Source organism: Bradyrhizobium sp. cir1, from assembly GCF_014198245.1.
Taxonomy (GTDB): domain Bacteria; phylum Pseudomonadota; class Alphaproteobacteria; order Rhizobiales; family Xanthobacteraceae; genus Bradyrhizobium.
In genome coordinates this window covers 114,030-171,700 of sequence record NZ_JACIHE010000008.1, presented here as the reverse complement: position 1 = coordinate 171,700, position 57,671 = coordinate 114,030, and the positions used below count along the sequence as shown (strand labels likewise).

Here is a 57,671-nt window from a genome sequence, read left to right as displayed (position 1 = left end):
CTCCTTGGCCCGTCGCTCCTGCCACGGCGCCAGCCCTCCGCCTGAGACCCCGTCGCTCGGCCGCATGCCGCCGTAGGTCTGGGCGACGTGGGCGAGCACACTGAGCCCGATCTGGTCGATGAAGAGCTGGTTTGTGGCCGGATCCCGCTCCACCGCGCTGAGCAGAACGTTCGACAGCGTCGACAGGAACGGATCACGCTGATCTCTGCTCCATTTGAGGGTCGAGACGGGTTTGGCTCCATGCTCGCGAGCGAACTCGTCCAGAGCCTTCCGGGGAACGTAGTATTGAACTGCGTCAAACGGCCCCTTGAATTCGCATTGCGGATTGTCGCGAAGGTCGATCACGCTGACGGTCCCCGCACCGAATGCTCCCGAATACCTCGGTCGTCCGGCGAGCCAGCAGGAATGCCCCTCGAGATCGCCGAGCTGGTGCAGGATGCTGAAGGCCGGTTCGGAAGGAATGGCCGCCGTCCGTTCCCGAACGAAGCGAGAGCAGGTCAGTCGGGTCATTGCGAGCGCCAATTGGCCCTCGCGGCGGATCCGCAGCAGGCAATCGCCCTCCATGCCGAGGTGCTGACTGAGGCGGCGACCATAGAATCCGCCAGACTCAATTTCAGCCTCTTCCATCATTGGAGTCACAAAGCTATCCGCCGTTGGATATATTCACCGAAGGGCCACATCGTCGCGTCTATCGAAACAATCGTCTCTGTTCAAGTCGCCGATCCCGACAGCTGCCGACCGCAACGTGCTAATCGGAAAATCGACCGGAAAAGGAAACGATGACCCAGGATAGGTGACATTTGCCGGGCTTGATAATCCGCCCCAATTCCACTTTATCTGTGAAACGGTTTCATAGATGGGCAGGTGATGGATAATCGGATCGGCGAAATGCAAGTCTTCCTCCGCGTGGTGGAAGCCGGGAGCTATTCCGAGGCGGCCCGTCGCCTCTTGATGACGCCGTCCACCGTCAGCAAGCTCATCGGAAGGATCGAGGTACGGCTCGGCGTACGGCTGTTCGAGCGTTCGACGCGGAGGCTGTGCCTGACGTCCGAAGGCCGGACGTACTATGAGAAGAGCCTTGCACTGCTGGACGAACTCGATGGCATCGAGCGCGGCATTTCTCGGGGCGCAGCGACGGCCGGGGGGACGATCCGCGTCAACGCCACCGTTTCCTTCGGCATCCTTGGCCTCGAACCCCTGTTCCCGGCTTTTTGGGAAGCTCATCCCGACATCGTGATCGACCTCTCGCTGTCCGACGAGATCGTCGATCTGTACCTCGACCGAACCGATGTCGCCTTCCGCGTCGGCCCCTTGCAGGACTCTGCAATGGTCGCCCGACGCATTGGGGTCGTCAAGAGAAGGATCGTCGCATCTCCTGGCTACATCGACCGCTTGGGTGAGCCAAAAAGGGTGGACGATCTATCCGGTCACAACTGCCTGGGATTCAATTTCCGGCGCTCTGCACCGGTCTGGCCTCTGAAGGAGAGCGGGCGAATTGTCGACCGGGCGGTCAGCGGTTCGCTACTTGCGAACAACGCCCAAACCTTGCGGCGAATGGCAATCGCGGGCATCGGCCTCGCCCGACTCGCCGACTATCACATTCGCGATGATATAGCAGCAGGCCACTTGGTCGAAGTGCTCGAGGGTACCGCAGGCGATGAAGAGCAAGTGCACGCGCTCTATCACGGAGGCCCCCGGCTGCCTGCTCGCGTGAAAGCATTCCTCGAGTTCGTCTGCCCGCGACTTACCGATTTCATGGAAGGTCGAACTCTCGATGATCGACAGGCCGTTCAATTGAGCGGCGGTAAGATCGCCTGCAACTCGGCGCGGCGCTCTTCGAGAAATGCGGGAAGCTGAAGTTTCCGGCCCAGCCGCTCCGGCGCCTCGTCGACGGCAAATCCCGGACCATCGGTCGCAATTTCGAAAAGCACGCCGCACGGCGCGCGAAAGCCTACCGCGTTCAGGTAGGTTCGCTCGATGGGATCGCTCACCACGATGCCGTATGTCGACCGAAGCTTCTCGATCATTGCTGTTCGGTCGTCGAGATCGCTGGCGCGGAAAGCGACGTGCCGGATGGTGCCACCGCCGAGACGCCCCCGCGAGGACTTCCCGATCATGCGCAACGTGATCGTGCCGCCCGGGCCGTCATGGGCCACGAAGCGCATGGTTCCTTCCCGATGAGCGACCAGTTGGAAATCGAATACCTTCTGAAGGATGTCGATCGTCGCATCTTCCTCGCGGACGTTCAGCGTAACGCCATGAAGGCCCCGCAGCGCGTGATCGGTCGATGAGTTTGGGCTCCCGTTCCCCAGCTTTGCTTCCCATGTCTCGACCAGCGAGAGCTCCGTACCGTCGGGATCCGCGAAACAGAGGATGCGCTCCCCGAAGGGCGACACTTCCATTCGATTGGGTACAGCCAAGGTTTCGAGCCGATCTGCCCACCAGTCCAGCGAATTCGGCGCGACGCGGAAGGCGGTCTGCACAACCTCGCCGGCGCCGATCATCCCCGGTGTCACGCAATTCCAGGCGAGCGTGCTTATCACCGTGCCCGGATTTCCCACATCGTCGCCATAGTACACGTGGTAACTGCCGGGGTCGTCATAGCAGACGGTCTTCTTGACCCGCTTGAGCCCAAGCACACCCACGTAGAAGTCAGCGGCGCGTCGTACGTCGCCGATGATGGTCGTAACGTGGTGGAGTCCACGCGCGTTCACGTCGTCGCTGCCGGATGCGCGGTCTTGAGGCGGTCCGTTCGGTCTGTGATATTCACGTTACGGGTCCTCCCTCTCGCTCTGGAACCGGTCATTTCGACCACACAATCCCGAACATCACCACCGTGTCTTGGACTTTCTCCCGGTAACGGAACCGCCGCCAGGCCAAAATTCGGTACGGCGTCGGGCGCCTTTCGCTGCTGCTGCGACGCAATCGTACAAAGCGCCGTTAAAACCTGCAATCAGTCCCGACCGACTTCGCGAAAGGATGGCGGCTCAAAACCTTGTACCGGGGCGCCAGATCCGTGACTACCATCCATCGGACCACGTGCCGTGCCAACGGCATCAGGCAATTCTACCTCGAGGCAGGGACTGGTCCGCCGGTCGTTCTCCTGCACGGTTTCCCCGAGACCAACTTCGCCTGGCGCTTCCAGATTCCGGCGCTTGCGCCCCACTACCGCGTGATTGCTCCGGATCTTCGCGGATACGGCGAGACCGACAAGCCGTCGAAAGGCTACGACAAGCGGACGATGGCCAACGACATCGTCGAGCTGTTGAAGGCGCTCGGGGTTGGACGCATCGCACTGGTCGGACACGACCGCGGCGCGCGGGTCGCCACCCGTCTTGTCAAGGACCACCCGGACATCGTCGATCGTCTCGTGGTCATGGACAACGTTCCGACGCGTGTCGTCGCGCGCGAGATGAACGCCAAGGTCGCACGCGAATACTGGTTCTTCATGTTCCACCAGATTCCCGATCTGCCCGAGGCATTGATCGCGGGACGGGAGGATATCTGGCTTCGGCACTTTTTCTCCGATTGGTGCCACGACCCAATGACGATCACCGGCGAAGCGTTCGAAACCTACGTGAGGGCCTACAGCGCGCCTGGCGCCGTACGAGGCGCGATGGCCGATTATCGCGCGAGTGCGGAAGACGTCGCTCAGGACCTCGAGGATGCCGAGAAGAAGATCAAGTGCCCCGTACTCTCCCTTTGGGGCGAAGATTTCGGAGCCGTCGGCCGTCTGTTCGACATGAAGTCGATCTGGAGCGAGATGGCGGAGAATCTCACCGTGGCTCCGATCGAACGCTGCGGCCATCTTCCGCAGGAAGAACAGCCGGAAGCCGTCAACAGACTCCTTCTCGATTTCCTGAACGGCTGGAACGGCTAAGACGCCCGCAACTGAGCTGGGCACCTGATGAGGAGATGAAATGAAGCCGATCCGCACCATCACGCTGTTGGCGTTCGTATCCCTGTTGTCCCATGAGCAGGCGCATGCCGGCGCTCCGCAGGTCCGCGCCCAGGCACCGGGCTTCTACCGCATCATGCTTGGTCAGGTGGAAATAACAGCTTTGCTAGACGGCACGCATCCTTTCCCGGTCCACGATGTGATGACGCGAAACGAGACGCTACCGGGCGGGGACCGGAAAGCCGTGAAGCTTGCGGAGACTCATCCCGGCAAAGCGGAGGCTCTCCTTGCCGCGTCCAATCTCGCCGCTCCCGTGGAGGGCTCGATCAACGCCTTCCTTGTCAACACGGGAGAGAAACTCATTCTGATCGACAGCGGCGCCGGCAGTCTCTACGGCGCATGCTGCGGACAGCTGTTGGAAAACCTTCGTGCATCCGGATACAAGCCGGAGCAGATCGACGAGATCTATCTGACGCACCTTCATGCAGATCACGTCGGTGGCATCGCGCCTCAAGGAAAGCCCGCGTTTCCCAATGCAACCGTCAGAGTTAACCAGAGGGATCTCGATTACTGGCTCGACGCCAAGAACGAAGGCAAGGCCCCCAAGTTCCTTAAGCCGATGTTCGAGGGCGATCGCGCTTCGTTGAAGCCCTACATGGAATCGGGCCGGCTGAAACCCTTCTCGGATGGCCAACAGCTCTCGCCGGGGATTCGTGCAGTCCCTACCCCCGGGCACACACCGGGCCACACGTCCTACGAAGTCTCGAGTCAAGGAGAGGCACTATTGGTGTGGGGCGACCTCGTTCATGTCGCTCCGATCCAGTTTCCGGATCCCGCGGTTACCGTCACTTACGATAGCGATCCTTTCTCGGCGGAGGCGGAACGCACAGCGATGTTCGCCAAGGCCGCTCGGAATACGACGTGGATCGCCGCGGCCCATATCGCATTTCCCGGGATCGGGCATATCCGTTCGATCGATGGCCGGTTCGAGTGGTTGCCTACGAACTACACCACGGTACTCAAGCCAACGAATGACTGACACACTGCTCGAGTTTCTGGAGCATTTGGGCGGGCGTCGCCGGCCCTTGTGGAAACTTTCGATCGGTTGAGTGACCACGATGCCCCCATCCAACGAACAGTCCGATCCATCACCCGCAATGCGCAACGCTTCTCCATGGATCGCGTTTCGGCATACTACGTTCACCGTTGTGTGGACCGCGACCGTCGTCGCCAACGTCGGCACGTGGATGTACAACGCGGCGTCCGGATGGCTGATGACCAGCCTCGATGCCGATCCGCTGACCGTCTCCCTGGTTCAGGTTGCGAGCAGCCTTCCAATGTTTCTGTTCGCGCTACCGGCCGGTGCGCTGGCGGATACCGTCGACAAGCGCCGTTTTCTGATCGGTTGTGAGATCGTCCTTACGATCGTTGCGGCAGCAAGCGCGGTGCTCGTCGGGCTTAACGTCGTCACCCCTCCCATCCTGCTGCTGTTCACGTTTCTGCTCGGTGCGGGCGCTGCGTTCACCGCGCCCGCATGGCAGTCGGTCGTCCCGCAACTCGTCCCGAAGCAGGATCTGGCGGCAGCCATCGCCAGCAATGGCGTGGGCGTCAACATCAGCAGGGCTATCGGGCCGGCGCTCGGTGGCGTAGTTATCGGCGGATTGGGCATCGCGGCACCCTTCTGGATCAACGCGCTGAGCAATTTCGCCGTGATCGGAGCGCTACTTTGGTGGCGCCCGGCGTCCTCGCAAGGCAGCGCACTGCCGCCGGAACGTCTTGCCGGCGCCATGGTGAACGGCTTACGCCACGCGCGGTTCAACCCGAGGCTCCGTGCGACGCTCGTCAGAGCGGCAGCGTTCTTTTTCTTCGCGAGCGCCTATTGGGCACTGCTCCCACTCGTCGCACGCAATCAGATCGCAGGCGGTCCAGAACTCTACGGCATTTTGCTCGGGGCGGTCGGCGTCGGCGCCATCGCCGGCGCGTTCATGCTGCCCTGGCTGAAGGCGAGCTTCGGGCCTGACGGGCTCGTTGCGGCCGGCACCGTCGGCACCACGGTCAGTCTGATCCTTCTTGGCATCGCGCGTTACCCGGAAATCGGACTCGCGGCATGCCTGATCGCAGGTATCTCATGGATCGCCGTGCTCGCGACGGTCAACGTCTCAGTTCAAGTCTCGTTGCCGGATTGGGTGCGCGGCCGTGGACTGGCCATGTTCGTGACAGTCTTCTTTGGAGCGATGACCGCCGGCAGCGCGCTGTGGGGGCAGCTTGCCTCTGCGCTCGGCTTGCCAGGGGCGCATTTCCTCGCTGCAGCGGGAGCCATCGTCGGAATCGCGCTCACCTGGCATTGGAAGCTTCAAACAGGCGCAGGAATCGATCTTGCGCCCTCGATGCATTGGCCGGCACCTGTCTTGGCGAATGACGCAGACGCCGACCGCGGGCCAGTCCTGATTACGGTGGAGTACCGCATTGCTCCAGACCGCCGTGAAGCCTTCCTTACCGACATCAGAGCTTTGGAACAACAACGCCGGCGCGACGGAGCCTATTCTTGGGACGTATTCGAGGATGCCGCCGAGACCGGGCGCTTCCTGGAGACATTCATGGTGGCGTCATGGCTCGAGCATCTTCGACAACACCAGCGCGTGACGAACGCAGACAGGGTCGTTCAGGACGCGATCGACGAGTTCGGCGCTGCGGCCGAGCCCAAGGTTACCCACCTCATCGCCGCCAATTTTTGGGAAGCCGGCATAGGCACGCGCAGCAACCAGTCGTTGCCTTAGATACTGATATGCCCACGCCGGTTTGCTGCCATCCAGCGTAAACAATCGTAGTTTGGCGCACAAAATCGTACGAATGGTAGCGGGGGAGCGCTACCACCTTTCCCCACACCAGCCAAATCTACGATACCTCATCCAATCTTACGCATGAGGCATTCTGTGAGTTCTGCAACGCGCTGAACTCTATAGTCCTGGAGAGGTACTTTGAAGGGTCGCGAACCTCAGGATCCGGCTAAAGCGGCTGAATTTCGCGAGAGCTCGAACCGTAGCACATGTTCGTCGCCATCAAGCCGAGACCACCTCCGCCTTCGGAGGGCAACAGTCGGTCGAGGCCCGAGGCACCCGGTGCTTTCCAGCACTATCTACTCAGTCTCTATCAACCGACCTCTTTCACCCATTTGCGCAGACCGTTTTCATGAACGTCCAGGTCTCGGACCCGGTGCAGGCCTCTCCCGGCCACGGGCACATGAACCCCGAGCAGCAAGAGATCGAGCCGTTGCGCCGTGAGGTCGCCAAGTTGAAGGCCGAGCGGGATATCCTAAAAACATCACGGGTCCCCGGCCCGCCTGTGCGCGGTAGAAACAGCCAGCGCCAAGCTATCTTTCGACCTGGAGGGTAGCGGCCGTCAGCTTCTCGTCCATGGCTGGACGCGAACTTGAGAATGGTGACGCTGTTCGGACGGCGATCCCGGTTAGGAAGATGACGATTGGCATAACCCAAACACTCCAGCCCCATGACTGGACGGAGGAGTTGCAATCCCGAAGACACCTGCCGGTGGCCGCCCGGAATTAAAGCCGATCGCCGGAGTGCCGCCGCCATCGACCTGCGGCCTAATCAGTGTCGCGATGGGACGAAATTGTCGAGCGCGGGGGTTCGAGGTCATTCTGGTCAACGCACGTTACGCCAAGAACGTGCCTGGACGCAAAAAACTGATGTAAAAATGGCAAGGTATTATCTACGCGCACGCGACGATCGTCCAGTCGAGCAGCGGCACTGCTGCGGCTAGCAGCCACGACCGTTGGGCGGAGCGATAAGGCGCTTGGCGCATTCTATCGACGGCTGGCTTTGCGAGCCGGCAAGGCAAAAGCCGTGACGGCGGCCGCTCGCAAAATAGCGGTTCTGTTCTACAATACGCTCAGGCAAAGGCATGACCTACAGGCATCTGCGTGCAGATCACTACGAGAAATAATATCGCAGCCGCGTCGTCGCCAATTCTGAGGCGACGTGCCAAGTCACTCGGCTTCGTCCTGCAAATGGACCCGGGCGGCCAATTCGCAGTTTCCTAGGAAGGCCGCAGCCTTCTTCGCGAGGGAAGCGACATGAAGTTCGTCTTCATCGCGAAGCATCGGACGATCTGGCCGGTGGCATGGCTATGCGATGCGCTGGGGTGTCAAGGTCGGGCTTCCATGCCTGGCTGAACCGCTCGCCCCGCGCCAGGTCCCGCAGCGACGAAGAACTCGGCGGCAAGGTGAAGACCAGCTTCATGGCGAGCGACCGCACTTACGGTGGGCGCCGGGCGAGGCGCGCACGTCGATCTGCGTCAGGTCCAATTCGGGCAATGCAGAGTGTTCGAAATGGATATACTCGCAGGCTGCGACCGTGGCCGGGGCCGCTCGCCGATCCAGCACGATGTCCACATGGTCGTCCTTGCGCCGGCTCAGGGCGGTGTCGCTCATGCTCGCGCCATCCCGTCGCATCCGGCGACGGCGTTGCGTCGGATCGAACCGCGGCAGCGCGCGCACGCCGCGGCCTCCCGCGCGTTCAGGCCGGCGCACGCTGGCCGCCCCCCGCAGAGTCGCTGCGGTACCGGCTGGCCGAGGTCTGGTAGTACTGTGCGCGGATGGCCGCCATGGCATCGATCAACGGTCCCCACGGCGCCGGAAAGCGTTCTTCCGCCATCACCCGGTGCAGCATGCGCGTATGGCCGGCCAGCTCGTCGTTGAGGAACTCCACCACCGGCATAGCTGGATAGCGCTGCAGCAGCAGGATCGCCGCGTTGTCGGTTTCGCCGGCCGATCTGTCCTTGTCGCGTCCATGCAGATCGTTCTGCAGACGCCCTATCGCGGAGATGAGCCGCAGGACCTGGCAAAACGCCGGACGCGCGCGCAAGGTCGCCATGTTCAGCCCCCACAGCAACGACAGGCAACAGAACACGTTCGCGTAGGCGATCGAATCGATGCCGTTGTGCAGGTACTCGGCGTAGGACCAGCGTTCCGCCCCTGCCGCCTGCGCGTGTCCGGCGCGCAGCGCCGCGCAGTAGCGCCGGGTATCGTCGAGAAGCTGAGCATAGTCGCGACGATCGTAGGCGAGCGCGGCCAGCGAAGCGCGCAGCACAGCGCAGCCCTCGAATCCGGGGAGCGCGCACGGCTCGCCCTGCCCCAGCGCCTGCTCCACCGCGGCGAGCTGCTCCGGCGCGATCAGGCCAAGGTCGTTGCAATCGTCGAGCCAGAACAGCAGCGCCAGTTCGCGATAGAACGCCACGATCAGCGTTTCGTCCTGCAGATCGCGACCGGTGCGGGCGCTGGTGTCGCTCAGGCTCGGGTGGATGCGCTGCAGGATGTACTGGCCGCCCCTGACCGCTTCCACGGCATGCTCATCGGCGAACCCGGTCAGGGAACGCCCCCACTCCAGCACCTGCTGCAGCGCGCGTTCGGTCTGGATCATGGCGCCGCTCCTGCTCCCTCGGCCAGGACGCGCCGTCCCCAACGAAGCGCCAGCCACAACCCGGCGAGTTCGGCCACGCGCACGACCCGAGTGGGGCAATACAGTTCCTTGCCGATCCACAGCGGCGTCTGCGGCAATGCATGCGCCGCATGGCGGGCGAGCATCCACTCCAGCGCACGCGCCACCACCTGCGCGATGTGCCGGCGCCCTCTCGCCTCCTCGCTCCCGTCCATCACGTGTAACGCGAACAGGGCATAGGCGGTTTCCTCGAAAGTGGACGCGCGACCGGCGCCCCAGCCGCCGTCGTCACGCTGCGCCTCCAGCAGCGCCGCCAACGCGCGCTCGTCGCGCCACTGCGGCTCGCCTTGCGCCAGCGCAGCGACCGCATGCGCGGTGGGATACAGCCACGAAACGTGCCATTTTTCGTTGTCCCATAGACCGTGCGGGTTGCGATTGGCCTCGACGTAGGCGCTGGTGCCGGCGGCGGGCTTTCCCAACAATCGCAACGCATGCAGGGCGTGGATGTTGGTCGACACCGAGGCATTGCGCTCGCCGGGGAAGGTGACGAACAGCTCGCCAATTTCGAAATGGCGCAACGCATCGACCGCCGGGTTGCGGCCTGCCAGGTGCAGGACGCACAACGCGACTGCGGTATCGTCCGCATCAGCCGCGAAGTGCAAGGCCGGGCCCAGACCGCGCACGCCCAGGCGGGCGTCGAGCTGCGCGACGATCACGCGGACCGCCTCGGCGAGCGCGGGATGCGCGAACAACCTGGCCAGATGCAGGGTGTACAGCGACCAGCATGGCTCGAACACATTGATCGGCCAGACGTTGGGAACGACACCTTCGATGCCGCTGCGCGTCGCCAGCGATGCCATCTGCAGATACGCATCGGCGCGCCCGGTCTGCGGCGTGCTCCCCCGAGTCACGGCGTACGCACGCCACGCGGCGGTGGCCGCCGGACTGATGCCGACGCTGCCGTCGCCATCCGGGCATGCGGTGGTCGGCGACATCCCCCAGGCTTCCCACGAGTGTAGCAACGGATGGCCGCTCGGCAACATCGCCACCGCCTCCAGCTTGACCAGGCGCGCTTGCCGCAACGGCAACAGCGCTGGATGGCGCGGAAACGCTACGGCACCCGGCAAGGACGCGGCCTCACCGCAAAGCTGCGGCAGGATCAGCTCCGCGCCGATCGGCGCGTCTTCCGGCACCGCATGCGCGTAGGGATCGGGCTGGCGCTGGAGGAACCGGATTGCCGCCTGGACTGCGTCGGCAGCACCGGGAAGAGGATCGGCACGCTGCAATGCCAGTAACGCTGCCCAGGTGGGCGCATGGCGGAACAGCGGGAAGTCCGCGCTTCCCCATCCGCCGTCGGCCTGTTGCTGCGCGATGAGCCACGCGTATGCGTCCTGCCGACCGGTGACCTTGCCGTGGAAGCGCAGCGCCTGCGCCGTGTCGTAGACAGACGGACCGACGCTGCCGCCATCGCTCATTTCGCTCAGCAGGCCGCGCAATTCGGAAAGGATCTGTTCGGACAGTGCGTTCACGCTGGATGTCTCTTATGCAGACCGTTGAAAAGAACCGGGATCGGGCAGACGCCGCGCATGTCGCCGCAAGCTCGTCGCATAGGCAGCGCCGGACGGCCGCACTGCTCCGGCGGGGCGAGGTCCGCGATGCTGGCGCCGGTCCGCCGCGTAGGCTTGCGCGCAGGGCGCCGCGCGCGCCGCGGCGGGCAACCGCTGCGATAGGAACCGCGACTCGGACAAAGTGCAGTATGTACCTCTGTCGCCGGTCGATCGCTGCGGCACGGAGGCGTCTCCATACGGACGGGCGCGCTCATGCGCATGGCGCGTGCTTGAACAGATACGCGTTGGCCCGCTGTAGGAGTTGCGCCAACCGTTCAGCACGCGGCCCCAGCGGCGCGATGGCCTCCCCAGCATCGCGCAACAGATCCAGCGCGAACTGGCGTGCTGCCTGCAGTCCCATGATCGACGCGCAGGTCGGCTTCTGCGCCGCCGCATCCTTGCCGGGGGTCTTGCCCAGCGTCGCGGTATCCGCTGTCACGTCGAGAATGTCGTCGATCACCTGCAACGCCAGGCCGAAACAGGCGCTGTAGTGATCGAGCGCACAGTACAGTGCAGCGTGCGCGGCATTCTCCGCGACAGCGCATAGCGCGCCCATGCGAACGGACGCGCGCACTAGCGCTCCGCTCTTCATCTGGTGCATCGCCACGATCCTGTCCAGCTCGACGTGCTTTCCAACCAGCGAAAGATCCTTGGCCTGCCCGCCTGCGGCACCCTCGGCTGACACCGCCTGCGCCAGTTCGCGCACGAGCGCGATACGGCTGTTGCCCGGCGCATCCAGGCTCGCCAGGGTCAGGAAGGCGTGCGCCTGCAGCGCATCGCCGACCAGGATCGCAGTAGCTTCGCCGAACTTGACGTGCACGGTCGGAAGGCCGCGGCGAAGCACGTCGTCGTCCATCGCGGGCAGATCGTCGTGGACCAAGGTACAGGCGTGCATCATCTCGATGGCGGCGCCGACGTCATCGAGCATGTGCGCCGGCGCGTCAGCCAGTGTGCCGGCAGCCAGACATAGCAAGGCGCGGGTGCGCTTCCCGCCATGCAAGGTGGCGTAGCGCATCGCCGTCATCAGCTCGGTCTCACCGCCATGTTCGGCGCAGAGAAGACGCGCCAGCACCTGTTCGACCCGGTTTGCGCCCTCGTGCATCCAGATCTCGGGCAGCAGCCCGCCGGATGCGCCGCGCGCCTGCGCGCCCAATCCGCCGAGCGCGGAATCACCAGTTCTGTCATCCTGTGGCGTAGAACCGGTCTGCATGTTGTTCATGTCCTTGTCCCTGACCGACGAGCCGCCGTGTTGTCTGCGTCGCACCGTGCGCGCGCCGAGTGCAGCAATGCCGCGCGTCGCCGGCGCTGCTGCCTCGCCACAGGGGCATGTGATGCCAGCTCATGAGAATCCGATGCGGATAGTCATGGACGGATGTGCGGTCGGGTAATAGCGCCGGCCTTTTTCGACACCGCTCAGCAACCGCGGCCGCGCCCCGCCCTCGTGCATGGTCAGCGCCAAGGCGATGCAGAACTGCACCAGTTCCAGCCATGCCAGGTGGTAGCCGATGCAGACGTGTGGGCCGGTACCGAACTGCAGCATGTCCACCGGACGGATCGGCTCCGTGCGTTCCAGCCACCGCGCCGGGCGAAACTGATGAGGCGCCTCGTGCAGCAGCGCCGAGGTCGAGAAATGCAGCAGCGGGATGCACAGATCGGTGCCCGCGGGAATGCGCCGTTGGCCGAGTCGCAATTCACGCACTGCGCGACGCACCAGGAGCGGCGTCGGCGGATGCATGCGCAGCGTCTCGCGGAACAGCGCCTCGGCGACCGGACACTGCGCCAGGTCCGCGTGCCGGGTCGGCACCGCGCCCACGCGTTGCGCCTCCTCTACCAGAGCGTCCCACAGCCCAGGCTGCCGCGCCAGCTCGATCACCATCCAGGCCATCGTTGAGGCGGTGGTGTCGTGACCACCAAGCAGCAGCAAGCGGATATTGGCGACCAGGACCTCATCGGAGAGCGCATCGTCGCTGCGATCGAAGGCGCTCACCATGTCGTTGATCAACCCGGTGCGCGCCGCATGTTCGCGCGCGTCGCGAACGAACTCGCGCAACCGCGCATCGATCCAGTCGCGGGCGGCGCGACCGCGCCGCAAGGGCAGTCCGGGCAGGTCGACCGGGGGCGCGACGATCAACTGCAGCAGTTGCCGGTACCTGCGACGCCATTCCGGCAGGTCCTGCGCGGGGATTCCCATGAGGCTGAAGATGAGCTTGAGCATCAGATCGCCGGTTTCGCGCAGGATGGTTACGTCGCCCCGGTCGCGCCACCTCTGCACCCGCGCCCGGATGACGGGCGCGAACAGCTCGCCGATCCCGGCCTGGGTCAGCCCCGTGGGCAGGAACGCCGCCTGGATCGCACCGCGCGCCTGCCGGTGCGCGCCACCGTCCTGGGCGACCAACGTTCCGCCAAACAATTCGGGCGCGATATCTTCGATCAGCGCCGAGGACACGTCCTTGTGCCGGAGCAGTGCGATCGCATCCGGATCCAGACAGGTCACCATGTGTCCGGCAGGGCCGAAGTCCAGCCAGAAGTGGCTGCCCAGCGTCCGTTCCGCGCGCCGCAGCAGGCGCGGCAGGTCGCAGACGATGGCGGGAAGATGCCCGACCAAGGGGAAAGCGCCGGGCACGACCGGGATGTCGTGCCGCAGCCGATCTCGACGGTTCAGCGGGTTGAGCAGCATGTCCATCAGCAGCGCGGCGACGCAGCCGCTTCGGCGGACTCGCCGGAAGGCCGCGCGGCGCGGCTGTTCCCACCGTCGGCGTACGTCGGCACATGCGCCAGCATGCCGCCGTCAATGCACACTACTTGGCCGGTGATGAACGCAGCATCGTCGGAGAGCAGGAAAGCCACCAGCGCGGCCACGTCCTCGGGGCGGCCGACGCGCGGCAGGAGCTGGTGCCGGCGCAGATGCCGTTGCATGTACTCATCCAGCTTGGCCAGGAGACGCTCGGTCATGATGAGACCTGGCGCAACCGCGTTGCAGCGGATCTGCGCATGACCGTACTGGGTGGCGAGCGAGGCCGATAGCATGTTCATCGCCGCCTTCGATGCGGCGTAGGACGTCAGCGCGGTGTCACCGCTGAGCCCCTGGCACGACGACATGTTGACGATCGCGCCACCGCCGCGGGCGATCATCCCTGGGATGGCCTGCCGGCAGCAGAGCAATGTGCCGCGCAGATTGGTTGCCATGGTCTCATCCCAGACCGCCAGGTCCAGGTCGAGGATCGCGCGGTCGCGCGGAGTCAGATGCATGGCGCCCGCGTTGTTCACCAGGAGATCGACCGCACTGAAGTGCCGCTCCGCCGTATCGAACAGCGCTGCCACAGCCTGCGCCTCGGCGATGTCGATAGCCAGAGCCAGCGCGTGGCCCGCCTCGGCCGCGATTTGCGCGGTACACGCCATGGCCGCCGAGCCATCGATGTCGGCGACCACCACTCTGCCGCCCTCGCGCGCGATGGCGAGGGCGCATGCCTTGCCGATCCCGGCGCCGGCGCCGGTCACCACGGCCACCTTGCCTTCAAACCGTCCCATGGCGTCCTCCCGGATTGCGTTGGTCTCTCGCGGCATGCCGCTCCGCCTCCGCCGGAGAAGGCGCACTGTCGGCGCTGGCGCGCTCGTCACCGCCAGCTTCGCTTCTGATGACCCGAATGGCCGCGACCGGGCACTGGCTGGCTGCGAGCCGCACGGCGGCGTGCAGCGCCTGCGGGATTGTCGCCTCGCACAGTTCGGCCACGCCGTCCGGTTCGCGCTGGCGAAAAGTACCCGGTAGCGTCAGCGCGCACTGTCCGCTGGTTCCGCACAGATCCTGGTCGACCACGACGCGCATCTCAGCCCCCGTGCGCACGCAGCCGCACCGGCAGCGCGCGGAACGTCCTAAGGAACGCGGAGGGCTCCCGGGTCGGCAGCTCGGCCAATGCCAGCGTGGGGAAGCGCGCCTGAATCCGCGGCAAACTTTCGGCCAACTGCACCCTTGCCAGTTGCGCACCGAGGCAGAAGTGGATGCCGTGGCCGAAGCTCAGCATGATCTTCCCGTCGGTCGACATGCCGGGACTGGTGCCGTAGAACCGCGCGGGATCGAAGCGGTCGGGATCGGCGAAGGCGTCAGGGTCGCGATTGCCAGACGCGATCAGCACGCGCACGTCCGCGTTCTTCGGGATCACCACGTCGCCCAGTTCGATGTCGCTCTGGGCGATACGCGGAATGGAGCTGAACATGGCGGGCGCGTCGCAGCGCAGGACTTCTTCGACGAATGCCTTCACCCCTATGGCGTCTCCCTGCAGCCAGTGCCGCTGTTCGGGATAGGCCAGCATCGCCAGGACCGCATGGTCGATGGTCGCAGCAGTGGTGGCGAAGCCACCCAGCAGCATGCCCCACAACATGCTGATCAACTCCGCATCTGACAGCATGTCGGCATCATCGTCGTGTGCGCCGACCAGCATCGACACGATGTCGTGGCAGGGATCAGTGCGCTTGCGCTGTATGAGACCGCCGAAGTAGGCCTTCACTCTGGCACTGGCCGCGTCCGCCGCGGCGAGCCTGGGATCGCTGGCGTGCGGGCTCAGGCCTTCCAGAATGGCGCCGATGCCGGCGGCGAGCCCGAATATGTCGTCGTGGGGCATGCCAAACAGTTCGGCGAAGACCAGCATGGGCAAGGCCAGCGCGAATTCCCGATGCAGGTCCACAGCCTCCCCGAGCTCCAGCGCAGGCGCCATGCGGTCCAGCCGCGCTTCGACGATGCGCGCGATGCTTGGCCGCAGGTTGTCGATCTGGCGCATGGTGAAATCGCGCGAGATCAGCCGGCGCAGACGCGTATGCGTCGGTGGGTCCTTCATCGCTAGCGTGGAGGCCAGCAGATCGAGCGACACGCTGGTCGCCGCATGCGGGAAATAGCGCGCCAGTTCCCCCGGCGCCGGTCCCCGCAGCGTATCGCCCGTGGCCTTGAGGGCCCAGTAGATGTCGGCGTGGCGGCTCAACAGAAAGAGGCCCGACGCCGCGCGATGCACCGGGTCGTGCTCGCGCAACCACCGCATGAACGGATACGGGTCGTGGATCCACGCCGGCGACGCCAGTTCGGCAAAGGCGTCCCGGCATGCTGCCGTGGTTTCTTGCACGTCCATCTTCGTTACCTGTTGGCTGGCTGATCTGACCGGTGCACCGGCACGTGGGCCGGCAAACCGCGGACACGATCGCGTCCCCCAGCGGCGTCCGCACATCACCAGAAAACCGGGAACTCCTCGAACCCGCCAGTGATGATCTCCTTGCGCAACTTCAATTGTTCGGGCGCGACGGCCAGGCGCAGTGCCGGAAAGCGCTGGAAGATCGAACCGAACACCGCCTTGAGTTCCAGCCTGGCCAGCTCCCCGCCGATACAGGAGTGCGGCCCGTAGGAGAACGCCAGGTGCGGCTTTTCCTGGCGTCCGATGTCGAAGATTTCCGGCTCGTCGAAATGGCGCGGATCAAACGACGTTGCCGGAAGGCCGACCAGCACCTTGCTCTCCGCGGGAATATGCACGCCCGCGATGGTCACGTCGGTCCTCGGATAGCGCATGATGCCGTCCCAGCCCGCGCCCGGCGGGTACATGCGGAGGATTTCCTCCACCGCCTTGTCCACCAGGGATGGATCGCCGACCAGGCGTTCGCGCTGTTGCGGATGGCGGAACATGGCCAGCAGGCCGCATTCGATCTGTGCGACGGTGCTCTCGTGCCCCGCCACCAGCATGCCCGCCGCCAGGCCGATCGCTTCCTCCTCGGTCGCCTTGGCCTGGTCGACCGCCGCGAGCAGATCCGTCAGCAGGTTGTCGCCCGGATCCTGGCGCTTGTCCCGCATCTTGTCGCGAATGTAGGCGCGCAGTTCTTCCCAGGCCAAGCGCGACGCGCTGCGCGGGCCGCTTTCATGCTGGTGCGTCATCACCTCGTCGGACAGCCGAGCAAAAAAGGCGTGATCCTCGTAGAGCACGCCCATCAGGGCGCTGATGACCATGGCCGGAAGCGGAAACGAGAGGTGGCGCCGCAAGTCGGCGGGCTGGCGCTGGGCCGCCAGGTTCTCGAACAACTGCGCAGCGATCGCCTCGACATGCGGCGCCAGCAGCTTCACCCTGCGACTGCTGAAGGCCGGCGCCACGAGCGTGCGTAACCGGACATGCTCACTCCCCTCGTGCGAGACCAGCCACCCCGGCGAACCAAGAATCACCGAATCCGGGGTGAACGCCGCCGGCGGCATTCCCGCCGGCCGGAACGCCGCGTCGGCCAGCGCCGCCTTGGCCTCGTCGTAGCCTGTCACCCACCAGCCTTCGTGCCCGGACGGGAAACGCACGCGGTGGATCGGACCATTGGCGCGTAGCGCCAACATCTCGGGCGAGGGCTCAATGTGATCGACGCGCCACATCGGCAGCATCGGCAGGGGTTGTTCGGACACGGTGGCACTTCACTCTTTAAGCGACGGAAGGGCGGAAGGTGCCCGCAGGCGCTGCGGTCACCAGCTTCACGTGCGCTTGCGTTCACTTCTGTTCGTCGATGATGATCGGCGGGGAAAGCGACCGAATCCTAGGGCCTCAAGTTGGCTTTAGCTATCTACCGAATCTTGTAGTAGCGCCCTAAGCTAGATGCCTGGTGATACGCGGAAAACTCTGTCGCCACGGGCTACCATACAGAAACCTATTTCCGATGGGTATCCGCCTATGTTGGTTGGCTACATGCGCGTGTCGCCGGACCCCGACCGACAGAACACGGACTTGCAGCGCGGTGCACTACAAGTACGACGGCGTTGATCCGCGTCACCTGTTCGAGGATCACGCCTCGGGTACGAAGGATCACCGCACCGGCCTGGCGCGTTCGCTCGCTGCCGCACCTGCTCGCGATCGTGACCTCGCTCAAGGACATCGGGTGGCGTTCCGTTTCGTGACCGAGAACCTGGACCCACAGCGCGCTCGGGCGAATTCATGTTCCAGCTGCAGCGCGCTCGCGCAGTATGAGCGTGCTTTGATCCAGGAGCGTGTTGCAAGTCACTTGCGCACGTTCGCGTTGCCACGTGCGTCAAACTCGCGAAGCACGTTCTCGTCGATCAAATACGCGGCGACAGAATCCGGCGCGGCGCAACCTCGCCGGCCTCGGCTTCGTCATCCAACCCAAGGTCCGCTAGTATGCCAGCGCCCGATTCAGATTCAGGGGGATAGGCACTCTCGGTTGGGATACGGCTTGGCGTATTTGATCGCGGCCTCAACCTGATCGCGCGTCAGCGATGGAAAATCGTCGACAATCTCCTCGGCCGATTGCCCACGGCGAGGGCGACCACTAAGTAGACGGGAAGCTTGGTGTTTTAATGATGGGTTCGTCGCGATCACCTCCGACCTTTACCCATCGGCCCAGTTCATCGAAACGATGAAGACGGCTTTTGAGGCGTCCGATCTTGCCGAGATCAAGGACTAATTCGCCAAACGCGACTCGGTGCGCGTCGGAAGAGAGCTGCCGGGTCGCCTCATACAGACGACTCCAGGGTGAGATCTTTAAAAGTCCATGAACGCCTGGCTCCGTCCGCAGGAGAATAGCTACGGAAACACCAACCCAGCAGCAGTTCGACGGATTGGACCGGCTGAGTGAAAGTGCCGGGTCCCAGATAACTCCGAAATCGTCACGTCAGAAGAGGAAACGGAGAACCTCTACGCGAACGACTGAAACTGGCAGTTTTCTAGCCTGTTGACTTGGGTTTATCTCGATGACCACCAGCGGAGAGCCTTCATGTACATACCACTCCACTTTCGAGACGACGACATCGAGAACATTCGAGCAACAATCCGCAGCGCCCGATTGGCCAACCTGGTCACAGCGACATCAGATGGACCACTTGCGACGCCTCTTCCGCTCTTCCTCGATGAGAGCGAAGGTGAACACGGTGCGCTGTACGGGCACCTGGCGAAGGGCAATCCGCAATGGCGCACGGCCCCGATCGGAGAAGCTCTGGCGATCTTTACTGGCGCAGAGGCTTATGTGACGCCATCCTGGTTTCCCAGCAAGCGACAAGCTGAACATGTGGTGCCGACATGGAATTACATCGCGGTCCACGCCCATGGCCCGATTGAGTTCTTCGAGGATCCCACTCGCCTGCTTGAGATTGTGACGCGTCTGACGAATATCCATGAGACGTCACGTGCGACGCCCTGGGCCGTCAGCGATGCTCCCGCGGATTTCATCGCCGCCCAGTTGCGTGAAATCGTCGGCGTGCGCATCCCGATCACCATGGTCGAAGGCAAACGCAAGATGAGCCAAAACCGCCCCGCGCCTGATCGCATTGGTATCGCCACCGGCCTAGCGGCGAGCAAACTGACACGGGACCAGGAAGTTGCAGCTCTTATTTTGGTTCAGGACTGAGACGATAATGTGCATGACCCGCCAACAGCGCCGCTCGACATAGAGCGATCTTACATCGCTCTCACAGAGTCAAGCGGTCGCGCTATCAACTATCTCGCGAAATTCACGAGCGGAACAGTCAGCTCGGGCTTGCCACACTGTGCAGACACTTGTCCCTCTTCTGACAGAGGCACAATCTCGTGTCAGGTCCAGTACAACGCGCATAGTAAGCGTTGAGACTTTTGTGGCTTTCCCGGCGCCGCCTGGGATGGCCATTGCTTAAAACAAATCGATCCAGACGTTCACTGCCCATTGTCGAGTACATGTTTGTCTTTCGCTTGGCACGATGCTTGCTGAAGATCATTCGCTCCAAGGGGCGAGGACGAACTGCAAGGGCTTGGAGAATCAAGATGAGTGCAAACGCTTTGATCGGTGGTGTGATTCCGAGCACCGATGTCGTGAAACGTGCAGCGCGCATTGGCGCCGAACTCAAAAATATCAAGCTATCAGGCGATCTACCGGATCACGCGATCGCCGCGATCAACAGCTTATTGCTCGAGCACAAGGTGATCTTCTTCCGCAATCAAGGACATCTCAATGACGCCGAGCAGGAGCGCTTTGCCGCTCGTCTCGGAAAGCTAGTGCCACATCCGATGCTCGGTGCTACTAAGGGCACGGCGTCGCTTCTCGAACTCAACTCCACTCGCGGCGGTGGTCGGGCTGACGTTTGGCATGCGGATGGAACCTTCGCCGACGCATATCCTAAGATTTTGGTCCTGCGGGCTGTTGTAATGCCAACGTTCGGAGGCGACACCGTGTGGTCGAACACAGCTGCCGCTTATCTTGGTTTGCCGCCGCCGCTACAACGGCTTGCCGAGGCCCTATGGGCCGTTCACAGCAACGTCTTCGATTACGCCGGGATCGCGCGTGTCCGCGAGGTCGACAAGAAACACTTTGACGAGGTGTTCACCAGAACGGTTTTTGAGACCGAGCATCCCGTCGTACGCATCCATCCCGAAACAGGCGAGCGGGCGCTAGTGCTCGGCGCCTTGGTGAAGCACTTTGTTGGGGTTCCCAAATACGACGGACAAAAGCTGTTCGACCTGCTCCAGTCTCACATCACAGCGCCCGAAAACACTGTGCGCTGGAACTGGTTAGAGGGCGATATTGCGATATGGGATAACCGCGCAACACAGCATTACGCGGTCAACGATTACGGAGACCAGCATCGCGTCGTACGTCGGGCCACGATCGAGGGTGACGTGCCTGTCAGCGTCGATGGCCGAAGCAGTGTAACGCGCCTGAAGGTGACCAAATAACCGCACGTCGCCCCCCAGCGCTCTCGCGTCAAAAATCGAGAAAACCTGGTTTCGGGCAGACGCGGGAACACACTTTCCGACACGATTTGTCAGCTCTAAGCGCCAACTCAGCAGCGTCTGGGTTTGATCCACGCAACTATTTAACGTCGACCAACAGCCCCGAAAAACCTTGAGCGTCACTGTCCTTCGTCAGCGGCCGGAACGTGGCCTTCACGTTTTAGTTTAGAGAATCCTCGATCCGTGGCCATAAAGCGCGCCAACATGGGAGCGATGAGTTTAGTCGGATCGACCACTTGACCACCCTGACGCTTAAGCGCTTCTGCATATGCAATGAGATCACGATGCACGGCCGCAGGCAGCTCCGTACTCACTTTGACCGGCTTGTCGTCTGGAAGCTCTCCTATTTTGAGTCTTGGCATGTTGTCAGCCTCTGTAGGGCGTAAGTATGAGGTCATGGTTGACAAGAACACGAACCGGGAAGCCCGGTCGCACGGTCAAAGTAGGCTGGATACTGAGACTGCGGCGAACGACCTGCTGCCCGGTCTGGTTTAGTGAGTCCGAGCCGCCGGTTCGCAATGCCTGGATGATTGCGCTATCGTTGCTGTTGGAGTCCGAGCCGGCACCCAGTTCGGTCCCGATCGCCAGAAACGTCGATAGCGCCGCAGCCTTGAAGAGTTCGCCCCAGTGATTGTCGACCTGGTCTTCGAGGCCTGCATATCCTGCGGTGTCCTTGCCAGGCTGCCGCTCGAGAACGATGGACCGTCCACTCGGCATGATCAGTCGGGTCCAGACGAGCAGGACGCGGGATTGGCCGAAACTGATTTGGCTGTCGTAGAGCCCAATCAGGCGCGCCCCCTGCGGCACCAACAAGAACCGACCGGTGGGCGTGTCGTATACGTTTTCCGTGACCTGCGCGGTGATTTGGCCTGGAAGATCCGATCTAATCCCTGTGATCAGAGCTCCCGGAATGACCGTCCCAGCCTGCACGATATATGGAGAAGCCGGCCTAGCGACGCGGTCAGGGCTAACAGTGCGACGATCCACAGAAGCGTTTACGAAGGCCAGCTTACGGTCCTGACCGTTTTGGGCAAAGCCGTCGTCGCCAGTGTTGGCTGTGTTCGTTGGCACGCCGCGGTCGCTTCCGACGGCCGCAGCCGCGGAAGAGCGTACTTCTCCTACTCTGGTCGCAGCGAACAAATGGCTGATGCGGGCTGCTTCGGTCTCCTGGTCCCGCCGCTGCTGGTCCGGGTTCGCGCCGATCGTGGGCAACTGGCCTTGAGCGGCAAGGATCGGTCGACCGAGGTCCCCGGGGAGCGGCGGACCAAGCTGCGGGACTGCTTGGCGCGGAACGCCAGCATAGTCCTTCGGCAGCGTCGTAATGCCGTCAGCAACATTGTGATGATCGGTACTGTAAAGCTCATCGGCCGCCTGATTACGGGAGCGACTGGTCTGCAGTGACCACAGCACCGCTCCGCCGATGACAAACAGGACAACCGCGCTCCCGCCGGCCAAGATCTTCCGTGACAGCCGCGTCACGTGCGGATGCTCTGCTCGCAAGCGGAAGCTTTCGGACAGCTGCCCTTGTGTCTCCGGCGGAACTGCTTGCTCGTGATCGTTTGCATTCCGAGTGTTCATGACGACGACCTCCCGTCAGTCCTGACAATACGGACCTTCTGCTGACGCTCGCCGCCAAGCCGCAGTTCGGCAGCTGCAAAGAGCCGATCCACGATCAGCACGTTGCCGTAGGCGCGGTAGTTGACGAGTTCGGTCTTGCCGTCCGGGCCAATCACGAAGAGCGGAGGCATCTCGCCCTGCACGATGCCTTGCGGGAATTCGACATAGACCTTACGGCCATCGTCATAGGCGGCGAGCGGCCGCCAGGGAGGACTGTCTCCTTCGATGGCATAGCGGGAGATGCGTTGCGCCGGATCCGGAAGAACGGGTCTCAGAGCGACTAAACGGGATCGGTCACGTGCTGTTTCCGGATAGTACCAGGCAACGGAAGGCATGTATGGCCGCTCGCGGGAGCGGAGTTCGATCAGGTAGGTGCGCCGATCGGTATTGACGACGAGATTGGTCTCGATCGATGCGCGGGTCGGCTTGACCAGAATATGGACGCGGCGCGTGTCGCCGTTTCCACTCTCAGTATCGCCCACGACCCATCGTACGGTATCTCCGGCCGCGATCGGCCCTGATCCCGTCAACTGTTCTCCCTGCTCGAGCGCGATATCCGTGATCTGTCCCGGTGCTGCGTAAACCTGATAGAGCGCCCCGGGACTGTAGGCGTAGATTTGCGCCGCGTTGAAATACCCCCGCTTGCGCGGTTCGACCCGGGCTGCGCTATTTGCTGTTTCAACCCGGCTCACGGGTTCAGCATCTTCCTTCCCTCCCGACTTGCCGCCGAGAGCCGGCTTCCAGAGGGGTGGAACGTGAAGCGGTCGCGATTTGTCGTCGAGAGCCACCGGCGTCGCCGGTAACGGAGGCACTTCAGCGTCATAGGTGATCTCCGGCGGTATATAAGTCGCGCACCCGCCGAGCACCGATGAACAGAGCAAGAGCACGGACAGAAGCGCTCGCTTTGAGCCCACGAACTCGGACCGAGGCGGCTTGCTGCGCGGGAGGGAACGCTTCGAATGAACGTCAAATGGCGTCTTGGTCACTGACTCAACTCCTTTGACCAGTTGATGGCGCGGACATAGACGCCAAGGGGATTCTTGCGCAGTCGTTCGGCATCGCGGGGTGTCTCGATCACGATCGAGAGAATCGCGGTCCACCGCTCAGTCGAGCTTAGCGAGCCGTTGTCGTAGACGCGCTGGGTCCACGCGACGCGAAAACTTTCCGACGACGCGCGAATAACGCTCGATACCTCGACGGAGATTTGCGCCTTACCCAGATTGGCAAAGGGGTTATTGTTGCGCGCGTAGTCGTTGAGCGCAGCAGCGCCGCGGTCGGTCGTAAAATCATACGCCCGCAGCCAGTTTTGGCGCAGGACGATGCCGTCGGCCGGCAGACCTCTGACATCCTCGATAAAGCGCGCCAGATGGTAGGCGATCTGCGCATCAGTGGGTTGATAGTCGAAGTTAGCCGGCGCGACCCTTTGGGCCTTGCCGAGTTGATCGACCTCGACCACCCACGGCGTGATTGATCCCTGGCTCGATTGCCAGATGAGGCCTGCAGCGAGACCGGCCGACAGCATGAGGCAACCAAAGGCCATCAGCCGCCAGTTTTTGGCTTGGACGCGTGCTGATCCAATACGTTCGTCCCAAACCTGCGCTGCTTTCTGATACGGTGTAACCGGCTCGGGCATACGCCCGTAGTGAACGGATGGTCGCTTGAACATTGATGGTTGCCCCTGAGATAAAGTGAACGGCTTCAAGTGGTGCGGTGTCTGGGTTTGAGGCGCTGTCGAGCAGCGGGTGGCGAAAGCGCGATGGCCGCGTGTCAGCGCTCTCCTTCAGACAAATCGACGGAGGAGCCGCTGCCACCATGATCGCCCGAGCGAACGGCCTGGCTAGCGGCCGAGGCACCATGCCGAATAGTCTCGGCGCGCTTCATGCGTCGCGCCCAATCGGGCTGCCCTTCGGCCGAAGTGTTCGCGGTCTGCGCACCGGCTTCCCCACCTCCACCGAGCGCAGCCGCTGCGCGACGCAACGGGCTCATGGCGGCGGAGGCACCAGCCTCCGCAACGCCAGCCACGCCTCCGCTTCGATAGGCAGCGGACGCACCGCTCAAGACGGCACCCCCACCGCGCGCGGCACCTGCAATCGCACCACCGGCGAGACCGGCACCGCCGGCGGCAAGGCCTGCGCCCGCCGCAACGATGCCGCCGGCAGCAAGACCTGTTCCGATCGTGGCACCGGCGCCGAGTTGCGGTCCGCCCGACACCAGGCCATTTGCAATACCAGGACCAAAGATGCCGAGGCCCAGCAACGCGAGCGCCGCGAGCACTAACGTCATCGCGTCTTCGATGGTCGGTTGGGCGCTGCCGAAGCCTGCGGTGAACTGCGAAAACAGGGTCGAGCCGATCCCAACGATGACAGCCAGGACCAGGATCTTGATCCCTGAAGAGATAACATTGCCCAAGACCCGCTCGGCCGCGAAGGCCGTCTTACCAAACAAGCCAAAGGGAATGAGCACGAAGCCGGCCAGTGTCGTGAGCTTGAACTCGATCAGGGTGACGAAGAGCTGGATCGCCAAAATGAAGAAGGCGAGCAGCACCACGACCCAGGCGAACAGGAGAACGACGATCTGAACGAAATTCTCGAAGAAACTGATGTAGCCCATCAGGCTGGAGATCGAATCGAGCAGCGGTCGGCCAGCGTCGAGTCCGACTTGAGCGATCTTTCCAGGTCGCAGGAAATCGGATGCAGACAGGCTTGCACCCGATGCTTTCAACCCAACCCCCGCAAAGCTCTCGAAGACGATACGCGCCAGGCCGTTCCAGTTACCGATCAGGTAGGCAAAGACGCCGACAAAGAGCGTCTTCTTGACGAGGCGCGCGATGATGTCTTCGTCCGGCCCCCAACTCCAGAACAACGCAGCAAGCGTGATGTCGATCGCCGCAAGGGTCGCAGCGAGATACCCGACGTCGCTACCGAGCAATCCGAAGCCGTTGTCGATATAACGCGTGAACGTTTCCAGAAACTGGTCAATGATCCCCGTACCCGTCATGGCTTGCTCGCCTCAGGTGTCGCCGGTTGCGGATAGCCTTGCGGGATCCGGCTCTGGTCTTTTGGGCCGGGTGCCAAACCTGCGGAATCATCTCGGCCAGGATCTGTGGGACCGTTCTTGCCGAAGAAGCGTCGCCGGTTTTCGGCCCAAACGCCCTTGCAATGGCGATATCCCGCTGTTTCATCCGGAGTGACGCCGCGGCAGCGCGCGAGGTCAGAGTTGGTTGCATCAGTCGTCTGCTCCGCCTTCGGCGGCGGCGGAGAACCGTCTCCGCCACGAAGCTGAATCGTGCAGGCCGCGACGGCCACTAGGCCGATAGTCGTAAGCAGCGACAGCGCCTTGAACGCTCTTACGTCGGTCATCAGTGGAACATCTGCACATTGGAGGATTGATAGCCCTGTCCTGGTGTCAGGAAACGCCTGAGCTGCTCTCGCCCCTGATCCTGAGCCGAGGCGCGCTGAGCCGCTTCGAGGCTCTGCGCCCTGCCCTGCGCCGCCGCGGCCGCTGTGAGATCAGCAAGTTGTTGCGCTTGAAGCGCGAGGATCTGGTTGCCGGCCTGAGTAGCCTGCAAGGCGCCACTGGCACTCTGGCTCGAAGTTACGAGTGCGGACGTCTGGATACGATTGGTGTCGAGGTTGCCAACGATGCCGGCCTGGACGCGAAGCGCGTCCTGCGTTGCCGAGTAAGTATTTTGCCAGCGCGATTGAGCGTTGGAGATCAGTAACTGGTTCGACTGGCTGCCGGTCGCCGGCCCGTAGCTGGTCGAGAAGGCACGATCGATTTGCTGCACGTCGTATGCGATGCGCTGGGCCTGGGACAGCAATTGCTGGGTGCGCTGGATCGAAGATTGCAGTTGCTGCAACGATGAATACGGCAGGTTTGCCAGATTCCTTGCCTGATTGATCAGCATCTGTGCCTCGTTCTGCAACGAGGTGATCTGATTATTAATCTGCTGGAGTTCCCGCGCGGCCGTCAGGACATTCTGGACGTAGTTGGTGGGATCAAAGACGATCAGCGCCCGTGCGGGCAGCGTAACGCCGAGCAGCAGCGCGAAGGCGGCCGTGGTCGCCAATAGGCCAAGAGGTCTCATAGCGATTTCTCCAGATTGACGAGATTCGGGATCAGATCTATCGCCCAGGCGACGCCACGGTGCTGGAGCCAGGCAGGTACAAAGTCGTCGGATCCATGTTCGGCGATGAGCTGCGTGATGGCAGCCTGGTCTGTCTTGGAAGAGGCCGCGGTGAATGCGAGCGCAACCTCGCCAAGGCCAAGTTCGAACATCCGGTTGCCGCGACGAGACTGGCAATAGTAGTCGCGCTTTGGCGTTGCCCGGCTCAGAAGCTCGATCTGGCGGTCATTGAGGCCGAAGCGGCGGTAGATGGCAGTGATCTGCGGTTCGATCGCCCGTTCGTTCGGCAGTAACAATCGGGTTGGGCAGCTTTCGATGATAGCCGGCGCAATCGCAGAGCCATCAATGTCCGAAAGCGACTGGGTGGCGAAGATGACCGACGCGTTCTTCTTCCGAAGCGTCTTCAGCCATTCCCGGAGTTGGCCCGCAAAATCCTCGTCATCGAGGGCAAGCCAACCCTCGTCGACAATCAGGAGTGTCGGCCGGCCATCGAGACGATCAGCAATACGATGGAAGAGGTACGCCAGCACGGCCGGCGCAGCGCTCGTTCCGATCAAGCCTTCGGTCTCAAACGCCTGGATCGAGGCCTCGCCAAGGCGCTCGAATTCAGCATCAAGCAAGCGCCCGGAAGGTCCGCCCAGGCAATAAGGTTGCAAGGCGCGTTTCAAGGAGTTCGATTGGAGCAGGACTGAAAGGCCCGTTAGGGTGCGCTCCTCCCTCGGCGCCGAGGCGAGAGACGTCAGCGCCGACCACAGATGATCCTTGACCTCCGGGGTGATCTCGACCTTTTCCCGTGCCAGGATCGCGCCGATCCATTCCGTGGCCCAACCGCGCTCGGAAGGATCGTCGATCCAGGCCAACGGCTGCAACGCGACGGGCTGGTCGCCTCCGTCGGACAATGCGCCACCGAGATCATGCCAGTCACCGCCCATGGCAAGGGCGGCCGCCCGAATCGAACCACCGAAGTCAAACGCAAAGACCTGAGAGTTCGGATAACGCCTGAACTGTAGCGCCATCAGCGCGAGCAGCACTGACTTGCCAGCGCCTGTCGGTCCCACCACAAGGGTATGGCCGACGTCACCGACGTGGAGCGAGAATCGGAACGGCGTTGATCCCTCGGTCTTGCCGAACAGAAGTGGCGGCCCCTTAAAGTGGAGGTCCCTCGCCTCACCGGCCCAAACGGCCGACATCGGAATCATATGGGCGAGGTTGAGAGTTGAGATCGGCGGCTGCCGCACGTTGGCGTAGACGTGCCCCGGCAGACTGCCGAGCCAGGCTTCGACGGCGTTCACCGTCTCGATCATGCAGGTGAAATCGCGGCCCTGGATGACCTTCTCGACCAGCCTCAGCTTTTCATCGGCAGCATTGGGATCGCGATCCCAGACGGTAATGGTTGCCGTGACAAAGGCTTGTCCGATCTGATCGGACCCCAGTTCCTGCAACGCCGCGTCGGCATCAAGCGCCTTGTTGTGGGCGTCGGTATCGAGCAGCGTCGACGCCTCGTTCGTCATGACCTCTTTGAGGATGGCGCCGATGGATTTCCGCTTGGCAAACCACTGCCGACGAATCTTGGTCAGCAGCTTGGTGGCATCGGTCTTGTCGAGCATGATCGCTCGGGTCGACCAACGATAAGAGAATGGCAGACGATTCAGATCATCCAGGATCCCCGGGGTCGTCGCGCCCGGAAAGCCGACAATCGTCAGAACTCGCAGGTTGGCTGCCCCCAGCATCGGCTCAAGCCCGCCGGTCAGGGGCTGGTCCGCCAACAGCGCATCGATGTACATCGGAATTTCGGGCACGCGAACGCGGTGACGCTTGGTCGAGATCGTCGAGTGCAGGTAGGCCAGCGTGTCCTGATCGTCGAGCCAAGTGCATTCCGGCATGAACCCTTCAACGAGCTGAAGCACACGATTGGTCTGGTCGATAAACCCGCGGAGGACCTCGCGCGCGTCCGCTCCAACGGTCCGATCGCGTCCCTCGTAGAGCAGTTGCTCTGCCCTGGCGGCCCCTTCCTCTGGAGGCAGGTAGAGGAAGGTCAGGAAGTAGCTGGACTCATAATGGGCACCCGCCTCCTCGAACTGAGCCCTGCGTTCCGCGTCAACCAGCGCAGACGCGACATCCGGAAAGGAGCTAGGCGGGTAGGTCCCCGCAAAGTGACGCTGCGCCTCGACGAATACGGCCCAGCCGGATCCAAGGCGACGCATTGCGTTGTTCAAACGACCGGCGACACCGACGAGTTCGGCCGACACTGCGCTATCGAGGTCGGGTCCCCGGAACTTTGCTGTCCGCTGGAACGAACCGTCCTTGTTCAGGATGATTCCCTCGTCGACGAGAGCTGCCCAGGGCAGGAAGTCGGCGAGACGCGCGTTGGAATGACGATATTCGGCAAGATTCATCATGACAGAGGGCTCAGGTGTTGAGATGTGCGGGAATGCGCAGATGTCGGCGCACCACATCGACAAAGGCGGGATCGCGCTTGGCGGCCCAGACAGCGGCCACGTGGCCGATGAACCAGAGGACAAGCCCCGCAATCCACAACCGAAGTCCGAGCCCCAGGGCTGCCGCGAGCGTGCCGTTGACGATCGCAACCGACCGCGGCGCGCCGCCCATCAGGAGTGGCTCAGTGAGCGCGCGATGAACAGGCACAACAAAGCCTGTGACAGGTTCATCCATCAGATCACCACGCCACCGCCGAAGGAGAAGAACGACAAGAAGAAGCTTGACGCCGCAAACGCGATCGACAGACCGAACACGATCTGGATCAGTCTGCGGAAACCGCCGGAGGAATCCCCGAATGCGAGCGTTAGGCCGGTCACGACGATGATGATGACCGCGATGATCTTTGCGACCGGCCCCTCGACTGACTGCAAGATCTGATTGAGCGGCTGCTCCCACGGCATGTTCGAGCCAGCCGCCCATGCGGGCTGAACTGCCAAAAACATGGTGCCGTAGGCGGCCAACGATGTACCTCGAAGAAAGCGAAATTGCTGACGCATGTCAGTCTCCTGCTGTTGAAAGGCTGTAGTCACCGGTGGCACCCAGCCCTGAGACGGCGGCGAGCTCAGCGAGGCGGCGGTCAGCGCCGCGTCCCACCAGCACGGCGACGAGGTTGATGGTCTCGGCGATCAGGGCGCGCGGAACCGTGATGACGGCTTCCTGGATGAGCTGCTCGAGCCGGCGCAGCGCGCCGAGCGCAGTGCCAGCATGGATGGTACCGATGCCGCCGGGATGGCCGGTGCCCCAGGCCTTGAGGAGATCGAGTGCTTCGGCACCTCGGACTTCGCCGATCGGGATCCGGTCAGGACGCAGTCGGAGGGACGAGCGGACGAGATCCGACAGCGTCGCCACGCCGTCCTTGGTCCGCAGCGCAACGAGATTGGGCGCCCTGCACTGCAACTCGCGGGTGTCCTCGATCAGCACGACGCGATCGGAGGTCTTCGCCACCTCGGCCAGAAGCGCATTCGTCAACGTGGTCTTGCCCGTCGATGTCCCGCCAGCGACAAGGATGTTCTTCCGTGCGGCGACCGCGTCCTGCAGGGTCTTGGCCTGCTCCGAGGTCATGATCCCCCTGGAGACGTAGTCGTCGAGCGTAAACACGGCTACGGCAGGTTTGCGGATCGCAAAGGCCGGTGCCGCAACGACCGGAGGCAACAGACCTTCGAAGCGCTCGCCGGTCCCAGGCAATTCGGCCGAAACCCGCGGCGAGCCGGCATGCACCTCCACACCTACGTGGTGCGCTACCAGACGAACAATGCGCTCGCCGTCCGCCGCCGACAGAGTTTCGCCTGTGTCTATCAGGCCATCCGACAACCGGTCGATCCACAACCGCCCATCTGGATTGAGCATCACCTCGATGATCGCATCGTCTTCGAGATAGCCGGCAATCGCAGAGCCAAGCGCGCTGCGCAGCATTCGCGCGCCGCGCGAACTCGCTTCCGATTGAATGGAATGGATTGCCACCGTTCGCCCCACCGAATGAGGACGCCCAACGAGCGTCCTCAGATGGGGATGATTAGAAAAGGCACCGATGGACTTGGCGCAACAAGCGCTTTCGGTGATCGTAGGCTGGCGTAGAAAAAGGAAGATTGAGAACTGTACTTGACGCCTACTTAATCGTATCCGCTCGCCGCGAGTTGCCGCTCACCACTCCGCATCGTCATCCGCGGGCAGGAGGATCACCGAATTCTCATAGAGACCGACTGACTCGACGGCGTTGGAAACAGAAGCCGGCATGAAGAAAGGGATTGAGCTCATCCATGAAACGACGGATCGCCGCCAAGGCAGCGCGAACCAGATCAACGCAGCGATCTGCAATGCCATGTTGAGACCGAACGCGACTTGATAGGCCATGACGGGCCTATGGCCATCGTTGGTGGACCATTGCTCCAGGATCAGACCTGTCGCGCATTGGGCCAGAAATGCCCAACCAAAGTGCAAGACGTTCAAGGCGCCATTGGCACGACCGGCAAGCTCCGGCGGAAAGTAATCCGCTATCACCGCGAAGCTCACCACGGTTGCCGTTCCGACAATTGCTACAACTGACCAGGGCAAGATGGATGGCAGAGGCGCTCGCAGGATCAAGGCCAACTCGGCTGCGATAAATAGCACTGCAACCATCGCTAATATCGTCTCCGCCCCGATTCCTCTTCGTTTGATGTAATGGACCATCATACCGAACAACCAGGCACCACCGCTCAATACGACAGACATTAAGAACAGCTGTCGGACGAGACTTGCGCGATCAAACCCCTCTACGTCGGTCAGCCACGGCGATGCCCACAACCCCTGCAGGGACCAAGCTGATCCGGTTCTTCCGCACATTTGGTGCATCGAGAGCAAGGTCGATTTCAGGCGGCCAGAAGCACGCGTCGACGCAGTAGCGGGTAGCTTGCCCGGCCATACATCTGTCGTTTGATGGCTTTGATCCTGCTGATCTGGCCTTCGACAGGACTGGTTGTCCAGGACGTGGTTATTGCTGCGCGGACGGCGTCGACGTCGCGCGCGATGCCGTTGGCGAAGCTCTTGAGCTCGCTGTTGGCTGCTTGTGCGATCCACTCATCGAGCTCGGCGATGTCGCCGCCGCCGAGAAGGGACACAAACCGCTTCGCCAGCTCGGCTGCCGTGGCGAGTTCCGGCGCTTGCGCAAACAGGTGGCCGAGAAACAGCTTGGCTTCAGCATCGATCTGATCCAGATTCTGGCTCAAATACCAAGCACAGCGACGACGTGTAGGAGCTTTCCAGGTCGGGGGCGGTTGTGCTGCTCCTTCCGGGGCTTCACGTTCACGCCTGTTCGCAGCCCATCGCGCTATCGTCACGCGACTTCCGGTGTAACCCTGCTGCCGAAGCTCGCGCCAAAGCTGTTGACCCACCCGGCTGCCTGAGGCCCAGCGCGCTTCAAGGCATGCCTCGAAGGGCGCGAGAAGGTGCGAGGGTCTATGAGGACGCGAATGCTCTGGCTCGCCGCCGGCGGCGAGCCAGCGCTGGACAGTGCGCCTGTCGACACCGAGCTGTTTGCCGATGCCGGATGTCGGACAACCTTGCGCGCGGAGGCGACAAATTTCGTCCCAACGTTCGCGTCGCGCAGCTCGTCTATCCGCTCGCAATTGTGCAAGGCCTGGTGCTGCGGAGGCGCCGGTTATCGGTCTTTTTGCGGCTGCCATGATTTGCACCGCTGCGGCTAGGTTGTGACGATGGCGACCGACAGCATGACGTAAGGCATCCCCCAAGCTGTTAAGTAAGTGCCATCGGTCCGCGACCTGAACTGCGTTGGGCGCACCACAGCGGGCGCCGTCAGCATAAAGACCCGCACGATCACGGGCCACAATCTTGATCCCCGGCCAGCTCTTCAGCCAGCGAGCAACACTGTCGGCGTTACGATCCGGAAGCAGATCAAGCACGCAATTGCGTTCCAGATCGCAGATAATCGTTCCATATCGCTGGCCACGACGCCAAGCCCAATCGTCGATGCCGACGACAGTCGGAGCAGCAAAATCCGGTAAGGGGGCCGAGTGAACCATCCGGAGCACGGTGTCGCCGCTAACCGGCATGGCGAGTTTGTGCGATAGGCGCGAGCCGGGCTCTCCGCCCACAGCAAGGCCGATCGCCAATTGGCTCTCGCCGAGACGGATTGTTCGTCTCGCTCTCGGCCGTACTGTCGTTGGTAGCCGCTCGGTAAATATTCGGCGCAGGCATCTGGGGTTCGCGCATCGAAACCGTCGCGCCTGAAGACGGATTTCGACCACCTGACCCTGCCATGGCAGATCGGCCAACCGTCGCGTGTAATGACTGTGGACCCGACGAGTTTGGTAGCTGCAACAGGGACAGAGCGAGACCGCTGCCTTCGGTCGAGCCACGAGCACCACCCTATCGGCCTGGGGTAGTATCTGGACAATCAAAAGCTCGGGGGAAATCAGCGAGCGGAAGGCTTGGAGCAAGGCGAATCACGGCGTCGACTGCGATTCCGACCTTATGCCCTTATTCGCACCGTCCGTGAATCCCACACCCTGCACCAAATGTGCGGAAGAACCGCTGATCCAACGCAAGTCGCCGACAACGGGGCTATGCGCCAGAAGCGTCGGTCGCCAAAAACGGAGCCAAGGGTGGCGCGCCTTGTTGATGGCACAATGCCTCGTTCGGGCACCACGACATAGATGAGAATGGCCGTCGCACCGGTGGCGGCCGCCAGGATCTCAAAGAGCTGCCGCCACTCCATCCAAGCGAGTAGGTATTCGACCGGAGCTGTAGCAGTCACCGCTCCTAGCGATCCCAGCATGATCATGTAGCCGTTAAGCAAGGCAACTCGTTCCCTGGGGAACCAAAGGATGATGGACTTCAGACCTGCCGTCAGCGCCGCCGCCACGCCAAGCCCGATCATTGCACGCGCGATCAAAAGTGGCCCGAAGCCGGTCGATACCGCGAACAGTCCGGCGCCCCCTGCTGCGAGCAAGAGCAGAGCACTCTGGACGCGACGCGGTCCAAATCGATCCAACAATATGCCGACGGGGATCTGAGCCGCCGCGAATACCAGGAAATAGACTGACGTAAGCAACCCGAGGTCGGCAGTCCCGAGCCCGGTATCCGAACTGAGATGACTTGCGATCAAAGCGTTGATCGTTCGAAACAGATACGAAAGATAGTATCCAGCAGCAAACGGCAGAAAAACGCGCGCGATGAGACGCCATGTCCCGGAAATTTGCATGCTGGCCCTCTTGCTGTCAGCTCGTGCGAGCCGATAGCGCGTCCAGCTTTTTGTCAGTTCGGCCAAATCGCTGCGGTCGTAGGCTGGCGTAGAAAAAGAAGGTCAGGCGCGATGGCCCATCCAGGACGCTCGATCAGGATTCGTCGGCCGGTTCCTGACGGCGGATATCTTCCGGAATCTCGCGCAGAAAGCTTTGCCCCTTTTGCAAGCGGCGCCCGAGCGCCTCGACAAATCCGTCAAACCGCTCCCGGCCCTTTGCCTGCGCGGCCGCCTGAGCATCGTTGGGCAACGGTGGCGTGATCGTCAGCCAGAAACGAATGAAGAGAGCCAAGGTCTCGGCCGTCAGACCAACGTCACGCTCCAGCCTCTGCATCTGACGCGACAGCCGATCGAGGCGCCGGGCGAACGCCGCCTCCCGTCTGTCCGCGCCATCCGGTGAGAGAAACGAGGCGACTGCCGCTTCCACGATCGCAGAGCGGGAAAGCTTCTTGCGATCGGCAAGGTCCGAGATCTGCTTTAGAAGCTCTGGCGGGAAATAGACATTCATCCGGTCGCGCATATTGCCTCAGAGCTCCATACCGTCATTCGGGTCCAGGGCGACTTGACGGGCAACACCGCGCATCTGTTGGCGTATGAGCCGGGACTGACGGACCGCATCCTCGTCATCATCTAGAACGGCAGCGAATTCTTCTGCAGGCGTCGGTTCGGTCGTCTCCTTGGCGATCGCGACGTGGTCAGGGAGTTCGGGCTCGCGGCGCAGGCCACTGTTCGCCGTGTCTTCCTCTCCTTGCTCCTTGTCGGTTGGAGGCCCCGCCGGCTTCAGCGGTCCGAGCGCTGACCATCCGTCCGTTCGCGACGATCGGCCGGCCGTCGCCGGATCAGGCGGCGGCAAAACCCGCTCGGTGAACCGCCGATCCTCGTAGTAGCGGACCTTCTTCGCTCGGATCGGCGCCGTTCCTGCCACCATGACGATCTCGTCCATCGGCGGGAGCTGCATGACTTCGCCCGGGGTAAGTAGCGGCCTCGCGGTCTCCTGCCGTGAGACCATCAGGTGCCCCAGCCATGGGTTCAGCCTGTGCCCGGCATAATTCTTCATCGCGCGCATCTCCGTCGCCGTACCCAGCGCATCCGATACGCGCTTGGCGGTCCGCTCGTCGTTGGTCGCAAAGCTGACGCGGACGTGACAGTTGTCGAGGATCGCATTGTTGGGCCCGTAGGCCTTCTCGATCTGATTGAGCGACTGCGCGATCAAGAAACTCTTGATGCCGTAGCCGGCCATGAAGGCGAGCGCGGACTCGAAGAAATCAAGCCGCCCAAGAGCTGGGAACTCGTCGAGCATCATCAGGACTCGATGCCGGCGATCGCGAGCGTGCAGATCTTCAGTCAGGCGCCGGCCAATCTGGTTCAGCACCAGACGGATCAGCGGCTTGGTCCGAGAGATATCCGACGGCGGCACCACGAGGTAAAGCGTCGTCGGACGGCGGTCCGCGGTCAGGTCGGCGATCCGCCAGTCGCAGCGACAGGTCACATGGGCCACGACAGGATCTCGGTACAGCCCGAGGAACGACATCGCAGTGGACAGGACGCCGGAACGTTCATTCTCGGATTTGTTGAGGAGCTCGCGCGCGGTCGAGGCGACCACGGAATGAGCGCCCTGCTCGCCAAGGTGCCGTGTAGTCATCATCGCCTTCAGCGTCGCCTCGATCGGCCGCTTCGGGTCGGACAGGAAAGCCGCGACCCCAGCCAAGGTCTTGTCCGCCTCGGCATAGAGGACATGGAGGATGGCGCCGACCAGGAGGGAATGACTGGTCTTCTCCCAATGGTTCCGCTTGTCGAGGGAGCCTTCGGGGTCGACCAGGACGTCGGCGACGTTCTGGACGTCGCGAACCTCCCATTCCCCGCGCCGGACCTCGATCAGCGGATTGTAAGCTGAGGACTTTGGGTTGGTCGGGTCGAACAGCAGGACGCGGCCATGACGAGAGCGAAAGCCGGCCGTCAGTTGCCAGTTCTCACCCTTGATGTCATGCACGATGGCCGAGCCCGGCCAAGCCAGTAACGAAGGAACGACGAGGCCAACACCCTTGCCCGAGCGCGTGGGTGCAAAACACAACACGTGCTCCGGTCCGTCATGGCGGAGGTAGTCGCGGTCGAGCTTGCCCAGCACCACACCATCCGGACCGAGAAGTCCGGCTGCTCGAACTTCTTCCGCACCAGCCCAGCGCGCCGAACCATAGGTCTCGACATTCTTGGCTTCCCGCGCCCGCCACACCGACATGCCGATCGCCACTGCGATCGAAACGAAGGTCCCGGACGCCGCGATGAAGGCACCCTCGACGAAGACTTCTGGCGCATAGGCGTCGTAGACGAACCACCACCAGAAGAAGACTGGCGGGTAATAGATCTTAAAGCCCAACAGTTCGAACCAGGGCCGCCCAAGCTCCGGTTGCCAGGCGAGCCGCCAGGCTGTCCATTCCGTTGCTCCCCAGATGGCGAGCAAAACGATCAGGCCGACGACGATTATCTGTCCCCACAGGATTTTGGTTCCGGACATCCCGAACACCCTTCCGCAACTGGTTTGGTAAGATTGCTAGAGACCGAGGCCGCGCTTCCGACCAAAGCCCCATTCGATGCCGCCGCCGTCCTTCACGACGCCGGTGACGTGTTGGCCGAGTTTCTTTTCGAGTTCGCGCGACCACGGCACGAGCTGGAAGCCGAGCCCATTATCGATCATGGCGAAACGCCCCGAGGTGAGCGTCAGCCGCTGGCGATACGTGCCCGCCACATGCTCCCCCGATTCAGCCTTCACTTGAGGCAACCCGGTCTCCATCGAGACTCTTGCGGCCACCTCGTCCAGTTCACGCCGGCGCAACGTGTCCAGGAGGTCACGCTGCAGAATGATGCGCTGGCCCTGCCGCCGCGCCAGGCCCTCCTGAACCAGATGCTCAGTACGGGCTTCCATGGCGTCGCGGGTCTCGCGGCCGAATCCGCCCATGGCGAGCGGCATAGGGGCGCGTTCGACCAGCCTGTGATCGAGCCAAGTGGCCCCCTTTGCTGCGATCTGGCCACCCAGATCGAGATCGGAACGACTCGCGAGCACCAGTGTGGGGCGCGGCTCGCCAGCTTGACCGAAGCGCCGGACTTCGACGATTCCGCCGATCGGCGGTGCGTGCTCGAAAGCCTCCAGCCCTCGGAAGCGCACATGGTGCGCGCGTCCGTCTGTTCCGTCGATCAGGGCGTAGGCCTCGCCTGTCAGTTCGTCGTGCAATCCCCGGTCGACCAGACGTCCAACAATTTGGGATGTCGGCTGTTCACCTTCGATGACGTAGTCGGCAACGCCGCGCGCTTCCCCGCGCTCGGTGAAGGCGCGGTGCATGGTCTTGATGATGTCGCCGCGCATCCCGAGGTCGCGCAAGCTGCGCTCGGCTTCGAGCCCGATCATCCACTGCCCAGGCGTGGCGGATGCGGCAAGGCCCATCTTCTCCAGATGTTGAAGTCGACCGACCATCAGGCGCCTGATCTCGGGATCGGCCTTGCCGGAATTCTCCGGACGCAGATCGATAGTGCCGGTCTCGTCGGCCGCCAGCCGGATCTCGCGATCGAGGCGCGTCCATCGTTCCGCCGTGACTTCCCGCTCCAGCGAATTGCGGATCTCGTGCTCCGCTTTTGGACCGAGTTCAATGGCAATCAGCTCTTCGGCGCGCGAGCGCAGGCCCTGGCTGATGTATTCGCGGGAGATCACGAGATCAGCCCCTTCCTGGTCTACCCCCCGAACGAGAAGATGGACGTGAGGGTTGTCGGTGTTCCAATGATCGACGGCCACCCAATCGAGCCGCGTGCCGAGATCGGTTTCCATCTGCCTGGCGAGGTCGCGGGTGAAAGCCCCAAGGTCGGTCATATCGCCGGCGTCCTCCGGCGATATGATGAACCGGAAATGATGGCGGTCGTCCTCGCACCGATCCGCAAAAGCCGAGCTATCGGCGCGGTCGATGCTGGCATCGAACATCTCGGCCCTCGCGCCGCCCCTGGTGACACCATCGCGCTTCAAGTATGAGAGATGGGCGGTCAGTGGTGCGGAGCGGAAGGCTCGTCCCCTGTGCCGGACAACACGCGCCTTCACCACAACGCGCCGTGTCGGACTGAACAACCGGCTGCGACTAAAGGCGAGCCGGCCGCGGCCAAACGTCGAGCGCCCATAGGCCGCAGCACGCCTGCCAGCTGCGGCCTGCCCCGAGGTGTGTCCCGATTTCTTCGCGGCGCGCAGCACCTGGTTGATGAAGCTCTTTTGCTTCGGCGCGCGGGTACTGCGGATGCGCCCAGGCCGAACGCGCAGGTCGCTGTCGCGCATGCTCACGAAAGGGCCTCCCAGGCATCAAAAGCACGCACGGTGCCGAAAACGCCTTTGATTGCATTCGCCAAAATGCAAGGCGCGGCACGCGCCCCGACCGACCAGCACGCCGGAACCCAAGCCATGCCAATGGCTTGCGGTTCGACCGGCGAGCCCCTTTTATCTCGCCGTCCTACCGTCGTGGTCTCCCGGTCGCCGGTTCCCGAAAGAGTCGCCGCGACCTGGCAACCAACTCGCGAAGCCTCCACTGCTTCCGAGCGCTTGCGATAGCGATCGTTACCCGAAGGGCCGAGACACCCGAAGGGTGGCTCGGTGAGGAGCGAAGCGACGAGTAGAGCGCGGGCCGAAGGCATCGCCCATACGCCATCAGCACGTACCACTTGCTCGGTGAAGCACGCCAAGGTTTGCGAACCCGCAACCTTGGTCATTGCAATGCTCCCGAATCCGATCGAGGGACGAACATGACAATTGGCCGGGGAACCATGTGCGAAACATCGGGCGCCGAGATTGCGGTCGTGACACCGCTCGACGGCATGAGCGCCAGCAACCGATCGTGCGTTTTCATTAGATCGGATCGCGTGACGAATAGCGTGGCAGTTGCTGATGACTGTCCGCTGGACGTCCACCTCGGCGGCAGTTCGATGGCAAGTAGATTTGCAAGCTTTGCGACGTATGCTCGCGTCTCGTCTGGCAGAGAGCCGCCTGCGAGATGCTCTTCATAGCGAGATGGTCCCGCGTTGTACGCGGCAAACACGCCGGGCGAGCCATACCGATCGAGCAGTTCGCGCAAGTAGGCCGTGCCGGCAAGAATGTTGTCGTGCGGGTCGTAGGGATCGTTCCCGAGATTGTAGCGCTCGCGAAGTTCCGCCCAAGTCGCCGGCATGATTTGCATCAGGCCCATTGCGCCTCTGGGCGACTTGGCGTGCACGTCTCCAGCGCTTTCGATGTTAATGACCGAACCGATCCAGTTCATCGGAATTGCAAAGCGCTTCGAGGCTTCGTCGACGAAAGCAGAGAACGGGTTGCTTGCCCGAGCAACCGCTTGAGCCGACGCCGACCCGCTCTCCGCTAGAGCAGCACTGTCCGACGCAGCGAAAATAAGCAGCAGCGACACGACAGCCCAAACACGCACGCCCGACCGAGCCAAGCATGCCGTCGTGCTCGCGCCCGTCCAGGGTAAAGCCGCTTCGCGCCGGCCATGCGGCCGCCCTGGACTGCCGCGGCGCGCGTCGGCCCTGCAAGCGTTGGTCGGGACGGAGGAATGGTCCCGCGATCGATCGAACAGAGGAATGGCGGGGTAAGAGCGTGGAACACGCACGATCACTCCTCCCACGTCCACACGGGCAGCGCACGGCCGATCACTGCCGACGCCGGCAAGAATCCAAAATATCGGCCATCAAGAGAGTCGTGAGACTGCCAGTTCATGAGAAAGAGCTCGCCGTCTCCGACGACGCGGCAGCCCTGCCATTTCGGCAGCGGCCTGCCTCGTCTGTCGTGATCCTTTGCCTCGCCCACCGCAACGTCGTCGACCGAAATCGTGAGGCCGCTCCTGCAAACCGTCTGCCCCGGCAGCGCCAAGACTCGCTTGAGCATAGGAACGCCGACGGGCAAATAACCGTTAAGGTCGAGGAAAGTCGCGAGCGGCTCCGGCGGCTGCACGGCGACCAATTCAGTGACTTGGAATTGGTCCGCCGGTCGCAGCCGGTAGAGACCGATCGGCACGCTCGCGGATGCGTTCCAGATGTAAAGCGGAAGCGGCTCCATGACGATCGTCGCGATGAGCCCAGCCGCGACCCCAATCGTCGCGGCCAGCATCCTTAGGCGGCCCCTCATCGCATCACCTTTTTGCGATGAAGCCAGGCCTGATGGCGCGCTTTCGTATACGGGCGCGGGTTTTCGTTGACGGACAGGCGGTTATGAACGTGATGCCAGTGATCGGGCGCGACATCAGCCGGATCGATGTCGAGCGCCTCAACGGCATCGATCATCTCCAGCACGCGCTCGACCTTCGGCCAGCCTGCCAGACGCAGCAAAATCTCTCCGCCGGGTGTCACATAAGGGACGGTCGAGCAGCGCTGTCCCGGAGCGACCGCGCGCAAGATGTCGATCCGCGAAATGATCGTCCCAAAGTCGTTGGAGGTCCATCGGACGAAGGCAAAGATGCTGCCGGGCGCAAATGACAGGACGCGGCGATGGCGATCAAGCTTTCGTTCCTTGACGATACGACCGAACCGAATCCGGTTTTCGATGCGCTTCTCGAGCCACAGCACTTCCACTTCGGTGAGATCGCTCATGCAGCCGCTCCCTGAATCTCGAGCTGGGGGCCACGCGCTTTGGGAGCGGTGAAGTGCGTGTGCGGTCTGTGAAGGTCAGCATGAGCGGCGGCCCGGCGTTGCCGGTCACGCGTCATGCAAGTTGCGGTCTGGTCCGTTAGAAGAAATCCGAAGGATTTCTGGTTAGTAAAGTTAGTGCGACTGGAAAGCTCGGAGAAACAAGCCCTTAAGTTCAATTCCGGTCCCCGATAGCACGAGGATCGGGTCCCCGATAGCACGAGGGTTGCGGTCCTCGATAGCACGAGCTGATTCACAGGCTGTCCTCCGAATTTGGAATGAGACCGCGCCGGCGCAAGCGGGCCGTTAAGGGATCAACAGGCGTGGGTGAGAAGTTCAGTCGCTCGGTGCCATCAGGATCGCGCGTGAGCACGAGTTGGTAGCCGGGCAATGTCTGGCGCTGGACAATCTGGCGTATGTCGTACGCAAAATGCTTGAGCGGCGAGAGGATGCCCGACTTGGCATGGAGGTGCACAAGGTCGAAGCTCCAGCCGGAGTCCTGCCGACCGCCGTGCTTGCGCACAAGACGATAAAGCCACCGCTCAAGTCCGCCCGTCAGCTCGAAATAAGCACGGTCGATGGTCAGCACGAGCGCGTCGTCGATGACGCCGGCATAGAACCAATCCGGCAGGATCAACTCGAGCCCGAATGGACGTCCGTTTGCATCCGCTGTCTCCTTCCACTCGTTGATCCAGGAGAAGCGGTGTCGTCGCCGTCCTGCCGGCTGGCGGATCGACGTCAGCACCGTCGTTGACTGAAGTCTGTCGAGACCAGCCTTCAGCCGGTCATAGTCGCGCGCGCTGGTGCCGCGGCCGACGAACGTCAGAATCTCGTAAGGCGTTGCAGCCATGAGGCGCGACGTCTTCAAGCCTGCGTCACGCGCTTCGACGATCTGAGACGCGGCCCAGATCAGAACGTCTGCATCCCAGATGGTGGCCATGCCGTGTTCCGGCACGGCTTCGACACGAATCGCAATCGCACCGGCACGAAAATCGATCGGCACGATCCGCTTAGTTTTTGCGAGCGAGAAGAACGGATAAGCCATCAGATCCTGCGCGTCACGGGGCGCAAGATCCCCGGGCAGCGTCCGAAAGAGCTCAAGCTGCTCGCGCTCGGAATGGTGTTTGCGCCGCATGGTCACTGCTCTCACGCGGCGATCAACGACGTTCCTGGCCCGCATATGGGCGCAGCACCGGGTGCTTCTTGGCCGGCAGCACGGTCCCCTTGCCGGGGTCGGACGTCGACGTCTTGGCGCCCCGGTCGGCCCATGCTTTCAGGTCATCGACGGCGTACACGACACGTCCGCCAATCTTCCGATACGTCGGTCCAGTACCGTACGTGCGGTGCTTCTCGAGCGTGCGGCCGGACAGGCCGAGATAGCGCGCGGCCTCAGGTGTACGCAGGAATCGCGGGGGAAGACCGGCCATCGGATCGGGCATTTGAGAACTCCAGGAGGACAGCGCACTACGCTTGGCTAGGCCGGCGTGCGTGCGGTCATCATGGAGGAGCAATATCTCGGAGGGGGATGCCGAACGTTGGGGGTACGATTTTCGGCACCCCTTGAGAACTGCGCTACTCGTCCTTGCGCCCGGGCCGCAGGAGTTTGCGGTAACCACCGCGCATCAACGCGAGGCCGCCTTGCACCAAGCGGATCGTTCGATTGCGCAGATCATGCGTCTTCCAGGCGCGATCGGGGATACGCTTTTTGCCGAACAGCGCTTCGGCGATGATGCGATAACTGCCGCCGGTGCTATGTGCATCGAGCGCGCGGATCGCCGCGCTCAGGCGTTCGCGCCGCTGTTTGGATAGTGTGTGAAATGCCGGACCTGGCGCGCGCCCATTGATTGCACGCCAGAGCCGCCGGGCTGCATAGGCACGTGCGCCGAAATCGCCGTCAAACAGCAAGTCGGCTGCGTATGACGCGCCGATACCGGCGTCTTTGGACCAAACACGGTGATCTACCGCACCGATGCGCATCACGGCATGCCGGCCGCTGGCGGCGCGACGCATCTGGCCGGCTGTAAGGTCAAGCAATGGCTCAGACGCCGACACGAGATCGGCCGTCAAGACAACCGTCACCGGAACGACCGCCGCTAGAACCTCGGCGCCCAAAAGATCGTCTGCTCGTGCAACGACCTCTGCAGGTCATGGGCGAAAGCAGATACCCCATTTCCTCCTGAATTCGTCAGTCCCTTCGCCGTTCGGACTGTTGGCAATCATCGCCTCGTACTCACGCCGATAGTCGGCGTTGCGGCGGAGACATTCCCAGGCGACGTCGGTGACTCCCGCGCCTTGTAGGCTCTTGTAGGAATCCGGCGAGCGCCAGTCGAATTGAGGCATTGCTTCCGCCCCATTGCACACTGCTAACAAGGATTGCATCGCAATAGTTATGAACGATTACGTTGTAGAACGACCCTAGTTTCGTGCCACTGGTGCTTGGGAATGACCACCGATTAGCAAAAGAAAATAGTTCTTCCTGCAAGTCGCCAGCCGACGATCTTCTATCTTGCGTCGGGTCCGCGCAAGAGGCACCCCTGCTCGGTCACCCATTTGGCGCGTGCGAGATGACTCTGATGACGCAGGAGAAATTGGCCGAGCGCGCGGGTTTCAGTGCGCGCTACGTCGGAGCCATCGAGCGCGGCGATGTATCAGCAAGCGTCACTGTGCTCGGGCAAATTGCTGAAGCATCGGGAGTCGAACCGGGATACCTGCTCAAAAAGGCTGCGGGGCTTAGCAAATCGTAAGCCGTCTCAGGCCTGCCGCGAAGCGCCCCGCCCGGCGGACCGGACGGGGGCTTGCTAGGGCGCTCTTAGTCGCCGGTCTTGCGCGGCCGCGACCAGAGCAGGGTGTAGCCTTCACCGCCTTCATCGTCGAAAAGGTTCGCGTAGATCGGCGCGTTGAACGAGGGATCATCGAGCTTGAGCGAGAGGTAGTCGCGGCCCTCTTCGGAGCGCTTCGACCAGGCCGCGCCGATCTCCGCCCGGCCCACATAGATGCGGTGGCTGGGAGCGTTGTCGTTGGATCGGTTGGTCTCGGCGACGATGCGGACGCCCTTGGCCTTCAGGCTCAGGGTCACGATATCGCCCTGGAATTCGTTGCCGACCTTCTTGAAAGAACCGATGTTAGCCATGTCACTTCTCCTGTTGTGTTTCGAGCCCGCGACCACCGCGGCCTCGATGGCGATCTAGGGCCGAGGACGATCGGCGACGCACCCGCTCGGGCTGGAGCGCAGCGGAGGACGTCGTTGTGGCGACTTTCTTGTCTCGCGAGGAATGGGCGAAGCCCAGGGGAAGAAAGTCGCATCAACGGCGTTGCGGCTCAGACGATCGAGGCGAAGCCGGTCTTCGGCCAGATCAAGCCATCAACGAGGCCACGTGCGTCCGCGTGCTGAACCACAATCTCTGAAGAAGCGTGGCTATCTCGGTTTTGATGAACAAGAGGTCGGAACGATTTAGCGGGGAAAGAGAAACAATCTCCTGCAAAGGGCGGCATCGTCTCCCAAGAACGGATCGAGGTTAATACCGCTCCGCCGCGGATGCGTGGGCAGACCAAAATGCCGGCGGCTTGATCGAGGAGCTCTGAGAATGACTGCCTCTCCCGCGCTCAGGTCTCGATCATCCCCCGTTCAACGCGACGACTTACACGCACCTGTTCGACGATCAAGGGGGGAAAGGTCGTCCCCTCTGGCCATGCGGCCGTAAGAACTGGTTAGGACGGGCTCTCCACTACCCCATCCGGCTCGAACGGGCGGGCCTCCGCCAAAACTATCAAGCGCATCCACGCCGTAACGCCAACGCAAACCGCGCCAAGGCAAGCAAAGACCTCACGCCAGGCCGGCGAAGGCACGCCGAACTGCGACAGGGCGAACACCACACGATGGCCGGCGACCGCGGCGGGAACAGCGAATGCTGTCGCGATCGCGATGCGCAAGGCCAAGGGCCGAGTAACAGCGACGGCGACCTGACCGAGGACGAGCGTCAGCGCACCGCCGGCTGTTGCAATAAGCAGCGCGCCAATGAGGCCGGCGCCGCTCTGAAACGCCGTCATCCCGATACTCAGTGCGACGAAAAACGGTAGGGCATACACTGCGATCGCGAAGATCGCCCAGCAGAACAAGCCGATGCCGAGTGTGTTGAGAATAAGCCCAAGGGCGAGCATGGTGGTGGCTCCATGTGCATAGATTTGCAAGTCGCGCCTTCCACCACCACCACGGCGCAATTTCAGAAATAGTACCGAAACGAGGCGGAGTTTCGGCGCATGCAACTCCGCTTCGCCGTTTAGAGGCTGGAAGATGGCGCTCACGCGCCGCCGAACTTCCAGACGGGGATGCCGAGCCGCTTCGCCTTGTCCGCGAGGTTGTCCTGGATTCCCGTGCCCGGGAAGTGCATGACGCCGATCGGCAGGAGCTCGAGCATGGCGTCGTTGCGCTTGAACGGTGCCGCCTTGGCATGTTTCGTCCAATCGGGCTTGAAGGCGATCTGCGGCACTTTGCGGGTGGTCGCCCATTTGGAGGCGATCAGTTCAGCCCCCTTCGGAGAGCCACCATGGATCAGGACCATGTCGGGATGCTTGGCGTGAACTTTGTCGAGACGATCCCAGATGAGGTGGTGGTCATTGAAGTCGAGCCCACCGGTGAACGCGATCTTCGAACCCGGCGGCACCATGACCTCGGTTTCGGCGCGGCGCTTGGCTGCGATGAAGTCGCGGGAGTCGATCATTGCTGCGGTCAGCGTGCGACGGTTCACAAGTGATCCCGATCGAGGACGCCAGAATGAACCCGCGTGAGTCTCAAAGCGTTCGATGGCCTGGTCGCGGAAGAGCTCCAGGCAGTTGCGGCGCTCGATCAACGTGATGCCTTCCGCCGTCACGCGCTCGAGTTCGACCGATCGAACTTCGGAGCCGTCCTGCTCGCGCTGGCTCTTCTGCTGCGCCTGTTCGTTGTCGTCGAGTTGGCGTTCGATGCGGTCGACGGCGCGATGGAACAGGTTGACAGTCGACCAGAGCAGATCGTCAAGATCCGGCTCGAGCCGAGTGTCGCTCAACGTCGCGACCAGGGCATCGAAGATATCAGTAACCGCGCCAGCGACGATTTTGCCCTCGGGAAGCGGCCGTGGATCGGGCTGGTCGTCGAAGGGACGGTACCCGAAGAGCTGCAATTCGGTGAGAGCATGATCGGTTGGAGACGTGGCGTGCGGCGGTTCGATGTCGTCGTGGTCAGTCATGAGAGAGGTCCTTGCCGGATCGGCCGCGCCCATCGCGGCCTTCGTGGCGATCACTCAGACGGCAGGCGGAACGGGCCAGAACCCGGAGCAGAGCGGAGGGCCGAAGCGGCAGCGGAGGATGGCGGAGGCCGGCTATTTTGTTTCGCGATGCAAAGCGCGCCGCTCAGATGGCTAATGTGTCTTCTCAACGCCGGCGCGCGGCGGAAAATAGCCGGACGTAGCCATTGCCGGCCGAGCCGCTTGCCGTCCGATCGCCCTCTAGAAGGCCGTGATCGCGTCCTCTTCCGGCAAAGGGCCTCGCCGCGACCGAGTTGTCGACCCCCATGGAAGCACCGGGGCTACTCCGCGGCTACTGCCGGAGAATGCAGGAAGCGGACGACGTCCTCTGGTACGAGCTGAAGCTGCAACGCTGCCCGGAGGGCATCGATCCCGAAGATATGCAGATCTTCGTTGAAGTCGCCCAGCCGAGGCGACAGTGCGATCGCTTCAATGCCGACGGCTTCCGCTCGCTGCGTGAGAATCGCCTGTCCGGCATCTCCGGCAGCATCGTTATCGCAGGCGATATAGAGCCGACGCAGACCAGACGGCAGCAACATGGCTGCGAGATGATTAGCCGAAAGCGCAGCCGCCATCGGCAACGTCGGCAGCACGTAGCGCAGCGACAGCATGGTCTCGATCCCCTCGCCGGCAGCAAGCACGTTATCGACCATGCCGAAACGGACGGCGTTGCCGAGCAAGTCGCCCATGGCGCGTCGTGGCGTCTCGATCGGAGCCTTGCCGAGCCGCACGCGATCAAAGCCGTCTGGATCCAGCCAGGTGCGGTGAACGCCGGTGATCCGCCTATGGAGATCGGTGACGGAGGCTATCATCGCCGGCCAGGTTTCGGTCGACGAATGCTCGTCCGGTCGATAGTAGCAACGAGGATGGAAGCGCAAGCTGCCACCATGGTTGATGCAAGCAATTCCGCGACGCTGTAAGTACGCCTCGGCTAATGTCCCTTCAATCGGGCTGGATATCGAAAAGAGCCGACGAGCGGCTTCCTGCGATCCGGCCGGTGCGACTGAACGAACAGGTTTCGGAGCGAATTGCAGCTCTGAACGAGGCAGCTTTAGAAACCGCCTCGCCTCCTCGGCGACATCGCGGAAGTCTCGCAAGGCCATAGTTTCGCGGATAATGTCGAGGAGATCGCCATGCTCTCCGGTCGCGGCATCGGTCCATTTGCCGGCGGGGCCCTTCGGCGATTCCTGGAGCCGCACAAATAACGAGCGGCCCGGGGTGTTGTGGACATCGCCGACCACCCAATACCGCCCCGCCCGCTTCCCATTGGAGAGATAATGCCGGCACACCGCTTCCGCCTCGCGCGCGAGGCGGCATGCCAATTCGGAGGCGTCGCGGGGCATCACGCGGCCTCCCGATCACCGATGCGCGTAACCGGATAGGTCTCGAGCACCTTCGACAGGATCTCAACGCCGCTTGTGTCCGTCGGTACGAACATGCGCAGCTTCCAGGAAATGATCTCCCCAAAGAGGCCGTAAGCACGGAGGCGATCGCGTATCGTGTCGTTGAATCCCGACAGCTCGATGCGGTATGCACCCATCACCCGGACGCGACGAAGCTGGAGTTCCTCCGCGAGATCGAGGACGGTCCGCCCCTCCATCAGCGCGGCAAAGGCAGCGTCCGGCGTCAGCGCGGGCGCGTCCGCCGCAAGGACGCTTGCGACCCAGGTCGCAGAAACCTTGCGTCCGATGATGCGCTCGCCCGCGTCGGTCTGAAGGCGATAGACGCGGGTCGATTCGTTCGGCAGCCGCTTCCAGATGGGGATCAGCAAGCCCGCCACCACGTGGATCGTGATTTCCGAGAACTCGGGCACCTCGGCAAGCTCCGCCAGCCAGGCCGCGGCAAAACGTTCACGGTCCGCCTCGGCCCAATGGCTTTCCACCATCATGCTTAGGGGGACCCTGAGCTGCTCCATCGGCCGAATCAGGCGGACGCGCCGCTCAATTTCACCGTCATCGAGCATGACGCTCGCCGCGGGGACCTGCACGGCGGCTCGTCCCGAGCGCTCATTGATTAGCAGGGCAGCCTGACGATCGGAAAGATGAGCAAGAGCATCATCCAGACCCACAGGACGGTTGCGCTGGCGCTGCGTGATCGTGAGCAGCCGGGTCTCGGCTCCGGTGCCGGGATGGGCGTAGATCGTCCGCCGGTCAGTGACGACAAAGCTTTCAGCGCGGAGCGTTTCCAGCCCGACGTCGTAGGTGCCGGATGCAACCGCGCCCTCGATCCGAGCGGTCAACAGCTGCTCGAAGGCGGTGAAGAGGATATTCTGTAGGTCGATGGTGAGCGCCAATAACCTGTTGAGGAAGGTCGTGATCGGCGGCAGGTCATCCCTGAGCCCATTGACGTCAGTCAGCTTCAGGCCGGTCGCATCCTCGAACCGTTCGAGCGAACAGCCATCAACTTTGCCTCGAACAAGCAGCGTATAGAGTTGACGCAACGCGTCACGCCCGTACTGGCTTTCGAGATTGTCCTCTGGCCGGAAGAGCCCCTGCCCTCCGGTCTGGCGCTGGCCACGGGTAATGGCTCCCAATGTGTCGAGCCGGCGGGCAATGGTGCTGAGAAAGCGCTTTTCGGCCTTCACATCGGTCCCGATGGGACGAAATAGCGGTGGCTGCGCCTGGTTGGTCCGGTTGGTCCGGCCGAGGCCCTGGATCGCGGCATCGGCCTTCCAGCCGGGCTCGAGCAGGTAGTGGACGCGCAAGCGGCGATTCCGGGCCGACAGATCGGCATGGTAGCTCCTCCCCGTGCCCCCCGCGTCGGAGAACACGAGGATGCGCTTGACGTCGTCCATGAAAGCCGAGGTCTCGGCGAGGTTGGCTGAACCGGCTCGATTTTCGACCACCAGCCGGTCGCCCTTGCGAACGATGCGGCGCGAGCGGCCCGTCACCTCAGCGACCAGTTCGGTGCCGAAGTGCTGGATGACCTGATCCAGTGCCCCAGGTACCGGCGGAAGCGATGCAAGCTTGTCGATGAGGCGGTCACGGCGTGCGACGGCTTCCCGGCTCTCGACCGGCTGGCCGTCGCGATAGACAGGCCGGGAGCAGAGGTTGCCTTCCTGGTCGGTGAAGGGCTCGTAGAGCTGGACCGGAAAGGAGTGGGCGAGATAGTCGAGGACATACTCGCGCGGCGTGATGTCGACCTGGACGTCGCCCCACTCTTCAGTCGGGATCTCGGCGAGCCGGCGCTCCATCAGCGCTTCGCCCGTCGACACGATCTGGATAACAGCGGCGTGGCCAGCATCAAGATCGCGCTCGATCGATCGGATCAGCGACGGGGTCTTCATCGAAGTCAGGAGGTGGCCGAAGAAGCGTTGCTTCGCGCTTTCGAAAGCGGAGCGCGCCGCAGACTTGGCTTGCCCGTTCAGCGTTCCCGTTGCGCCGGTGATGTTGGCGGCTCGCATCGCCGCATCGAGGTTGTTATGGATGACGCTGAACGCACCGGCGTAGGCATCGTAGATGCGAACCTGCTCCGGCGTCAGTTGGTGCTCCACCAAGTCGTACGCGACGCCCTCGTAAGAGAGCGAGCGTGCCGCGTAGAGACCGAGCGCCTTGAGGTCGCGCGCCAGCACCTCCATGGCCGCGACGCCGCCCTCGTCTATCGCCTCGACGAACTCCGCACGCGTCGCGAACGGAAAGTCGGCGCCGCCCCAAAGGCCGAGGCGTTGCGCATAAGCGAGATTGTGGACCGTGGTAGCGCCCGTCGCCGATACATAAACGACGCGAGCATTCGGTAAAGCGTGCTGGAGCCTCAAACCCGCGCGCCCCTGCTGAGAGGACGCCTGGTCGCCGCGCTCGCCCTTGCCCCCGACCGCATTTTGCATGGCGTGGCTCTCGTCGAAGACAATCACTCCGTCGAAGTCCGAACCCAACCATTCGAGGATCTGCCTGACACGAGAAAGCTTTTCGCCGCGCTCGTCGGTCCGTAGCGTGGCGTAGGTGGTGAAAAGGATGCCTTCCGAGAGCCAGATCGGGGTGCCCTGCCGAAACCGGGACAGTGGCGTAACTAGCAGCCGCTCCATGCCGAGCGCGGACCAATCGCGCTGCGCGTCCTCGATCAGCTTGTCGGACTTGCTGATCCAGACCGCACGACGACGGCCCTTGAACCAGTTGTCGAGCAGGATCCCCGCGACCTGCCGCCCCTTGCCCGCCCCGGTGCCATCGCCCAAGAACCAGCCGCGGCGAAAGCGGATGGCGTTTTCTGCGTCGTCGCGCGCGGCGGCCACAACATCAAAGGTCGCATCGACCGTCCAGGAGCCCGCGAGAAACTCGGAATGCGCGTCGCCGGCATAGATGATGCTCTCGAGCTGGGCGTCCGACAGAACTCCGCCCACCATTACATCGGCCGGCAGGTGCGGACGATAGGATGGCTTCGGTGGCGCAACGGACGCCATTGCGGCAGACTGTACGAGCTTGGTCGGATGTGCGCACGATCCGGGAATGCGGACCGACTGCAATCCGTATTCCTCATAAAGCGCATCGGTCAGCCGGGCGCCTTCCGGCGACGACCATTCGACCGTCTCGTAGATCAGTTCTGCGGCTACCGGCGCGGCGTCTCTCGAAGTGGACGATGGGCGTGGTGCAATGGCGCCGACCGATCGCGACATCGTTGGCCGCCCGATAACAACGATCTCCGATGGCGTGGCGACGGGCAGCCTTGGTGGCACATGCAGATTCACCCAGCCAAGTAAGGTAGCGACATCACCCGCCATGCCTGGCGAGGCGGGAAAAGCGATCGGATCGGCAGCAGGCAGCTTGTCGATCACAAGCAGCCTTGTGTCCGTCTGAGTACCGTGCTTGGCGTAAACGGCGCCATCGACGGCGGCGGAAAACACCACCCGCCCGCGTTCCTGGAGCTGCACAAAGGCATCTCGCCAAGCCGGGTTATCCGGTGCGAAGCTTGCGCCAGTGATGGCGACGAGGCGCCCACCATCGCAAAGACGCGCGAGTCCTGAACTGATGTGCCGGAGGGCCGCATCCGCCATCCGTCGATCGACATTCGCCAGTGCCGAGAACGGCGGGTTCATCAGGACGACGCTCGGTGCGACATCATCGTCAAGGTGGTCATCGATCTGCGCGGCGTCGAACCGCGTGACATTAACGCCCGTGAATAGCTGCTCGAGCAGCCCCGCCCGGGTCTCGGCCAACTCGTTCAACACCAAGGCGGCGCTGGCGAGCTCGGCAAAGATGGCGAGCAAACCGGTCCACGCGGAGGGCTCCAGAACGCGATCGGCGGATGTAATGCCGGCTGCGGTGCATGCAACCAGCCCAAGCGGGATCGGCGTCGAGAACTGCTGAAGCGCCTGACTGTCCTCGGAACGCCGCGTGTGGGTCGGCAGACGGTTCGCGACTTTCGCCAGCATAGGCAGCATGACAGCGGTCGAGCCAGCCCTGGCCCGTATGGCCGGTCCGAACTTGCGAAGAAACAGAACGGTTGCCGCCTCGCAGACCTCATAGGCGGTCTTCCAGTTCCAGACGCCGGCCGCGTCGGAGGCGCCGAAGGCAGCCCCCATGGCGCTACGCAGAACAGCGGCATCGATGCGCCGGCCGCGTTCGAGTTCGGTCAGCAGCTGTCGCGCGGCCCTGACAGCGGCGGAGGTGAAAGTTGCAGCGGCGCGCAACGAAAGCGGCGCGGCGACAGCGCCGCCGGCGAGAGATTCGGTCATGGCAGGATGTCTTTCGGAGAGCAGGAATGGGTCGAACCACCAGGCGCTCTTCTCTGACCCCGACGGCTCAAACCCTTCCCGGCCCGGCTCTCCCTCTCAGGCCTCGCCCATAAGAATGGGGACCAGCGCTGCGCATCGGTCCCCAAGCAATCGCCGGACGGCCGGAGCCGTCCCGCTCCGCGCTTTCACTCGGCCGCGTCGGGCTGCTGCGGATCTTCGTCGCCGCCGTTCTCCTGATCCTCCTCATCGGCGAGGAATTCAGGCAGCGAGCCCGCTTCGCCCTCCTGCTCCGCTCGCGCCAAACCAGGATCGGTAAGACGCAGCGGCTCCGGCAGCCAGCCCGAGCCATCCAGCAGGCGCTCGGCCTCCTTGGCCATGTCGGCCTTCTTCAGATGGTCGATCAGCTGCGCCGACGGCTCGCCCTTGGCCTCCCGCACCGCCTCCAGAATACGCGGCTTGGTGACCCGGCCGAGATAGTTGTCGACGGTCGGTCGCCAGCCGGCCTGCACCATGTCGAGCCCAACCGCGCGCGCCAGCACATCAGCCTGGTCGAGACGCGTGCGAACGCTGTGGGCAGAGACGCGGCCCTGATTGTAGCGGTTGGCCGGCTCATAGACGGCGTTGACCGCAAACGACGCACAGTGGGCGAACAGCGATGCCTGTGCACCACCATCGAGAGCCGTCAGCGCATCCCAGAGATCGTTCTGGCTCTTCGGCAACCGTGCCTTCCAGGCCTCGTGCCGCGCCTCGACAGCTTTGGCAGAGACGCTTTCTCTCAGCCCCGGAGCTTGGGGGGGAAAGTTCGGCGTGCGAAGGCCGATCTCAAGACAGCTCCCGGACGACGCGAACGGGTAAAAGGCCGTCAGGACGAAGTTATGCAGCACCGCCTGGAACGCGATCGCAGGATTTTCTGCCAGGGCATCGCGCAAGGCAAGCGTCCGATGCGCCGTCAGCTCGGTAATCAGCCGATCCGGCAGAGGTTTGGTCGCGTCCTCATCATCTTCTTCGGCATCAGGAGCACCACCAGCCACCGCGATGACTGTGCGCTGGACGGACGGGCCCACTTCTGGACCTTCGGGCGACGACGCATCGGCGCCCTGCCCGACATCAGGATCAGTTGCCCGCACCTCGTCCTCCGGCCGGACGTAACCCCGGTCCACGGAGAGGCGTCCTTCGGAATCGATGCTGATGAAGACACCGGCTCGGGCGATCTCGGTCGGATCGTAATGCATCGGCCGGTCTTCGAGCGCCGCCAGCGCCGACTCGATTTCGCCGAGACGCTGATCAACCTCGTCGGGCAACTCGTCGGCGTCCTGATAGTCGGTTTCCAGCCTGGCCTGCTCGGCGTTCAGGGCATCGATGGTGGCCTGCTCCTCTGGCGAGAGATCGACAGGTTTGCCTTCGATTTCTCGTAGCCCTTGAGTGTGACCGTAGGAGAACTCTACGGCGACTGAGATCCACTTCCAGCCTTCGGCGGCAATGGTCTCAGCTTCGGCTTTGAGCTTTTCGGTCACGAGGCGGTCGAGCAACACGACGTCCTGCAGCCAGCCGCCGTCGTCGTGCTCGAACAGATCCCGCAGAACGCTGCCGCCCGCGTGCTGATAGGCTTCGAGGCCCACAAATCGGGCCCGACGATCGGACCCGCGCACGGTGTTCTCGGTGAGCAAGCGCCGGATCTGGTATGGCTCGTCATAGCCGGAGCGGCTGACGTTCCCCCAGACTTGCTCCTGGCGAGCGTGATCCGCAGTGACTGAGAACGCCATGAGTTGCTCGAGTGTCATGCCGTCTTCGGCATAGACCTCATGCAACTTGGGCGAGACCGACGCCAGGCGCAGGCGCTGCTTGACGATCGCAGGGTTGACGAAATGGCGCGCGGCAATGTCTTCCTCGCTCATGCCGAGATCGCGGAGGATCTGGAAGGCCCGAAACTGATCGAGCGGATGCAGGCCGACCCGCTCGTCGTTCTCCGCCACCGAATCGTCCTCGGCAATGCCGCCTTCGCGAACGACGCACGGCACGGCCTGCGTCTTCGACATCCGCTTCTGTTTCACCAGGAGCTCGAGAGCACGATAGCGCCTGCCGCCCGCCGGCACCTCGAACATGCCGGTCTCGTTGCCGTCTCCGTCGACGACGGCCCGGACACTCAGACTTTGCAGAAGCGTACGCTGCGCGATGCTTTCGGCTAGCTGCTCGATCGACACACCGGCCTTGACGCGGCGAACGTTCGACTGGCTGAGCACGAGCTTGTTAAAGGGAATGTCCCGGGAAGGCGACAGCGTGATCTTTTGTACGACTTTCGTCATCTTGGCTCTCCACGACGGGCGGCCGTGAGACTCTCTCTCGGCTTCCAACCCGTCGCAAACAGCCACCCCTCCTCTCACTCTCGCGCGGCCACGAGGCCAAGCATCACGCCGCCTCGTGATCGGCGACAACCGAATCCAGCGACGCGGGCTCAACGGACCCGGGAACGAAGCCGAGCAAATAGTCAGCGGCCTTGCTCGCCTGCGAAGCGGCACGCACGATGGCCCAACTGTCTTCGCGCAGAACTTCAAGCCAGGAGCCGATATAGTCGGCATGACGCACGGTCGGGACGATCCCGAGCGACGCGCAGCTGAATGCGGAACTCAACTCTGCGACCAGTTCTTCAAAGGCATATTTCTTCGTACCGTAGGATCCGCTCTGGTCGCGATTGAGGCGCGAGGGATGCCCGGTCGCATGACCGAGTTCATGCAACGCGGTACGGTGCCAGTTGATGGGTTCGAAATAGGCCTGCGGCGGCGGGACCTGAACATAGTCTTCGGCTGTTGCGTAGAATGCGCGATCTCCACCAATGCGAAATGCAATTCCGCTGGCCTTGATCAGGGCGTCAACCGTGGGTTCAATCAGGCCAGCCGGCGGTGGCGGCGCAGCGGTTGCCATGCCGTCGGGCAGTTCCTCGCACTGTTCGACGTTGAAAACGGTAAATCGTTTGAGGAATGGAATTGCCTGCGCGTCTTCGCCGGTCTCGGCCGCCCGGCGCTTTTCGTCATTCGGCACGAAACGATCAGCGTACACGACTGTGGTGCCGCGCTCTCCCTTGCGAACGTGGCCGCCGAGCGAGAGGGCCTGACGAAAGGTGAGCCAACTTTGACCGGCAAATCCGCGTTCGATCACGGCTCCCCAGAGGATGAGGATGTTAACGCCACTGTATTGCCGGTTGGTCGACGCGTTTTTCGGCATGGCCAGCGGCGCTTTCGCCGCGGCAGTACCCCAGGGCTGAACCCAGGGGACACGTCCGGCCTCAAGCTCGGCAATGATCTTGTCGGTGATTTCGCTATAGAGGTTCGCCCGGTCGTGGCCGGCGCGCGCGCAAGCATTAGGGTTTGACATCGCGGGTCTCCGCGACGGGCACCGCGAGCCTCTCTCGCAGCTTGTAACCCGCCACGAAAAAGCCCAGCCTGCACTCTTACTTTCAGCCTCTAGCGCCATCTACCTGGGACCCAGGCCCGATCAGGCGTGTGCCCAACGGCGCATCACCTCAACGGAAAATGGCACCCGGAGAGCGTGAGCATAGCGACCCGAAGGGGCACGCGGGTCCGAGTGCAGCGACGAGACCGGTTTAAGAGGGCACCCGGGAACGGGGCAGTGATAGCGATCGCCGCAGGCGAGCCCCTTTCCCGAGTGCCCCCGGCGAGGAGCACCAAAGCTCTGGCGCGAGGGATCGAAGCCACAAGGCCGAGACGCTGCGCGGCTCGGTTCACGAGAGCCCGGTGCGGCCCTGGCCAAAACCTGAGCGAACGTGAGGCAGGCAATGATACGAGAACCGCCCGGCGTTTTCACTGGAGTCTCACAATTATGGAAGAGAGGCCTGTGGGCGGAGCGAAAGCGAAGACCATCGCGGACGCGGCGAAAGAGGCACCCGCAGGAGGGTCAGCATAGCGCCGACGCGTAGCGGCGAGACCCGGGACCGACTGCAGTCGCGAGACCGGTTAAGAAGGCACCCGACCCGAAGGACAGTGATAGCGACGCCGGAATGCAATGACGGCGGGACCCGAGAGCGAGTGCCTCCCGGCGAGCGACTTAATACGGATTCATGTCTCCTTGGTATCAATTTTGCTTTTGTGATATCGTCTCAGTCGTGCGCATGTCGATGCACGGCGTGGGCATGTTCACTGAGAGCAAATTCTTACAGAGGACGACATGGCCAAGAAAGCGAAAAAGGCAAAGAAGACCGCGAAGGCAGCTACCAAGAAGGTGGCAAAGAAGACTTCAAAGAAAAAGAAGTAGTCGTATCGGCTACTGATCTATTGCCGCCTCCGGGTCGCAACCCGGATGAATAGCGAGACCTTCCCAAAGGATATGAAGCGTCCTTTGCAGCCGTTCGGTATCGCGGCACGCTAAGATAAGGCCGGACCTTTGTGCAGGTGGCTGCTGCACAAAGGTCCGGTTTTTCATTTCTGCCCCGCGGGCGGCGCGGCCTGCTCTTGCGCGAGGGATCGAAGCCGCATGGCCGAGACGCTGTGCGGCTCGGTTCACGAGAGCCCAGTGCGGTGACAGCCGCACGCGCAAAACGGATAAGACGTCTGAAATATTGGAAAACGGTTTCTTCACTTCGTTCTCGCCCACCCTACCACCTGGCCGGTTGGAAAATCGGCCTTCGAAACACCACGAGATCCTACGATCCGGAATCCCAGTCGTGTGTTAGCGATGGGGAACGTCTGGGGGACTAAACGATTCGTCTCAGCGTGGGAGAGCCTTTCAATGCTGATGACCGAGCAGAGACGGCCGGCGATCCGCACCCTGCGCGGTTGGGCGATCCACGCGCTCCACGAAACAGGCGCCATCCGCGAGTGCGAGGAGCACGGTTGGATGTAGGACCGCGCCGATCCGCATGCACGAGAGCGGGCCTTCGAGATACATGGGTAATCCACAGTCTTCGGGCGGGCATCACGGCCCGGGAGCGCACAATCAGGAGGCGAAAACGACGATTATCTGCTATCAGGGCGGTTGTGGACCGCGTGCGTAGCCAGGATGAAACCCTGCCGGGGCTGGTGGGCGAGATCGGGGGCGATGGAACCGGAAGGACAGATCCCGGGGGAGAGGCTTACCGGCGACTTCGATGCCGCCGACGAATTGCTTTTTGCTGCCCAGAGCGGCGCATTGGGCGGTCTTGGCCCCATCCGCGTGCAGCGGTCGGGACAAATCGGTCCGCTGGTCGAACTGGTCCGTGCGCGACGGCGATACCCAGAAGCCTATGCCTCTGTGGTGCTCGAAGCGCCGTTCGTCGCGACAATTGATGCCGCGCTCGACGGTGACGCGGTGGCCGGCACCGAAAGGAACGCGCAGGCCGGCGTCTTCCCGCTTCAGCGGCTCGGGGCGGATGGCGCGCGATGGGATCTTTGGCAGCTTTGGGCGAGCCGGGCCGACCAGGCTGCCCTCACCGCCGGCTTCCCTGCGCAGATCGCGGCCGAGATTGTTGGTGCCCTCGGCGAGCTCCAGGACAATGTCTTCCGCCACAGCGAAGCCGCGCACACAGGGCTTGTCGCGTTCGCCGCGCGGCCGGGCGCGTTCGAAGTCGTCGTCAGCGATAGCGGGACCGGCGTGCTCGCGAGCCTGCGCTCGCATGCGGATTACGCCGGCATCGAGGACGCCGGCATGGCCCTGAAGGTGGCGGTGGCCGACGGCGAATCCCGTTTTGGCCGCGACAGCGGCTGCGGCTTCGGCATGGGACAGATGTTTCGTGCACTGGCCAACCATGACGGCGATCTACGTTTCCGCAGCGACGATCACGCGCTTGAGGTCCGCGGACATAGCCCGAGCCTCCAAGGTCGCGTCCAGCTCCGCCAGAAAACTCCGCTGCCCGGCTTGACCGTCAGTGTGCTTTGCCGGCCGACGAGCGTTCCGGGTCGAACGCTCTGAGCGCTCCACCGGCGCGAAGTCGGAGAGCAGCAGCGCCGTGCGCTTGGTGAAGATGTTGTGGGCAAGCAGATCGTCGATTGGCGCTCCCTTCGGAGTAGAGATTCGCGGCCAGCGCAGGCGGCCGGCCTCGGTGAATTCCGCCCGTCGGCGCTTAAGGGAGCGGGTGAAGGCATCCGTCTCGATCAAGATGACCTGGCCGAAGTGGCGCTTGAGGCGGCTGAGCACCTGGGCGCCGCCGCGCACCACGAGCGTGAGCGGACGTTCGGCGGCATCGGCAATCCGGCAGAGACGATCGACGTGCCAATCGATCCGGCTCGGCACGCCGGCGCCGGTGCGGAACTCAAAAGCAACGATCTCGACTTCCGGGCGTTCTCGCACGAAACGCATCCAGCGCGCATAGTCCTGGTCGGTCCTCGCGTTGAGGTGCAGCGCCGCTGGAATCCCGGCCGTCATCATCTCGACCCAGCTCAGCGCGATGCGTTTCATGCTGTGCAAATTGTCGGGCCGCGGCATGTTCAAGAACAGGCTGAAATTCG

General features: G+C 62.9%; 50 protein-coding genes and 5 pseudogenes (2 of these 55 cut by a window edge). 10 read left to right on the top strand and 45 right to left on the bottom strand.

The genetic code is table 11. The annotated features are described in order from the left end of the window. A protein-coding gene (locus tag GGD63_RS40820; protein WP_312013324.1) for an AraC family transcriptional regulator crosses the window boundary here: on the bottom strand, positions 1-345 show its 5' portion. It extends 297 nt beyond the left edge of the window; only the first 345 of its 642 coding nucleotides appear in the window; its start codon is at positions 343-345; the stop codon falls past the left edge of the window. A 60-nt stretch (positions 346-405) separates the two neighbouring features. Here GGD63_RS40820 and GGD63_RS40200 point away from each other — a divergent pair, with 60 nt between their 5' ends. Continuing rightward, on the top strand, positions 406-783 hold the full coding sequence (locus tag GGD63_RS40200; RefSeq protein WP_246785541.1) for a hypothetical protein: 378 nt from the start codon (positions 406-408) through the stop codon (positions 781-783). A gap of 84 nt (positions 784-867) precedes the next feature. After that, positions 868-1,857: a LysR substrate-binding domain-containing protein gene (locus GGD63_RS18595; RefSeq protein ID WP_183244505.1), complete on the top strand. Its 990-nt coding sequence runs from the start codon at positions 868-870 to the stop codon at positions 1,855-1,857. Here GGD63_RS18595 and GGD63_RS40815 read toward each other — a convergent pair. Continuing rightward, positions 1,791-2,714 carry a ring-cleaving dioxygenase gene (locus GGD63_RS40815; RefSeq protein ID WP_183244503.1) on the bottom strand — a complete coding sequence of 308 codons (924 nt, stop codon included), beginning with the start codon at positions 2,712-2,714 and terminating at the stop codon, positions 1,791-1,793. The two genes, GGD63_RS18595 and GGD63_RS40815, sit on opposite strands and share 67 nt — an antisense overlap. Before the next feature lie 302 nt (positions 2,715-3,016). Between GGD63_RS40815 and GGD63_RS18585 the strand changes: the two genes are divergently transcribed. The 5 genes and pseudogenes from GGD63_RS18585 to GGD63_RS18570 all read left to right on the top strand — a co-directional run. Next, a complete protein-coding gene (locus tag GGD63_RS18585) occupies positions 3,017-3,880 on the top strand; it encodes an alpha/beta hydrolase (protein WP_312013323.1) in 864 nt (287 codons plus the stop codon). A 40-nt stretch (positions 3,881-3,920) separates the two neighbouring features. Next, entirely contained in the window at positions 3,921-4,937 is a 1,017-nt protein-coding gene (locus tag GGD63_RS18580) for an MBL fold metallo-hydrolase (RefSeq protein ID WP_183244499.1), read from the top strand. 79 nt (positions 4,938-5,016) lie between these two features. After that, on the top strand, positions 5,017-6,675 hold the full coding sequence (locus GGD63_RS18575) for an MFS transporter (RefSeq protein WP_183244734.1): 1,659 nt from the start codon (positions 5,017-5,019) through the stop codon (positions 6,673-6,675). A 430-nt stretch (positions 6,676-7,105) separates the two neighbouring features. Continuing rightward, a pseudogene (locus GGD63_RS40980) lies at positions 7,106-7,225 on the top strand (IS3 family transposase); the annotation flags it as partial. Between the two features lie 733 nt (positions 7,226-7,958). Then, positions 7,959-8,188: pseudogene (locus GGD63_RS18570) on the top strand (IS3 family transposase); the annotation flags it as partial. A 1-nt stretch (position 8,189) separates the two neighbouring features. Here GGD63_RS18570 and GGD63_RS40810 read toward each other — a convergent pair. From GGD63_RS40810 to GGD63_RS40975, 10 genes and pseudogenes are all read right to left on the bottom strand, one after another. Then, positions 8,190-8,405 (bottom strand): annotated as a pseudogene (locus GGD63_RS40810) (type 2 isopentenyl-diphosphate Delta-isomerase); the annotation flags it as partial. A gap of 28 nt (positions 8,406-8,433) precedes the next feature. Then, positions 8,434-9,336 carry a terpene synthase family protein gene (locus GGD63_RS18560; RefSeq protein WP_183244497.1) on the bottom strand — a complete coding sequence of 301 codons (903 nt, stop codon included), beginning with the start codon at positions 9,334-9,336 and terminating at the stop codon, positions 8,434-8,436. After that, positions 9,333-10,883 carry a hypothetical protein gene (locus GGD63_RS18555; RefSeq protein WP_183244495.1) on the bottom strand — a complete coding sequence of 517 codons (1,551 nt, stop codon included), beginning with the start codon at positions 10,881-10,883 and terminating at the stop codon, positions 9,333-9,335. Before GGD63_RS18555 ends, GGD63_RS18560 begins: the two co-directional genes overlap by 4 nt. 289 nt (positions 10,884-11,172) lie before the next feature. Beyond that, complete coding sequence (locus tag GGD63_RS18550; protein ID WP_183244733.1) at positions 11,173-12,171, bottom strand: polyprenyl synthetase family protein; 999 nt, start codon at positions 12,169-12,171, stop codon at positions 11,173-11,175. A gap of 129 nt (positions 12,172-12,300) precedes the next feature. Continuing rightward, the gene (locus GGD63_RS18545) at positions 12,301-13,644 is read right to left on the bottom strand and encodes a cytochrome P450 (protein ID WP_183244493.1); all 1,344 of its coding nucleotides are present in this window, start codon (positions 13,642-13,644) and stop codon (positions 12,301-12,303) included. Further along, on the bottom strand, positions 13,644-14,489 hold the full coding sequence (locus GGD63_RS18540; protein WP_183244491.1) for an SDR family oxidoreductase: 846 nt from the start codon (positions 14,487-14,489) through the stop codon (positions 13,644-13,646). Before GGD63_RS18540 ends, GGD63_RS18545 begins: the two co-directional genes overlap by 1 nt. Then, positions 14,476-14,784, bottom strand: coding sequence for a ferredoxin (locus tag GGD63_RS18535; RefSeq protein WP_183244489.1), 309 nt, complete (start codon positions 14,782-14,784; stop codon positions 14,476-14,478). The genes GGD63_RS18540 and GGD63_RS18535 overlap by 14 nt, the downstream gene beginning before the upstream one ends. Before the next feature lies 1 nt (position 14,785). Then, positions 14,786-16,075 (bottom strand): cytochrome P450, encoded by a 1,290-nt coding sequence (locus tag GGD63_RS18530; RefSeq protein WP_183244487.1) that lies wholly within the window; start codon positions 16,073-16,075, stop codon positions 14,786-14,788. A 95-nt stretch (positions 16,076-16,170) separates the two neighbouring features. Further along, positions 16,171-17,373, bottom strand: a complete 1,203-nt coding sequence (locus tag GGD63_RS18525) for a cytochrome P450 (protein ID WP_183244485.1) — start codon at positions 17,371-17,373, stop codon at positions 16,171-16,173. 745 nt (positions 17,374-18,118) lie between these two features. Continuing rightward, positions 18,119-18,298: a DUF433 domain-containing protein gene (locus tag GGD63_RS40975; protein ID WP_183244483.1), complete on the bottom strand. Its 180-nt coding sequence runs from the start codon at positions 18,296-18,298 to the stop codon at positions 18,119-18,121. Between the two features lie 394 nt (positions 18,299-18,692). On the opposite strand from GGD63_RS40975, the gene GGD63_RS18515 reads away from it, so the two are divergent. Both GGD63_RS18515 and GGD63_RS18510 read left to right on the top strand, forming a co-directional pair. Continuing rightward, positions 18,693-19,322, top strand: a complete 630-nt coding sequence (locus GGD63_RS18515) for an FMN-binding negative transcriptional regulator (RefSeq protein ID WP_183244481.1) — start codon at positions 18,693-18,695, stop codon at positions 19,320-19,322. Positions 19,323-19,711: 389 nt separating this feature from the next. After that, entirely contained in the window at positions 19,712-20,620 is a 909-nt protein-coding gene (locus GGD63_RS18510) for a TauD/TfdA family dioxygenase (RefSeq protein ID WP_183244480.1), read from the top strand. A 176-nt stretch (positions 20,621-20,796) separates the two neighbouring features. Here the strand turns inward: GGD63_RS18510 and GGD63_RS18505 are convergent, their stop codons facing one another. The 25 genes and pseudogenes from GGD63_RS18505 to GGD63_RS18385 form a co-directional block, all read right to left on the bottom strand. Beyond that, positions 20,797-21,039 carry a DUF2274 domain-containing protein gene (locus GGD63_RS18505; RefSeq protein ID WP_183244478.1) on the bottom strand — a complete coding sequence of 81 codons (243 nt, stop codon included), beginning with the start codon at positions 21,037-21,039 and terminating at the stop codon, positions 20,797-20,799. A gap of 4 nt (positions 21,040-21,043) precedes the next feature. Then, the gene (locus tag GGD63_RS18500) at positions 21,044-22,255 is read right to left on the bottom strand and encodes a TrbI/VirB10 family protein (RefSeq protein WP_183244476.1); all 1,212 of its coding nucleotides are present in this window, start codon (positions 22,253-22,255) and stop codon (positions 21,044-21,046) included. After that, a complete protein-coding gene (gene trbG / locus GGD63_RS18495; protein WP_183244474.1) occupies positions 22,252-23,280 on the bottom strand; it encodes a P-type conjugative transfer protein TrbG in 1,029 nt (342 codons plus the stop codon). Before trbG ends, GGD63_RS18500 begins: the two co-directional genes overlap by 4 nt. Beyond that, a complete protein-coding gene (trbF, locus tag GGD63_RS18490) occupies positions 23,277-23,960 on the bottom strand; it encodes a conjugal transfer protein TrbF (RefSeq protein WP_183244472.1) in 684 nt (227 codons plus the stop codon). The genes trbG and trbF overlap by 4 nt, the downstream gene beginning before the upstream one ends. A gap of 101 nt (positions 23,961-24,061) precedes the next feature. Then, positions 24,062-25,291, bottom strand: coding sequence for a P-type conjugative transfer protein TrbL (gene trbL / locus GGD63_RS18485; protein WP_183244470.1), 1,230 nt, complete (start codon positions 25,289-25,291; stop codon positions 24,062-24,064). Further along, the gene (gene trbK-alt, locus GGD63_RS18480) at positions 25,288-25,653 is read right to left on the bottom strand and encodes a putative entry exclusion protein TrbK-alt (protein ID WP_092260551.1); all 366 of its coding nucleotides are present in this window, start codon (positions 25,651-25,653) and stop codon (positions 25,288-25,290) included. Before trbK-alt ends, trbL begins: the two co-directional genes overlap by 4 nt. After that, a complete protein-coding gene (gene trbJ, locus GGD63_RS18475; protein WP_183244468.1) occupies positions 25,653-26,381 on the bottom strand; it encodes a P-type conjugative transfer protein TrbJ in 729 nt (242 codons plus the stop codon). The genes trbK-alt and trbJ overlap by 1 nt, the downstream gene beginning before the upstream one ends. Then, positions 26,378-28,819 carry a conjugal transfer protein TrbE gene (trbE, locus tag GGD63_RS18470; RefSeq protein WP_183244466.1) on the bottom strand — a complete coding sequence of 814 codons (2,442 nt, stop codon included), beginning with the start codon at positions 28,817-28,819 and terminating at the stop codon, positions 26,378-26,380. Before trbE ends, trbJ begins: the two co-directional genes overlap by 4 nt. Before the next feature lie 10 nt (positions 28,820-28,829). Further along, the gene (locus tag GGD63_RS18465) at positions 28,830-29,093 is read right to left on the bottom strand and encodes a VirB3 family type IV secretion system protein (protein ID WP_183244464.1); all 264 of its coding nucleotides are present in this window, start codon (positions 29,091-29,093) and stop codon (positions 28,830-28,832) included. Then, positions 29,093-29,416 carry a TrbC/VirB2 family protein gene (locus GGD63_RS18460; protein ID WP_183244462.1) on the bottom strand — a complete coding sequence of 108 codons (324 nt, stop codon included), beginning with the start codon at positions 29,414-29,416 and terminating at the stop codon, positions 29,093-29,095. Before GGD63_RS18460 ends, GGD63_RS18465 begins: the two co-directional genes overlap by 1 nt. A gap of 1 nt (position 29,417) precedes the next feature. After that, entirely contained in the window at positions 29,418-30,332 is a 915-nt protein-coding gene (gene trbB, locus GGD63_RS18455) for a P-type conjugative transfer ATPase TrbB (protein WP_183244732.1), read from the bottom strand. A gap of 228 nt (positions 30,333-30,560) precedes the next feature. Next, positions 30,561-31,229 (bottom strand): annotated as a pseudogene (locus GGD63_RS18450) (MFS transporter); the annotation flags it as partial. Between the two features lie 38 nt (positions 31,230-31,267). Beyond that, positions 31,268-32,773: an ISL3 family transposase gene (locus GGD63_RS18445; RefSeq protein WP_409334077.1), complete on the bottom strand. Its 1,506-nt coding sequence runs from the start codon at positions 32,771-32,773 to the stop codon at positions 31,268-31,270. A gap of 143 nt (positions 32,774-32,916) precedes the next feature. After that, positions 32,917-33,618, bottom strand: a pseudogene (locus tag GGD63_RS18440) (MFS transporter); the annotation flags it as partial. A 133-nt stretch (positions 33,619-33,751) separates the two neighbouring features. Next, complete coding sequence (locus GGD63_RS18435; protein WP_183244458.1) at positions 33,752-34,177, bottom strand: CopG family transcriptional regulator; 426 nt, start codon at positions 34,175-34,177, stop codon at positions 33,752-33,754. Positions 34,178-34,183: 6 nt separating this feature from the next. Further along, on the bottom strand, positions 34,184-36,169 hold the full coding sequence (locus GGD63_RS18430) for a conjugal transfer protein TraG (RefSeq protein WP_183244456.1): 1,986 nt from the start codon (positions 36,167-36,169) through the stop codon (positions 34,184-34,186). Positions 36,170-36,205: 36 nt separating this feature from the next. Continuing rightward, positions 36,206-37,969, bottom strand: a complete 1,764-nt coding sequence (locus GGD63_RS18425) for a DUF3363 domain-containing protein (protein ID WP_183244455.1) — start codon at positions 37,967-37,969, stop codon at positions 36,206-36,208. Beyond that, positions 37,966-38,391 carry a hypothetical protein gene (locus tag GGD63_RS18420; RefSeq protein ID WP_183244453.1) on the bottom strand — a complete coding sequence of 142 codons (426 nt, stop codon included), beginning with the start codon at positions 38,389-38,391 and terminating at the stop codon, positions 37,966-37,968. The genes GGD63_RS18425 and GGD63_RS18420 overlap by 4 nt, the downstream gene beginning before the upstream one ends. Next, positions 38,388-39,077, bottom strand: coding sequence for a lytic transglycosylase domain-containing protein (locus tag GGD63_RS18415; protein ID WP_312013322.1), 690 nt, complete (start codon positions 39,075-39,077; stop codon positions 38,388-38,390). The genes GGD63_RS18420 and GGD63_RS18415 overlap by 4 nt, the downstream gene beginning before the upstream one ends. A gap of 206 nt (positions 39,078-39,283) precedes the next feature. After that, the gene (locus tag GGD63_RS18410) at positions 39,284-39,796 is read right to left on the bottom strand and encodes a S26 family signal peptidase (RefSeq protein ID WP_183244449.1); all 513 of its coding nucleotides are present in this window, start codon (positions 39,794-39,796) and stop codon (positions 39,284-39,286) included. After that, positions 39,793-40,257, bottom strand: a complete 465-nt coding sequence (locus tag GGD63_RS18405) for a DUF2840 domain-containing protein (protein ID WP_183244447.1) — start codon at positions 40,255-40,257, stop codon at positions 39,793-39,795. Before GGD63_RS18405 ends, GGD63_RS18410 begins: the two co-directional genes overlap by 4 nt. Positions 40,258-40,546: 289 nt before the next feature. Then, positions 40,547-41,428 (bottom strand): replication initiator protein A, encoded by an 882-nt coding sequence (locus tag GGD63_RS18400; RefSeq protein ID WP_183244445.1) that lies wholly within the window; start codon positions 41,426-41,428, stop codon positions 40,547-40,549. Positions 41,429-41,450: 22 nt separating this feature from the next. Then, a complete protein-coding gene (locus GGD63_RS18395; RefSeq protein WP_092295092.1) occupies positions 41,451-41,732 on the bottom strand; it encodes an AlpA family transcriptional regulator in 282 nt (93 codons plus the stop codon). 133 nt (positions 41,733-41,865) lie between these two features. After that, a complete protein-coding gene (locus GGD63_RS18390) occupies positions 41,866-42,360 on the bottom strand; it encodes a DUF2285 domain-containing protein (RefSeq protein ID WP_246785540.1) in 495 nt (164 codons plus the stop codon). A gap of 78 nt (positions 42,361-42,438) precedes the next feature. Beyond that, the gene (locus tag GGD63_RS18385) at positions 42,439-42,633 is read right to left on the bottom strand and encodes a transcriptional regulator domain-containing protein (RefSeq protein ID WP_183244443.1); all 195 of its coding nucleotides are present in this window, start codon (positions 42,631-42,633) and stop codon (positions 42,439-42,441) included. A gap of 224 nt (positions 42,634-42,857) precedes the next feature. On the opposite strand from GGD63_RS18385, the gene GGD63_RS18380 reads away from it, so the two are divergent. Beyond that, positions 42,858-43,037: a helix-turn-helix domain-containing protein gene (locus tag GGD63_RS18380; protein WP_183244441.1), complete on the top strand. Its 180-nt coding sequence runs from the start codon at positions 42,858-42,860 to the stop codon at positions 43,035-43,037. A 65-nt stretch (positions 43,038-43,102) separates the two neighbouring features. On the opposite strand, the gene GGD63_RS18375 is transcribed toward GGD63_RS18380, so the two are convergent. From GGD63_RS18375 to GGD63_RS18340, 8 genes are all read right to left on the bottom strand, one after another. Then, a complete protein-coding gene (locus GGD63_RS18375; protein WP_183244439.1) occupies positions 43,103-43,423 on the bottom strand; it encodes a DUF736 domain-containing protein in 321 nt (106 codons plus the stop codon). A 578-nt stretch (positions 43,424-44,001) separates the two neighbouring features. Then, positions 44,002-44,595, bottom strand: a complete 594-nt coding sequence (locus tag GGD63_RS18370) for a hypothetical protein (protein WP_312013321.1) — start codon at positions 44,593-44,595, stop codon at positions 44,002-44,004. Beyond that, positions 44,592-45,515: a DUF2493 domain-containing protein gene (locus GGD63_RS18365; protein ID WP_183244729.1), complete on the bottom strand. Its 924-nt coding sequence runs from the start codon at positions 45,513-45,515 to the stop codon at positions 44,592-44,594. The genes GGD63_RS18370 and GGD63_RS18365 overlap by 4 nt, the downstream gene beginning before the upstream one ends. Positions 45,516-45,853: 338 nt before the next feature. Further along, positions 45,854-46,915, bottom strand: coding sequence for a toprim domain-containing protein (locus GGD63_RS18360; RefSeq protein WP_183244437.1), 1,062 nt, complete (start codon positions 46,913-46,915; stop codon positions 45,854-45,856). Further along, positions 46,915-51,237: a strawberry notch-like NTP hydrolase domain-containing protein gene (locus tag GGD63_RS18355; protein WP_183244435.1), complete on the bottom strand. Its 4,323-nt coding sequence runs from the start codon at positions 51,235-51,237 to the stop codon at positions 46,915-46,917. The genes GGD63_RS18360 and GGD63_RS18355 overlap by 1 nt, the downstream gene beginning before the upstream one ends. A gap of 185 nt (positions 51,238-51,422) precedes the next feature. Then, positions 51,423-53,540 carry a ParB/RepB/Spo0J family partition protein gene (locus GGD63_RS18350; protein ID WP_183244433.1) on the bottom strand — a complete coding sequence of 706 codons (2,118 nt, stop codon included), beginning with the start codon at positions 53,538-53,540 and terminating at the stop codon, positions 51,423-51,425. Positions 53,541-53,643: 103 nt separating this feature from the next. Beyond that, positions 53,644-54,606, bottom strand: a complete 963-nt coding sequence (locus tag GGD63_RS18345) for an ArdC family protein (protein WP_183244431.1) — start codon at positions 54,604-54,606, stop codon at positions 53,644-53,646. 2,376 nt (positions 54,607-56,982) lie between these two features. Continuing rightward, a protein-coding gene (locus GGD63_RS18340; RefSeq protein ID WP_183244429.1) for a DUF4417 domain-containing protein crosses the window boundary here: on the bottom strand, positions 56,983-57,671 show its 3' portion. It continues 589 nt past the right edge of the window; 689 of the gene's 1,278 nt are visible here — the last part of the coding sequence; its start codon lies beyond the right edge, outside the window; its stop codon occupies positions 56,983-56,985.

Excerpts from the sequence above, each read along its gene's own strand:
- GGD63_RS18405 (WP_183244447.1), bottom strand. The coding sequence starts at position 40,257 with ATGAGCGATCTCACCGAAGTGGAAGTGCTGTGGCTCGAGAAGCGCATC.
- GGD63_RS18575 (WP_183244734.1), top strand. The coding sequence starts at position 5,017 with ATGCCCCCATCCAACGAACAGTCCGATCCATCACCCGCAATGCGCAAC.
- GGD63_RS18560 (WP_183244497.1), bottom strand. The coding sequence starts at position 9,336 with ATGATCCAGACCGAACGCGCGCTGCAGCAGGTGCTGGAGTGGGGGCGT.
- GGD63_RS18400 (WP_183244445.1), bottom strand. The coding sequence starts at position 41,428 with ATGCGGCGCAAACACCATTCCGAGCGCGAGCAGCTTGAGCTCTTTCGG.
- GGD63_RS40200 (WP_246785541.1), top strand. The coding sequence starts at position 406 with ATGCCCCTCGAGATCGCCGAGCTGGTGCAGGATGCTGAAGGCCGGTTC.
- GGD63_RS18430 (WP_183244456.1), bottom strand. The coding sequence starts at position 36,169 with ATGTCCGGAACCAAAATCCTGTGGGGACAGATAATCGTCGTCGGCCTG.
- GGD63_RS18510 (WP_183244480.1), top strand. The coding sequence starts at position 19,712 with ATGAGTGCAAACGCTTTGATCGGTGGTGTGATTCCGAGCACCGATGTC.
- GGD63_RS18505 (WP_183244478.1), bottom strand. The coding sequence starts at position 21,039 with ATGCCAAGACTCAAAATAGGAGAGCTTCCAGACGACAAGCCGGTCAAA.
- trbJ (WP_183244468.1), bottom strand. The coding sequence starts at position 26,381 with ATGAGACCTCTTGGCCTATTGGCGACCACGGCCGCCTTCGCGCTGCTG.
- GGD63_RS18545 (WP_183244493.1), bottom strand. The coding sequence starts at position 13,644 with ATGGACATGCTGCTCAACCCGCTGAACCGTCGAGATCGGCTGCGGCAC.
- trbK-alt (WP_092260551.1), bottom strand. The coding sequence starts at position 25,653 with ATGACCGACGTAAGAGCGTTCAAGGCGCTGTCGCTGCTTACGACTATC.
- GGD63_RS18350 (WP_183244433.1), bottom strand. The coding sequence starts at position 53,540 with ATGACGAAAGTCGTACAAAAGATCACGCTGTCGCCTTCCCGGGACATT.
- GGD63_RS18460 (WP_183244462.1), bottom strand. The coding sequence starts at position 29,416 with ATGCGTCAGCAATTTCGCTTTCTTCGAGGTACATCGTTGGCCGCCTAC.
- GGD63_RS18385 (WP_183244443.1), bottom strand. The coding sequence starts at position 42,633 with ATGCCTCAATTCGACTGGCGCTCGCCGGATTCCTACAAGAGCCTACAA.
- trbF (WP_183244472.1), bottom strand. The coding sequence starts at position 23,960 with ATGTTCAAGCGACCATCCGTTCACTACGGGCGTATGCCCGAGCCGGTT.
- GGD63_RS18380 (WP_183244441.1), top strand. The coding sequence starts at position 42,858 with ATGACTCTGATGACGCAGGAGAAATTGGCCGAGCGCGCGGGTTTCAGT.
- GGD63_RS18395 (WP_092295092.1), bottom strand. The coding sequence starts at position 41,732 with ATGCCCGATCCGATGGCCGGTCTTCCCCCGCGATTCCTGCGTACACCT.
- trbB (WP_183244732.1), bottom strand. The coding sequence starts at position 30,332 with ATGCTGCGCAGCGCGCTTGGCTCTGCGATTGCCGGCTATCTCGAAGAC.
- GGD63_RS18365 (WP_183244729.1), bottom strand. The coding sequence starts at position 45,515 with ATGACTGACCACGACGACATCGAACCGCCGCACGCCACGTCTCCAACC.
- GGD63_RS18595 (WP_183244505.1), top strand. The coding sequence starts at position 868 with ATGGATAATCGGATCGGCGAAATGCAAGTCTTCCTCCGCGTGGTGGAA.
- trbE (WP_183244466.1), bottom strand. The coding sequence starts at position 28,819 with ATGATGAATCTTGCCGAATATCGTCATTCCAACGCGCGTCTCGCCGAC.
- GGD63_RS18535 (WP_183244489.1), bottom strand. The coding sequence starts at position 14,784 with ATGCGCGTCGTGGTCGACCAGGATCTGTGCGGAACCAGCGGACAGTGC.
- GGD63_RS18345 (WP_183244431.1), bottom strand. The coding sequence starts at position 54,606 with ATGTCAAACCCTAATGCTTGCGCGCGCGCCGGCCACGACCGGGCGAAC.
- trbL (WP_183244470.1), bottom strand. The coding sequence starts at position 25,291 with ATGACGGGTACGGGGATCATTGACCAGTTTCTGGAAACGTTCACGCGT.
- GGD63_RS18580 (WP_183244499.1), top strand. The coding sequence starts at position 3,921 with ATGAAGCCGATCCGCACCATCACGCTGTTGGCGTTCGTATCCCTGTTG.
- GGD63_RS18515 (WP_183244481.1), top strand. The coding sequence starts at position 18,693 with ATGTACATACCACTCCACTTTCGAGACGACGACATCGAGAACATTCGA.
- GGD63_RS18360 (WP_183244437.1), bottom strand. The coding sequence starts at position 46,915 with ATGCCCCGCGACGCCTCCGAATTGGCATGCCGCCTCGCGCGCGAGGCG.
- GGD63_RS18500 (WP_183244476.1), bottom strand. The coding sequence starts at position 22,255 with ATGAACACTCGGAATGCAAACGATCACGAGCAAGCAGTTCCGCCGGAG.
- GGD63_RS18410 (WP_183244449.1), bottom strand. The coding sequence starts at position 39,796 with ATGAGGGGCCGCCTAAGGATGCTGGCCGCGACGATTGGGGTCGCGGCT.
- GGD63_RS18540 (WP_183244491.1), bottom strand. The coding sequence starts at position 14,489 with ATGGGACGGTTTGAAGGCAAGGTGGCCGTGGTGACCGGCGCCGGCGCC.
- GGD63_RS18465 (WP_183244464.1), bottom strand. The coding sequence starts at position 29,093 with ATGGATGAACCTGTCACAGGCTTTGTTGTGCCTGTTCATCGCGCGCTC.
- GGD63_RS18420 (WP_183244453.1), bottom strand. The coding sequence starts at position 38,391 with ATGACCAAGGTTGCGGGTTCGCAAACCTTGGCGTGCTTCACCGAGCAA.
- GGD63_RS18550 (WP_183244733.1), bottom strand. The coding sequence starts at position 12,171 with ATGCAGACCGGTTCTACGCCACAGGATGACAGAACTGGTGATTCCGCG.
- GGD63_RS18375 (WP_183244439.1), bottom strand. The coding sequence starts at position 43,423 with ATGGCTAACATCGGTTCTTTCAAGAAGGTCGGCAACGAATTCCAGGGC.
- GGD63_RS18355 (WP_183244435.1), bottom strand. The coding sequence starts at position 51,237 with ATGACCGAATCTCTCGCCGGCGGCGCTGTCGCCGCGCCGCTTTCGTTG.
- GGD63_RS18435 (WP_183244458.1), bottom strand. The coding sequence starts at position 34,177 with ATGCGCGACCGGATGAATGTCTATTTCCCGCCAGAGCTTCTAAAGCAG.
- GGD63_RS18530 (WP_183244487.1), bottom strand. The coding sequence starts at position 16,075 with ATGGACGTGCAAGAAACCACGGCAGCATGCCGGGACGCCTTTGCCGAA.